This window comes from Desulfatibacillum alkenivorans DSM 16219 (genome assembly GCF_900142135.1).
GTDB lineage: Bacteria > Desulfobacterota > Desulfobacteria > Desulfobacterales > Desulfatibacillaceae > Desulfatibacillum > Desulfatibacillum alkenivorans.
This window is the reverse complement of record NZ_FQZU01000011.1, coordinates 1-57671: the sequence shown is the minus strand read 5'-3', so window position 1 is coordinate 57671 and position 57671 is coordinate 1. Positions and strand designations below refer to the sequence as shown.

51 protein-coding genes and 1 tRNA gene (1 of these 52 running past the window's edge) are annotated in these 57671 nt (G+C 52.0%); 28 read left to right on the top strand and 24 right to left on the bottom strand.

The window, feature by feature from the left end:
• The 4 genes from BUE18_RS11080 to BUE18_RS11065 all read right to left on the bottom strand — a co-directional run.
• Positions 1-3388 carry the 5' portion of an isopeptide-forming domain-containing fimbrial protein gene (locus BUE18_RS11080; protein ID WP_139264687.1) on the bottom strand. The gene continues 2219 nt to the left of window position 1, outside the view, so 3388 of the gene's 5607 nt are visible here — the first part of the coding sequence; the start codon lies at positions 3386-3388; the stop codon falls past the left edge of the window.
• A gap of 64 nt (positions 3389-3452) precedes the next feature.
• Positions 3453-4658, bottom strand: a complete 1206-nt coding sequence (locus BUE18_RS11075) for a COG1361 family protein (RefSeq protein ID WP_073475653.1) — start codon at positions 4656-4658, stop codon at positions 3453-3455.
• A gap of 91 nt (positions 4659-4749) precedes the next feature.
• Positions 4750-5238 (bottom strand): DUF11 domain-containing protein, encoded by a 489-nt coding sequence (locus BUE18_RS11070; protein ID WP_073475651.1) that lies wholly within the window; start codon positions 5236-5238, stop codon positions 4750-4752.
• Positions 5239-5259: 21 nt separating this feature from the next.
• On the bottom strand, positions 5260-6297 hold the full coding sequence (locus BUE18_RS11065; protein ID WP_073475649.1) for a DUF11 domain-containing protein: 1038 nt from the start codon (positions 6295-6297) through the stop codon (positions 5260-5262).
• Between the two features lie 2300 nt (positions 6298-8597).
• On the opposite strand from BUE18_RS11065, the gene BUE18_RS11055 reads away from it, so the two are divergent.
• Entirely contained in the window at positions 8598-11321 is a 2724-nt protein-coding gene (locus tag BUE18_RS11055; protein ID WP_083610945.1) for a C1 family peptidase, read from the top strand.
• Here the strand turns inward: BUE18_RS11055 and BUE18_RS11050 are convergent.
• A complete protein-coding gene (locus BUE18_RS11050; protein ID WP_083610944.1) occupies positions 11253-12263 on the bottom strand; it encodes an NAD-dependent epimerase/dehydratase family protein in 1011 nt (336 codons plus the stop codon). The genes BUE18_RS11055 and BUE18_RS11050 overlap by 69 nt on opposite strands.
• A gap of 108 nt (positions 12264-12371) precedes the next feature.
• Positions 12372-13193 carry a lysophospholipid acyltransferase family protein gene (locus tag BUE18_RS11045; RefSeq protein ID WP_073475645.1) on the bottom strand — a complete coding sequence of 274 codons (822 nt, stop codon included), beginning with the start codon at positions 13191-13193 and terminating at the stop codon, positions 12372-12374.
• Positions 13194-13653: 460 nt separating this feature from the next.
• On the opposite strand from BUE18_RS11045, the gene BUE18_RS11040 reads away from it, so the two are divergent.
• The 6 genes from BUE18_RS11040 to BUE18_RS27305 are packed head-to-tail and all read left to right on the top strand — an operon-like array spanning position 13654 to position 19968.
• Entirely contained in the window at positions 13654-14790 is a 1137-nt protein-coding gene (locus BUE18_RS11040; protein ID WP_170868330.1) for a double-cubane-cluster-containing anaerobic reductase, read from the top strand.
• Positions 14791-14824: 34 nt separating this feature from the next.
• Positions 14825-15985 carry an ABC transporter substrate-binding protein gene (locus BUE18_RS11035; RefSeq protein WP_073475643.1) on the top strand — a complete coding sequence of 387 codons (1161 nt, stop codon included), beginning with the start codon at positions 14825-14827 and terminating at the stop codon, positions 15983-15985.
• A 44-nt stretch (positions 15986-16029) separates the two neighbouring features.
• A complete protein-coding gene (locus tag BUE18_RS11030) occupies positions 16030-16815 on the top strand; it encodes an ABC transporter permease (protein ID WP_244549310.1) in 786 nt (261 codons plus the stop codon).
• Between the two features lie 3 nt (positions 16816-16818).
• A complete protein-coding gene (locus BUE18_RS11025) occupies positions 16819-17565 on the top strand; it encodes an ABC transporter ATP-binding protein (protein WP_073475640.1) in 747 nt (248 codons plus the stop codon).
• Entirely contained in the window at positions 17566-18300 is a 735-nt protein-coding gene (locus tag BUE18_RS11020; RefSeq protein WP_073475638.1) for a sulfite exporter TauE/SafE family protein, read from the top strand.
• Positions 18301-18321: 21 nt separating this feature from the next.
• Positions 18322-19968: a uroporphyrinogen decarboxylase family protein gene (locus tag BUE18_RS27305; protein WP_083610943.1), complete on the top strand. Its 1647-nt coding sequence runs from the start codon at positions 18322-18324 to the stop codon at positions 19966-19968.
• 140 nt (positions 19969-20108) lie between these two features.
• Here the strand turns inward: BUE18_RS27305 and BUE18_RS11005 are convergent, their stop codons facing one another.
• The 8 genes from BUE18_RS11005 to BUE18_RS10970 form a co-directional block, all read right to left on the bottom strand.
• A complete protein-coding gene (locus tag BUE18_RS11005; protein ID WP_073475636.1) occupies positions 20109-21410 on the bottom strand; it encodes a helix-turn-helix domain-containing protein in 1302 nt (433 codons plus the stop codon).
• 359 nt (positions 21411-21769) lie between these two features.
• Positions 21770-22153, bottom strand: a complete 384-nt coding sequence (locus BUE18_RS28615) for a type IV pilin protein (RefSeq protein WP_073475634.1) — start codon at positions 22151-22153, stop codon at positions 21770-21772.
• 496 nt (positions 22154-22649) lie between these two features.
• Complete coding sequence (locus BUE18_RS10995; RefSeq protein WP_073475633.1) at positions 22650-24656, bottom strand: tetratricopeptide repeat protein; 2007 nt, start codon at positions 24654-24656, stop codon at positions 22650-22652.
• A gap of 27 nt (positions 24657-24683) precedes the next feature.
• Positions 24684-26084, bottom strand: coding sequence for a sigma-54-dependent transcriptional regulator (locus BUE18_RS10990; RefSeq protein ID WP_073475631.1), 1401 nt, complete (start codon positions 26082-26084; stop codon positions 24684-24686).
• 22 nt (positions 26085-26106) lie between these two features.
• Complete coding sequence (locus tag BUE18_RS10985) at positions 26107-27408, bottom strand: dihydroorotase (RefSeq protein WP_083610942.1); 1302 nt, start codon at positions 27406-27408, stop codon at positions 26107-26109.
• Positions 27409-27446: 38 nt separating this feature from the next.
• Complete coding sequence (lepB, locus tag BUE18_RS10980) at positions 27447-28115, bottom strand: signal peptidase I (protein WP_073475629.1); 669 nt, start codon at positions 28113-28115, stop codon at positions 27447-27449.
• Positions 28116-28172: 57 nt separating this feature from the next.
• Positions 28173-29336 carry a homocysteine biosynthesis protein gene (locus BUE18_RS10975; RefSeq protein ID WP_073475627.1) on the bottom strand — a complete coding sequence of 388 codons (1164 nt, stop codon included), beginning with the start codon at positions 29334-29336 and terminating at the stop codon, positions 28173-28175.
• Positions 29337-29431: 95 nt separating this feature from the next.
• Positions 29432-30733 (bottom strand): M23 family metallopeptidase, encoded by a 1302-nt coding sequence (locus BUE18_RS10970; protein WP_139264686.1) that lies wholly within the window; start codon positions 30731-30733, stop codon positions 29432-29434.
• 275 nt (positions 30734-31008) lie between these two features.
• Between BUE18_RS10970 and kdsA the strand changes: the two genes are divergently transcribed.
• The 15 genes from kdsA to BUE18_RS10895 all read left to right on the top strand — a co-directional run bounded on the left by kdsA (position 31009) and on the right by BUE18_RS10895 (position 41442).
• Positions 31009-31830: a 3-deoxy-8-phosphooctulonate synthase gene (gene kdsA / locus BUE18_RS10965; protein ID WP_073475623.1), complete on the top strand. Its 822-nt coding sequence runs from the start codon at positions 31009-31011 to the stop codon at positions 31828-31830.
• A gap of 37 nt (positions 31831-31867) precedes the next feature.
• Positions 31868-32404, top strand: a complete 537-nt coding sequence (locus BUE18_RS10960; protein ID WP_073475621.1) for a KdsC family phosphatase — start codon at positions 31868-31870, stop codon at positions 32402-32404.
• 25 nt (positions 32405-32429) lie between these two features.
• Positions 32430-32948 (top strand): LPS export ABC transporter periplasmic protein LptC, encoded by a 519-nt coding sequence (gene lptC / locus BUE18_RS10955; RefSeq protein WP_073475619.1) that lies wholly within the window; start codon positions 32430-32432, stop codon positions 32946-32948.
• Position 32949: 1 nt separating this feature from the next.
• A complete protein-coding gene (locus BUE18_RS10950) occupies positions 32950-33558 on the top strand; it encodes an LptA/OstA family protein (protein WP_073475618.1) in 609 nt (202 codons plus the stop codon).
• 3 nt (positions 33559-33561) lie between these two features.
• A complete protein-coding gene (gene lptB / locus BUE18_RS10945) occupies positions 33562-34284 on the top strand; it encodes an LPS export ABC transporter ATP-binding protein (RefSeq protein ID WP_073475617.1) in 723 nt (240 codons plus the stop codon).
• Positions 34285-34376: 92 nt separating this feature from the next.
• Positions 34377-35837, top strand: a complete 1461-nt coding sequence (gene rpoN, locus BUE18_RS10940) for an RNA polymerase factor sigma-54 (RefSeq protein WP_073475616.1) — start codon at positions 34377-34379, stop codon at positions 35835-35837.
• A 193-nt stretch (positions 35838-36030) separates the two neighbouring features.
• Positions 36031-36573, top strand: a complete 543-nt coding sequence (hpf, locus tag BUE18_RS10935) for a ribosome hibernation-promoting factor, HPF/YfiA family (protein ID WP_073475615.1) — start codon at positions 36031-36033, stop codon at positions 36571-36573.
• 25 nt (positions 36574-36598) lie between these two features.
• Positions 36599-37057, top strand: coding sequence for a PTS sugar transporter subunit IIA (locus BUE18_RS10930; RefSeq protein WP_073475614.1), 459 nt, complete (start codon positions 36599-36601; stop codon positions 37055-37057).
• A 2-nt stretch (positions 37058-37059) separates the two neighbouring features.
• Positions 37060-37923: an RNase adapter RapZ gene (rapZ, locus tag BUE18_RS10925; RefSeq protein ID WP_073475613.1), complete on the top strand. Its 864-nt coding sequence runs from the start codon at positions 37060-37062 to the stop codon at positions 37921-37923.
• A 243-nt stretch (positions 37924-38166) separates the two neighbouring features.
• On the top strand, positions 38167-38586 hold the full coding sequence (locus tag BUE18_RS10920) for a PTS sugar transporter subunit IIA (RefSeq protein WP_012610492.1): 420 nt from the start codon (positions 38167-38169) through the stop codon (positions 38584-38586).
• 1 nt (position 38587) lies between these two features.
• Complete coding sequence (gene rimI / locus BUE18_RS10915; protein ID WP_073475612.1) at positions 38588-39160, top strand: ribosomal protein S18-alanine N-acetyltransferase; 573 nt, start codon at positions 38588-38590, stop codon at positions 39158-39160.
• Positions 39060-40076: a type I glyceraldehyde-3-phosphate dehydrogenase gene (gene gap / locus BUE18_RS10910; protein ID WP_073475611.1), complete on the top strand. Its 1017-nt coding sequence runs from the start codon at positions 39060-39062 to the stop codon at positions 40074-40076. Before rimI ends, gap begins: the two co-directional genes overlap by 101 nt.
• Complete coding sequence (gene tpiA, locus BUE18_RS10905) at positions 40076-40837, top strand: triose-phosphate isomerase (RefSeq protein WP_073475610.1); 762 nt, start codon at positions 40076-40078, stop codon at positions 40835-40837. Before gap ends, tpiA begins: the two co-directional genes overlap by 1 nt.
• 58 nt (positions 40838-40895) lie before the next feature.
• On the top strand, positions 40896-41345 hold the full coding sequence (gene secG, locus BUE18_RS10900; protein ID WP_073475762.1) for a preprotein translocase subunit SecG: 450 nt from the start codon (positions 40896-40898) through the stop codon (positions 41343-41345).
• A gap of 11 nt (positions 41346-41356) precedes the next feature.
• Positions 41357-41442 (top strand) — tRNA-Leu (locus BUE18_RS10895).
• Positions 41443-41534: 92 nt separating this feature from the next.
• Here the strand turns inward: BUE18_RS10895 and BUE18_RS10890 are convergent.
• The 10 genes from BUE18_RS10890 to BUE18_RS27895 all read right to left on the bottom strand — a co-directional run bounded on the left by BUE18_RS10890 (position 41535) and on the right by BUE18_RS27895 (position 50381).
• Complete coding sequence (locus BUE18_RS10890; RefSeq protein WP_280173696.1) at positions 41535-42641, bottom strand: tyrosine-type recombinase/integrase; 1107 nt, start codon at positions 42639-42641, stop codon at positions 41535-41537.
• 217 nt (positions 42642-42858) lie between these two features.
• The gene (locus tag BUE18_RS10885; protein ID WP_073475608.1) at positions 42859-43095 is read right to left on the bottom strand and encodes a helix-turn-helix domain-containing protein; all 237 of its coding nucleotides are present in this window, start codon (positions 43093-43095) and stop codon (positions 42859-42861) included.
• 196 nt (positions 43096-43291) lie between these two features.
• Positions 43292-43690 carry a hypothetical protein gene (locus tag BUE18_RS10880; protein WP_073475607.1) on the bottom strand — a complete coding sequence of 133 codons (399 nt, stop codon included), beginning with the start codon at positions 43688-43690 and terminating at the stop codon, positions 43292-43294.
• A 326-nt stretch (positions 43691-44016) separates the two neighbouring features.
• Positions 44017-46548, bottom strand: a complete 2532-nt coding sequence (locus tag BUE18_RS10875) for a sigma 54-interacting transcriptional regulator (protein ID WP_073475606.1) — start codon at positions 46546-46548, stop codon at positions 44017-44019.
• 148 nt (positions 46549-46696) lie between these two features.
• The gene (locus BUE18_RS10870) at positions 46697-47632 is read right to left on the bottom strand and encodes a DUF932 domain-containing protein (protein ID WP_073475605.1); all 936 of its coding nucleotides are present in this window, start codon (positions 47630-47632) and stop codon (positions 46697-46699) included.
• A gap of 53 nt (positions 47633-47685) precedes the next feature.
• Positions 47686-48078, bottom strand: coding sequence for a hypothetical protein (locus tag BUE18_RS10865; protein WP_073475604.1), 393 nt, complete (start codon positions 48076-48078; stop codon positions 47686-47688).
• Positions 48079-48355: 277 nt separating this feature from the next.
• The gene (locus tag BUE18_RS10860; protein ID WP_073475603.1) at positions 48356-48637 is read right to left on the bottom strand and encodes a hypothetical protein; all 282 of its coding nucleotides are present in this window, start codon (positions 48635-48637) and stop codon (positions 48356-48358) included.
• A complete protein-coding gene (locus BUE18_RS10855; RefSeq protein ID WP_073475602.1) occupies positions 48630-49445 on the bottom strand; it encodes a RecB family exonuclease in 816 nt (271 codons plus the stop codon). The genes BUE18_RS10860 and BUE18_RS10855 overlap by 8 nt, the downstream gene beginning before the upstream one ends.
• A gap of 119 nt (positions 49446-49564) precedes the next feature.
• Entirely contained in the window at positions 49565-50260 is a 696-nt protein-coding gene (locus BUE18_RS10850; RefSeq protein ID WP_073475601.1) for an RAD52 family DNA repair protein, read from the bottom strand.
• Positions 50226-50381 carry a hypothetical protein gene (locus BUE18_RS27895; protein ID WP_170868329.1) on the bottom strand — a complete coding sequence of 52 codons (156 nt, stop codon included), beginning with the start codon at positions 50379-50381 and terminating at the stop codon, positions 50226-50228. Before BUE18_RS27895 ends, BUE18_RS10850 begins: the two co-directional genes overlap by 35 nt.
• Positions 50382-50627: 246 nt before the next feature.
• Here BUE18_RS27895 and BUE18_RS10845 point away from each other — a divergent pair, with 246 nt between their 5' ends.
• The 6 genes from BUE18_RS10845 (at position 50628) to BUE18_RS27465 (ending at position 57371) form a co-directional block, all read left to right on the top strand.
• Positions 50628-52115: a B12-binding domain-containing radical SAM protein gene (locus tag BUE18_RS10845; RefSeq protein WP_073475600.1), complete on the top strand. Its 1488-nt coding sequence runs from the start codon at positions 50628-50630 to the stop codon at positions 52113-52115.
• Positions 52116-52565: 450 nt separating this feature from the next.
• A complete protein-coding gene (locus BUE18_RS10840) occupies positions 52566-53681 on the top strand; it encodes a hypothetical protein (RefSeq protein ID WP_073475599.1) in 1116 nt (371 codons plus the stop codon).
• Positions 53682-53857: 176 nt separating this feature from the next.
• Entirely contained in the window at positions 53858-54376 is a 519-nt protein-coding gene (locus tag BUE18_RS10835; RefSeq protein WP_073475598.1) for a Ros/MucR family transcriptional regulator, read from the top strand.
• A gap of 309 nt (positions 54377-54685) precedes the next feature.
• Positions 54686-55333: a nucleoside deaminase gene (locus tag BUE18_RS10830; RefSeq protein WP_073475597.1), complete on the top strand. Its 648-nt coding sequence runs from the start codon at positions 54686-54688 to the stop codon at positions 55331-55333.
• Positions 55323-56795 carry a dGTPase gene (gene dgt, locus BUE18_RS10825; protein WP_170868328.1) on the top strand — a complete coding sequence of 491 codons (1473 nt, stop codon included), beginning with the start codon at positions 55323-55325 and terminating at the stop codon, positions 56793-56795. The genes BUE18_RS10830 and dgt overlap by 11 nt, the downstream gene beginning before the upstream one ends.
• A 9-nt stretch (positions 56796-56804) precedes the next feature.
• A complete protein-coding gene (locus tag BUE18_RS27465) occupies positions 56805-57371 on the top strand; it encodes a primase 1D-like protein (RefSeq protein WP_139264684.1) in 567 nt (188 codons plus the stop codon).
• Positions 57372-57671: the final 300 nt, after the last annotated feature.

The window sequence follows — 57671 nt, the reverse complement described above, 5'->3', positions numbered from 1 at the left end:
CGATGTCCTGGAACAAACGGGCCTCGTCGGAATCGCGCTCCGAGTCGTAGGACAGGGTCAGCAGCCATTCGCCTTTGATCTGGCCCTTGGCGAAGAAGGCGGTCCGGCCGTCCTTGTACCACTTGTCCTCCAGGTCCGCGTCGTCCAGGTTTTCCTGATGCCCGTTGACAATCCGGTATCCCGCCGTGCCCTCGGCCAGGCCCACCAGAATCCAGTCGCGCTTGCCGGGTTTGAGCCAGACGCGCTCTTCGAAATCCTTGCCGTCCAATTTAAAGCGGATAATGGCCTCGCCCGACTGGCTGGTGGGCATGAGTTTCATGACAGCCTGGCCTTTGTCGTTAATTTTGTACCTTCCCTCTTCCTCTTGGCTGGGGGCGAGCGGGTCTGCCTTCACGGCCTTGGATTCCTGATACACGGAGTAGGGCGGGTCCACCGAGAACTCGCCCACGATGCCGGGACGTGCAGGATTGCCCGTGGCATCCAGGAACAGAATGTGCACTTCCGGAAAGGTTTTTCCGTCTGCAATAAGGACGGAGTCGTTTTCCTGGAGTTTGGCGTCCACGGGGAGGGTGGAGTAATGGATCAATTTCGCGGACCGTTGCGTCTCGACCCCTTCGGAGTTGTAGCAGACCGCCTCAAACAGGTTGTCCCCGTCTTTTATGTGAACACTGATCCACTTGGAAACGGCCACGGTCTTGGCGCTGTTCTTTACGCAACCGGAATAGCCGAATGGTGAAATCTCTTCGCCGTTTAAAAGGATCTTGAGTTTTTCAGACGGCGGGTGCTTGACGGCCAGTTTCACAGCCGGGATAGGCGGCAGGAACTCAGGATTGGGATACACCCATTCCAAGCCGGGATTCTGTTCTTCTATCCAGGCTTTGTCAAAAGCATCCAACGGATTGACTCTTTCGTTGCTTTTTTCTTCCATAGGCGCCGTCCCGGGCTGGGCGCCCTTGGTTTCAATAGAGCACCTGCCTTCATCCGGCGACTCCTGTGAGGGGGACCACTGAATCTTGGGCGCTCTCTTATTTTTTTCCGTGGGGGTGCTGAACATGCAGACCGCTTTGTAGTTCCGGCCGTAATCAAGATCCCCCCGGTTCACCTCAACGGTGTATACAGCCGCCTCGTCTCCTTTGAGGTCTCCAATTCGGAAAATCAATGCGCCGCCCGCGTCCGTGGGGTCGGGGCTGGGCTTGCCGTCTTTTTTGCAACTGCCGGAAATGTAGGATGCACCCTTGGGCAGTAAAATCGTGGCGATGACTTTGTTCAAGTTCACGGTTTCGGCATGAACGTTGATACTGACCGTATCGTGTTTTTCCTGAGCCTGGCCGGTCAGTTCAAAAAGAACTTTGCCGGTTTTAGGCCCTTTGGTGGCAACATAAAAATCGGAACGCCACATAGTTCCGCCCTGCAGGTCCACAAACTGGGAGAAGGGCCTGCCTGCATGGCGGGTGTTTTCCTCGCAGAAGGCGGCTTCATACATGTCCGGCAGGGTGAACTCGTCCAACTGCACCACGTGCACGCCGGGCGCGACCCCTTCAAAATGGTACATGCCGTTTTCGTCGGTCACGGCGTATTGGCCGTCTTCCAGGAAGACGCGGACGCCCTTGACCGCATGCTCTTTGATCGGCTCTTCGCCTTCCTTGGGCGGAATGGTGGAGGGGCAATGGTCGGCCACCACCTGACCCATGATGATGGAGCGGTCATTGAAGAAATCGTCCTTTATGAGGACGGCGGCATGGGCTTCGTTGGAAACGACGCCGGTCTGGTAGCCCGCCGGGGCCGAGCCCTTGCGGCTGCTATGGGAGCCCCCGAGGATTTCAAAAGCCTGGGCCGTATTCACGGCGTCTCCCAAAGGCGTTCCCACGGTGATTTCCGCGACGTAATTGATACTGACGCTTTCGCCGGCCTTGATCGCTCCGATTTCAATGGAAAGGGTGCGGCCGTCCTTGGATAGGTCCGGGTTTTTCCTCTTTTTGCCGTCCACCTTTAAGGAGCCGGATTGATACCGGAAGGAAAGCGGCAAGTGGTCGGTCACCAAAACCTTTGTCAGGTTGGCGTCCGAGCTGTTTTCCACCGTGACCGAGTATTGGACGAAGTCGCCGATGGCGGCCGTGTCCTTATTGACTGTCTTGGTAATCCACAAGGGGCCCTTGTCCGGGTCCACAGGAACGTCCAATGCCAAGCCTCCGTCCGCTGCGATGGAGAAATCCTCGCCCCTGGAGCCGGGCGTTCGGATATCAAAGGGCGCGTTGGGCAAAGCCTGGAGCACGGCCGTGGATACGGTGGAGGGCGCGGAATAGCCCCCGGGCGGCTTGAGTTCCAGCCTGTAATCCCCGGCAAGCACATAGGGGAAGCGGAAACCGCCGGTTGTAAAATTGTAGGTCGTTCCCCCGTTGTCTGTCACGGATCCGCCGGACTCGATGGAGGACGGGAAGATGCTTGTTCCGTCATCGCCGTATACCACGGCCGGGTTTCCGGTGGACAGGTCGATCAAGGTGACGGTCACGCCGTCCACCGCCTCGCCCGTGGAGGAATTGAACACCACGCCCGACGGATCCACCATGGCCGCTGCGGCAGTCTTGTCGGTTCCGTCCGTGGGATCGGTGTATTCGGCCAAAATTTCGGCGCCGTCCACCACGTCCAGGTATCCGTCGTATTGCACGCCGCTGGCCGATACGTTGGATTGGATGTATCCGGCGAACACGCCCGTATTAGGCCCGGTCTCCCTTACGATCACCAGTTCCACGTCGCCGGTGGCCTCTACGGTCAGGGTCACCAGAATGGTTTCCGCAACCGTGGGGTCTGCGTTCTGGTCTTCATCCGTGACCATCAGAAAGACAGGCTCGCCGCCGTGGTATACCTCGGCTTCCAAAAGCGGAACCGGGTCGTCCAGGTCGATGGCCGCAGACCTTCCAAACGGGACGGGCGGATCAAGCGGTTCAAAGGGATCGCCTGTTGCGCCGCTGCTTCGGCCCTGGGTGGCGTCCACATCCACCAAGATCGCGTCCAGGGCCGTGGGGGCGTACTGCATGAGTTGGATGACGGACGATGTATTAACGGCGGACACCACCGTGATTTCATCTTTATTGGATTCAATGGGTATCCCGGTGATGGTTCCAGCGTCATAGCTGCCATACGCAATATTAATTATGACGTCTCCCGGTTCGGCGGCGTAGGCTGCGGCGCCGGCCACCAGGCACAATAAAACGACAAAGGGCAGGGGCGCACCCCGGCGCAAGATTGCACCGAACGTGCGCCGCCTGAGCCCTTGTTTAAGGTTGTCAGGCAGTGCAAGGCATGCAGCCAATAGGCGCACCAGAGCGCGAACTCCGGCCGGTAGACCGGAGCCGCGCCCGTTGCGCTTATGGAAGAAAGACCGAAACACTGCTGATTGGTTCTCCTGTGTACTGATTTGGTTCTTGGCCCGTATTAACTGACCGGATTCCCTGCTAGTCGATCAGCACTGCAAAATCCACATACACGCTTTCACCAGGCTTGAGTTCCCCAGCTTCATATTCATTGGGAGCTGAACCTTCGGCAGCGAGAATGGCCGCCAGGTCAACGGTGAGCGTGCTGCCGGATAATGTGTAGTTCGTGGTGTAGTAAACGCCGCTGGGACTGCTTGCGTCGGCTTCCACGTTGGCGCGATTGCTGTTCATGGTGAACACGCGCACCGGGCCATTAGCGGTGGCTCCGGCGCCGTCATAGAAATTGCTGGCCATGGTTACGTACGCGGTGGGCAAGACGTCCGTTATGTTGCCCAAGTTTGCGGAAACGGCCGCTCCGGCATCGTTGGTCACCACCACCCTGTATATTACGCAGGCGCCGGGGATTCTTTTGGGCTCCTCGCCGGAGGAGACCACATTGACGCCGTCGTAAACAACGAAGCTGCTCTTGGTGATGGAGATCGAGGCGGATTGAACTTCGAACTGGGCCATGTCGCTGTGGGCGGCGTTGCGGGCGATATCGCCGGAAGCGTCGCCGGCTTCGTCGCCGAAGACGATGTCCACGGATCCGGCGGTGTCGGGGGTGCTAAGGCCGGTGGCGACCAGAACGGCTCCAAGAGCCCCTGCGCCTGTTGCGCCCGTAACCGTGTTATGGCCTGCGCGGGCTGTGGCCAGCAGGATGATGTCCTGTTCGTCGCCGTTTACGACGCTTGAGGGGACCTGGCTGTAGGTGGCGCGAATTTCCACCGAGTCGCCGGGCGCCAATTCGTCAATATAGTCGTTGGTTCCGTCATTAGCCACCGAGTACCCGGCAGTCGGCGTGGACAAGGTCAGGTTGCTCAATATGCTGCTGTCCTCGTCGTAGATGTCGTTTTCCGCGGTTCCCCGGGACAGGGTAAGGACAAAGTCCTGATAGTCGTTGCCCTGGTTGGTCACGGTGAACGAAAGGTAAGGGGTGGTTTCACCCGGGGTCACATACTCGGGATTGGAGTTCGAAACGACGAGAACGTCCACCAACTGGTCAATGACAAAGGTGGCGGGGGTGTCGGTGGTAACATCATCTTGATCAACGCCATCTACGGCGTAGGAAATGGTTGCATTGTTCGTCACTGTAGTCCCGGACTCAGTGGCCAAGGCGTTCTGCGCGCCGAATAGCGCTGCGCAGGCAACCACAAGAGCCAAGGCTAAAAGCCTTTTTGTGCTTTTCATGGTCTTTCCTCCAAGGTTTTACAATAAGTTATAAACAGCATGGTTCATGGTCTTTCAGGTCCGCGGGCCTTTCGGCCCGCGGATTTTTTGGTTACTTGATCTTAACCTTAAATGAGACCGACCCCTTGCCGCCGGGCGGCAGGTCGGAGCCCAGGGTCCACCGGATTCCGGTGTAATCGCCGGGCCCGGCCATGCGCTCGGCGCCTTCAGGGGTTTTCACTTTAAGGTTGCCGGGGAAGTCAAAGGTGGCGCCATTATCCACGGAGAACTGAATCACCGCCCCTACACCGGCGGCGCTGCCGTCCAGGTACATGGTGCTTTCCGGGATTGGGTTGTTGATCGCCACCTTTTCAGCGACTTCCTCTCCCTGGTTCTCGTAGAATATGGTGTACACAATGGTGTCGCCGGGAAGAACCTTTTCAGGCTGTTCCAGAACCACCTCTTTTGTCCCGTCCTCTTTGGTCACGATGGTTTCTTTTTGCGCCGTGTTCGTGAGCTTGATTCCGTTGGCTGCAAACGCGCTGCCGCATATAAGCGCGATAACAAGTGTTGCAGCAATGATGAGAGTGGCCTTTTTCATAATATTCCCCTTTCCGGGTTACTAGGGAGTAACGCCGGTATCGATGATGGTCACCTGGAAGGTGAAGGTATGGGTGCCGTCAGCCGTGTTGTAGGTGTCCAGATCGGTGATGTCGTTCAGGGTGAAGGTCACCACGCCGGAGTCATAATCAGCGCCGTCGCTGTCGCTGGCGTCGGTGAAGTCGGTTCCGGCGGGAGCGCCGCCGTCCAGCTGCAGGCTGCCGGTCACGTATTCGGTTCCGGCGGGAATGGAGTCTTCAAGCACCACGTTGGTGGCGTCGCCGGAGCCCGTGGCGGTCACGGCCAGGGAGTAGGTGATGACGGCGCCGGGAATGGCGGCGGATCCGCCGTATCCATCGTCAACGGAAGAGGCTTTGACGACAGCGATCTGCACGGCCACGACTTCGTAGAACCATTCGTCGTTGTCCCTGCCAGCGGTGACGCCGGCCACTGCGTCGGCAGCGCCGTTGGAGCCCTGTCCAGCATAGTGGTCGCCGGCGCTTGCCACGGCGCCGGTGGTGTCGGAGTAGGCGGTCAGGCGGACTTTACCCAGGTCGCCGTCGCTGAGGCCGGTGCTGGGAATGTCGTTCAGCAGGTACACGGTCATGACTTCATCAGCATCCAATTCCACCTGGGCGGGGCCGGTGTACTGAGTATCCGTCGCCTGATAGCCGGCGCTGCCGTTGGTTTCCAGGTAGATGAAGCGGTGGGAGGGATTGAAGTCATCGTCCCCGTCCGTGATGGCGCTCAGGGCGGTCAGATTAAACTGCTCTGTGCCGTTGCCGATGTTGGTGACCGTGTAGGTGGTCACGGCCAGGGTGTCGCCCATTTCAACCGGGATGTTGTTGGCGTCGGTTTGGACGACGTCCACATTGATGAGTTCGTCCACGGTGATGGTGTCGGTGTTACTGTTTCCGGTGAAAGAACCGGGGCCCACGTCCCAGGATACGGATGCGGTGTTAGAGATGGTTGCGCCGGCTCCGGTTCCCACGGCCCAGGCGCCGGTGGTCAGGGTGATGACTGCGAAGATTGCCATTGCTGCGATTGCCAAACGTTTCATGTGTACTCCTCCTCTATGTTTAGTGGTGCAAGTTGGGTTTAGGGTTAAAGGGTTCGGGTTGTTGGGTTTACATTTTTCCTTGTTGTTTCCTTTCAAAATTCTAAATCCTCCCTAAGTTTAAAAAGTGGTTGTTAAAGGTTGTCCAAAAAAAACAAAGTCCAAAATCCAAAACTGTTTTCAAAGGGTTTGCACGAAAGGACGTCGTTTGTTTTCCCTCGCAGCTCCAAGTTGCATTCCCGTGCGGAGCACAGGAACGAGGGAAATACGCCGTTTTTCATCTCCACTTCCCCCATGCGTCCTCCGTGTGCATTCCCACGCAAAGCATGGGAACGAGAGGCCTGCAGAGCGCGGGCGCGATAACCCCGTTCGGCATGGGAGCGGGAAGATGGGAAAAATCCGTGCATTTCATCCTTTGCTGCGGGCCTGAGGCCCAAAATCGTTAAAAAAGGTTCAACTCAAAACTGTCACAAGGCCGTTTATCTAAATATCAGTCACCGGAAGCCTGCTTGGGGACGCCCCGGGAATCTTGCAAGGGGATTTTGTCCATCTCGATTTCCAGCAAATTCAAATTGTTGGAAACTGCAGGCGGCGCCAGGGAATTTTTTTAAAAAATTTCCTAAAGTTTTAGGGAACACCTGTCGATATTCCTTTCGAGTGTTCCGGGGCATGGCCCTGGCCCTCCGGTTAAAGGGGTTCGGAACGGGACTACCGGCGGATCGGTGCGCCCAGCGCACGGAAACCGGTCGGGAACCCTGTTCATTTGTCGCGAAAAGTCTGAGTTCGCCAAGCTGCCGGGGAAAAGTTTATGCTTTTTCAAGCGGCAGGAACGTAGAACGGCGGAAGAGGGAGACATCCCTATCCGCGTGGCTTGACATGAAATCCCGGATGCAGGCTAACAGCTGAATAGCGGCAGCAACAGCCTGATCGGGGTGAAGAATGTCAGGCAGGACTTAGCGTCCACGTCATTTTTCGCAATTTGATTTTGCGGAGAAAGGACTAAGAGCCCCGCCCGTTGGGCGGAAGGCCGGCTCCGGGCCAGATCGATCCGCAGGGCGCAATAAACCTGTGCGTTCCACGCGCATGGTAACGCATAGGAGCGCCCTGTATCGATTGGTGCGGTTCGGACTTAAAAAAACTCTTCGGTTTCGCCCCGGAATTCCGGACAAATGGGCCCGGATCAGGGCAGGCGGAAACGGAGGGGTTCGTTCGCTCTCAGTTCCTTCCTGTCGCACAACCACAGATTGTTGATAGGCACTTCCAATAATCGTGCCAGCGAAAAAAAGCAAGTATTGATTTTGATAATCAATCGCTTTTTCTCTTCGCCAAGTCTTCTATAACAAGCGTTGAAATCCACAAAGGCCCATCCTGGCGATGGGGCTGGGTCTTGCGTCACAAATGGTTTCACAAACAGGCAAAAAAAATGCCATAATTTTGGCGGTATGTTTTTAACGCCGTTAACCTACTAAGATCAGAGATAAAATGAACATCATTCTTTTTTTGGGGCGGCCAAGGTCTCCTGCATTGGGCCAATTTCGCCTACAATTTTGTAAGAAGCCGACATTTTTGTAGTTCAAGACAAGGTGGGCGAAAGTCCGAAAAAAAAATAAAAAATTAATATTATTAAAAACGAACAATTTCAGGAAAATAACAATAATCCCAGTGATTTCTTTCCACCTGCAATCCACTGAAGCGGGACTTTTCACCGCATGCTTGGGGATTTTCACCGCTAGGCCCCTTGGAGTTCTTCCGGCAAAGGTTATGAAAATGTGAAGTAGTTCACAATTCGCCGCCGGTCCCCGATTTTCTTCTTACAAAAATGTCGGCCGCCGCCTTCGGAGCCGAACCCACATTCAAGGCGGCCTGGAGCGTTCTTCAACCCTTGCCCCCATAGTCCCTTTATGGCCTGAAAACCGGGTAAAAAAACCCCAAAAAGGACGCTCCGGAAAAATACCCTGGAAAAACCGCCCCGTGGAAGGGTGAATTTGCCCCTATGAAAAAAGCGAGTCTCCGGAAATCCAAGTTGTTCGGCCTCCAATTCCGCACAAGCTGAACTACGTGTGCTTGTTGCGCACCCCGGCAGGGTACTGCTGCCGGGGCTGCCTTGTTTTTTCATTAAGGAAATCGGGGTTTCTGCCGATATTCAAAGAGAACAGGCCAGGATACTTATCCGGGGACCATCCCCGGCTGCCAGGAACAGGGAAGTCAGCAGGTTTTTAAATAGTTCTCACCGGAAAGGCGGGCAGGGAGGCCGAGCCAAACCGGGTTTGCCGCGCAGGCTGTGAAAGCTGCCGGAGGCGCCCATGCGTTTGCAGGATTTTTCCCGATATTTGATCATCGCCGTATTCTCCGCAATCGGACTGTTTATATCCTTCTCCGCATTGGCCGCAGACGACGCTTCCTCTGTTCAGGAGGCCGAACTTCAGGAAATCCGCGAAAGCATCACCCAAAACAATTACGACTTTCAGGTCGGCCCCAATCCCGTTTTCAACAAAGATCCCGAGGAACTGGAGCAGCTTTTAGGACGCCGCGCGCCCCGCCTGACGAGGCTTATGGCCATCGGCCAGGAGGTTTGGTTCGAGTACGGGGGAGACTGGGACGCCATCCCTTCCAGCTTTGATTTGCGGGACGTGGACGGCAAGTCTTTCATCGGCCCCATCAAGGACCAGGGCGATTGCGGCTCGTGCTACGCCTTTGCGGCCGCCGGCGCCGCCGAGGGCGTCTACAACACGGCGTCCCAGCGGAGCGGCTCGGACGTTGCGGATTTTTCCGAGTCTTACATCGCCTGGCATCTGGGCGGCATCGAGCCTTACTCCTCTCACTTTGGAGGATGCGATGATGCGGACTACACCTACTCGGAGGTGGAGGCCCTGACTCAGGAAGGCATTGTCCAGGAAAGCGATTTTCCTTACGTGATGGAAGATCCCGGGATTTACCAGCACGCGGGCGACGCGCCGGTGGTGTTTGAGTCGTGGGGCAGGGTTCCCAGCGGGGACGTGGAGGCCATCAAGGCGGCTATTCTGACTTACGGAGCGGTGGTTGCGGCGGTATACGCCGGCCCGGCCTTTCTGGCCTATCAATCCGGGATTTACGAAGACGGCAACACTCAATGCGATGCATCGCCCGAGTATTATGCTCCGACCAATCACGCCGTGGTGCTGGTGGGCTGGAACGATAACGGGGATGCGGAAAACAACGGGTATTGGATTTTGCGCAACAGTTGGGGAACCTCCTGGGGCGAAAACGGATATATGCGCATCAAATACCATTCCGCCCGGGTCGCCTGCGCGGTCGCTTTTCTGGCGCCTGCGGACTGGCCGGTGGTTAACACGGGCTACGCTCCGGTGATCGGACAGGATTCCGCAGTGATCAGCGGCACGGTGGACACCGAGGGCAAGGACACGGAAGTGTGGGTGGAATACGGCGTGGATGCGGATTACGATCACGCCACTGCCTCGGTGCACCTTGCGGCTTCGGAAGGCAAGAAGAGCATCGCCATAGAAATTAACGGCCTGGACTCCCAGACCACCTATCACTACCGGGTGGCGGCTTTCAACGGCGAGGAAATCAACTACGGCGCGGACCGGGTTTTCGCCACCGGCGGCAATCCCCTGGCGCCCACGGCGGAGACGCTGGCGCCGGCCAATATCCTGGCCCACTCCGCCATGTTCAAGGGCGAGGTGACCGCTCACGGCGTGGAAACCCAATACCGGTTTGAGTTCGGCTCCACCACCTATTACGGCAGAAGCACCGAATGGGTGGACGCGGGCTCGGGCACCGGCGCCGTCGCCGCCTCCATTCTGGCCAACAATCTGGAGCCCTTGACCACCTATCATTTCCGCATTGCGGCCAGGAATGATTTCGGCACTTCCTACGGCCAGGACAGGAGCTTTACCACGGACGACTCCATCAAGGTGTGGTCCCAGCCTCCGGACGTAACCAGCACGTTGCTGCACACGTCGCAGAAGGACGCGGCCTATCCCTTCAACGCCATGAGCGCGGATGACTTTATGTTCGAGTCCCCCGTGGGCAATATCAACCGGATCCATTGGTGGAGCCGGCAACTGCGCGCCGATCCGGTCACGCCCGACTCCTGGAACATATATATATACGACGATTCAGGCGCGGGCGAGCCCGGCGATCTTGCCGCCTCCTGGAACATACCAGGGGACGAGAGCGGCGAAAATTTATATTACCGGGACAAGGATATCTACGAATATCAAACGGCGCTTTACCCCGAATTTTCGCCCGAGCCCGGGAAGAAATACTGGCTTGTGATTCAGGCGGAACTGACATGGACGCCCCAGGCGTATTGGGTGGTTTCCAGAAACGACGTCCGCCTGGAAACGGGAACGAGCATTTTTCCCGAGGTGAATATCCCGGAATGGACTCCCCATGCCCCCGCCGCGGACCACGCCTTTGAATTATGGGTGGACGCCTCCTCCACGGGCAGCGCCACAACCGGCGCGGCTTATGAAGTCGGTGAAACCTTCGCCTACCTGGCAGGGACGGTTCGTCCTCCCGGAGAGGGATCGGTGGTCTTTGAATACGGCCTGTCCGAGGATTACGGCGAGGAAATTACAGCGGACCAATACGTTATCGGCAAGGACGACGGCCGGGGCTCCCGGCAACAGGGCGTGGGCGCCAAGCTGGAGGGCTTGGAATCGGCGACCACCTATCATTTCCGAGTGAAGGTGACCAGCGGCGGCGCGGTGTATTACGGCGGGGACTCCACATTCACCACCCTGGACCCGGCGGTTCCCCAAAACAAGGCGGAAGTTGGAGGAGACGCGGTCTCCAGCGACTCGGGCGGCGATTCCGGCTCGTCCGGCGGCGGGGGCGGGGGCGGCTGCTTTATCTCCAGCATGGACCGGTTGAAGGTCAAAATTCCCTGGGCCGAAAGGGTGGGGCGCTGGCGCCAGGCTCTGGTGCAATGGGGCAAGGGCCTGCTTAGGAAATCAGACCCAGCGCCTGGTCTTCATCTCCCTGTAATGGAGGAAGATTTCTTCCAGACTGCGTCTTGGTGAGAAGTTAAAGGCCTTGGCGAAACGGCTTCCATCCACAATCACGGGATACTTGAAATAATTCACCAGATAGCTGGGAAAGGCTTCCCATCCGGCCATGCGTGCGATCCACATGGGCAAGGCGTCCGGGATGGAAACCATGGGCACGCCGATGATGTCGCACCGCCTGAGCACTTCCTTGTAGGGCGCCCAATCGTTTGGCGCCACGTTAAAAATCCCGTAGGTGTTGGGCTTTCCGCAGGCCTTGACGATGGCGTCGGCCATATCCGAAACATGGAGAAACTGCATGACCGGGTTGAATCCCCACAGTACGGGGACCACTTTGCGGGAAAGCAGCCTGCCTATGTTGTTCCGCACTCCGGGCCCGGCGATGTTGCACGGCCTGAGAATTTTCATGCGAACCCGGCGGTACTTGTACATATAGATCTGGGAGAGGTTGTCCAACTCCACGGTGTCAATGAGGTTCAGGGAAAGGTCCGAGGCCTTGAGGGGGGTGTCTTCATCCAGGAGGGCCGGGTTGTATGCGCTGGCGCCGTAGACGAAAAACGAGGACAGGACGATCACCTGCCCCACCTCGTATTTCACGCACAGGTCAAACAGCTTTTGGGTTCCGCGCACGTTGGCGTTGTGGCGAAAATGGCTTCCGCCTATGTCCGTGCCCACGCGGCCGAGATGAATGACCGCGTCGAATTTATGCTGCCGGAAGATGTCTTCAAAGCCCCGTTTGAGAAAATCCACCTTGTAACTGGGAATGTCGTCCCCGATTTGCACCGCGCGCCGGAAATCAATGGCCACCACGCCGTATTTTTTTTGCGACAGGCGGTTGATGGTTTCCTGGGCCAGCACTCCGGCAGCGCCGGTGACAAGCACCTGGGGCCTTTTTTTCTCCTGGATGGTTTCAACGCTCTGGCAGTCAACGGTTTCGGTTTTTTTGGCTTTCGGCATCAGAACTCCCTCTTATGCTGGCCCCCCAGCTCTGTAACGCTCGAACAAAACAGCGGTGAATTGATAGCAGCGGCGAATTGATTCAACAACAAGCGGCGTGACTTAAGATTAGTGGAACCAGCCTTGCTTCTGCGAAAGTCCCTCGTCGATCAGGCCCCTGATGGCGTCCTTGACCGCCTCCACGTTTTCTATGACCTGCTTTTCCGTCTTCACGACACCGGAAAAATCCAGGGGCTTTCCGAAACGCAGGTAAACCTTGGACGGCAAGGGAACGGGAATGGTCACCGGGACGTAAGGCAGGCCCAGCATCTTGGCGAGAGGTTTGACATTGGCCAGGGACGGCATGGTTTCCTCGCACCCGACAACTCCCACGGGCACGATGGGCGTGTCGGTTTCCATGGCGATGTGCATGAACCCGAATCCGAACCGCTGGAGCTTGTAGCGCTTTTTGAACAGCTTGCCGCTGCCGCGGATTCCCTCGGGAAAAACCACAACGCATTCATCCCGCCTTAGCATGCGAATGCAGTTGACCGGATCGCCGATCACGGCGCCGCCCATGTTCAGCAGATTGCCCACAAAGGGAACCGTTGGGAAAAATCGTTCGATCATGATTCGGGGCGCCCGCGGCCCATGGGGATTGGTGGCTACGGCAATGGCGATAAGCGCGCCGTCCAGCGGAAGCTGCCCGCTGTGATTGGCGATAATCAGCACCCGGCCTTTGGCGGGAATGTTTTCAAGCCCCTCGGCCTCCACCCGAAAATAGTGGTCGTAGAGCTTTTTAAAAACGCCCAGGCCTATCTCGGCCCCGTCCTTGGAATAGCCCCAGGCGTCGTACCCGAAGCTGCCCACTTCTTTGGTGATGCGGTTGTGGGCCTCTTTCACGTCTTTCGAGACAAAGGCTTTTTTTAATACGGTGCTTGCTAAACTCATGATGCAGTCCCCTCCAAAGTAAGGATCCGTGGAACCAACGGTCCTTGCTTCACCCCCCCCGGGCGTCAAATCAGATTAGATTATTGCAGGTCAGCGCATGATTTTTGTACGGCGCCGAATTGGCTGAAACGGATACTACCAAACACCCGGCGGCTATGGCAAGCCTTGAATCAATTTTTACCTGTTCTTAACCCCTTGACTGGATAACGAATGTATAAAAGCTACTGAATCCCGGCCATAATGCCTCCTGCTGAGACCGGGATTTCCATTGAAAAAATTGGGTGGTTGATAAGGTATTGATAGATACTATCGATTAGACATATTGCCATATACCATAATATACACAAACGGCGTTTTCCGGCTTCCGCTTGCGTTTTTTCTTTTTGGAAAAAATTGCAGAGCGCCGGTGCATCCTGGAAATTACACAAGCAATAACCCCCAGCATAAAAAGGAAGCTGTTTTGATTCAGAAGTTGTTGACCGGGTTTGACAACATGCCGGAGCAAAGTCTGGCGAGTTTGGAAGAGGCCCGGGAAGAAGGCCGCAAGGTTGTAGGCATTTATTGCATATTCGCCCCCGTGGAAATGATTCGGGCCGCGGGCGCCCTGCCCGTTGGGCTGTGCGGTAAGAAGCAGGAGCCCATCGCCGCGGCGGAAGCGGAGCTCCCGGCCAATTTATGTCCGTTGATTAAATCCAGCTACGGATTCGCCGTCACGGACACGTGCCCGTTTTTTGCGGCGTCCGACGTGATCGTGGGCGAGACCACCTGCGACGGTAAAAAGAAGATGTACGAGATCATGCAGCGGCTTAAGCCCGTGCATCTCATGCATTTGCCTTACGACCCCGCATTGCCGCATTCCCTGGCTTTTTGGCGGGAGGAGGTGAACCGGTTCGGCGCGTTTTTGGAAGAGTTGACCGGCCTTCCTCTGACTGTTGATGAGCTGAACAGGCGTATACGCATCCAAAACCGGGTGCGCAAGGCCCTGCGGAATTTGCATGAGGCGAATCTGGCCGGGGGGGAAATCCGGGTTACGGGCCGGGAATTATTGAACGTCCTGGAAGCCAAGAATTTCTGGGCTGACCAGGAAGAGTACGCCGAACGCCTGGAAGCTCTGGTCGAGGTGCTGCGCGACGCCCCGGCTATTGAGCAGGCGAAGGGCCCGCGCATTTTGCTCACCGGCACGCCCATCGGCAAAGGATCGGACAAAGTGTTGAGGCTGATCGAACAGTCCGGCGCTACGGTCATCGCCATGGAAAACTGCACCAGCCTGAAAGCCGCCTGGACCGGCGTGGAGGAGGATTCCTCCGATCCTTTGGACGCCATTGCGCGCCGGTATCTTAATCTGCCTTGCGCCTGCCTGACTCCCAACGACGGGAGGGCCGCCCTGATCCGGGAGTTGGCCGAGTTGTTCCGGGCTGACGCCGTGGTGGATCTCACCTGGCACGCCTGCCACACCTACATGGTGGAAGCTCAACCCTTGGGCCGGATGATCAATAATGATCCCGGCCTGCCTGTGCTCCATTTATGCACGGATTACGGGGAAAGCGACCTGGAGTCCTTACGCACCCGCATCGAAGCGTTTCTGGAAATAATTTAATCCTGCCCTGATAACCCTTAGAAGGAGTATAGAAATGAGGAAGTTGACGCGACGTAATTTTATGAAAGGCGCCGGCGCCTTAACCCTGGGAGCAGCCATCAGCCCTTTGGCGCCCCGCATGGCATGGTCTTCCACGCCCACCATCAAAATGGCTTACATCCTTTCCGATCATCACGCGCCTTTGATGCTGGCGGCAAGCCACGGCGAGATGTTCGAGGAAAAATACAAGACCTGGCTTAAGCCTTTGAATCCGGCCAAGCTGTACGAGCTTTACGACAACGGCTCTCCCATCGCCCGGGTTCAGTTGATTCCCACGAAAAAAGGCCCGGATGTCGAAAAGCTGGTCGCCCAGGGCAGCGTGGACATCGCCATCAGCGGCACCCAGGCGATTCTGATGTCCGTGGATAAAGGCGTGGACACCAAGATCATCTCCCCCTTGCAGACGGCCGGGAACGTGTTTGTGCTGAACAAGGACGTTCCCGCCCAGGATTGGAAAGCCTTTGTGTCTCACGTAAAAGGGCAGGGCAAGCAGTTCAAGATCGGCATGCCCGGGCCTCACACGGTGGCCGCGATCATCTTCCGGTCCGCTCTGGAGTACGAAGGGGTGAGCTATACCGAAGACTCCACGGACAGAAAGGCCGACGTGCTGTTCATCAACATGAAGGGCCACGGCAATTTGGTCGCCGCTTTGAACAACAGGATTTCCGAAGGCATCATCGGCGCCCAGCCTTTTCCGTCGGTCACCATCGACCAGGGCGTGGGCCGTTTGATCCTCAACCTCCAGGACGTTCCCCCGGCCCAGCGCTGGGCCGGACACGCCTGCTGCTCCCTGGAAGCCGCCAGCACGTTCCTGACCCAGGATCCTGCCCTGGCCGCCAAGGCGCTTTCGCTCATGGCCTTGGGCGTGGACCTGGCCAACACCCGCAAGGACCTGACCGCCAAGACCTGCTCCGGGTGGCTGGGCGTTTCCGAGTCCGTGGAAACCGTTGCCATGCAGAGCATGACCTACACCACCACGGCGACTCCCCGCTGGATTACCAGCGTGGACGAATACGCCAAGACCATGGACGGCATGGGCATGTTCACGGGCAAGCTCAAGGGCGCCCAGGGCGAGGCCTTGGCTTCCGCGGCCTTTGACTTTTCCATGATGAACGGCGTGACCGAGCAGCTTAAGGCAAAGGGATTGATCGCCTGATGCTTGTTTTAAAACGCATAGGACGCCAGGCCGGGAGGTTTGTCTTGCCCCTGGCCCTGGCAGTCCTCTGGCAGGCCGCGGCCATATGGCTGGACAAGCAGACCGTTTTGCCGAGGCTGGACGCCGTGGCTGCGGTATTGCTGCATCCCACGGAAAAAATTCTGATCACGGGCAGCCTGTTGGAGAACATGGCCATCAGCCTGCTTCGGGTGATTTTGGGTTTTTTGCTGGCCGTTTTGACCGCCGTGCCCCTTGGCCTTGCCATGGGGTATTTTAAGCAGGTCAACCGGATGGTGGACTCCACCGTGGAAATGCTGCGGCCCATCCCGCCTTTAGCTTGGGTGCCGTTGATCCTGGCCTGGCTGGGCATTCGGGGCGTTCCGGACGTATTTCCCTTTCTGGCGACTAGCCCCGTATGGTCGGGCATTCAGTTTTCCACCCTGATCATAATATTCATAGGCGCGTTTTTTCCCATTTTGCTGAACACCATCCAGGGCGTACGCAGCATACCCCGGGAGTACATCGAGTCAGCCCGCACCTTGGGCGCCAAAGGCTTGCCTTTGCTGGTGAAGATTCTCATACCCGCCAGCCTGCCCCTGATCGTCACGGGGCTGCGCATCGGCCTGGGCATCGGCTGGATGTGCCTGGTGGCCGCCGAGATGATGCCGGGCAGCAGCTCGGGGCTGGGATATTTAATCTGGTACGCGTATGAACTCTTGCGGGCGGACATCATCGTGGCCGGCATGGCAGCCATCGGCGTGATCGGGTTTATTATGGACCGGGGCTTCCGGTGGCTGGAAGGCAAGTTGTTCTGGGGAGGCATGGGATAGATTATGCTGGAACTGACGAATGTGGCCAAGATGTATTCCAACATCAACGGCGAGAAGATAGAAGCCGTTGGAGGCCTTTCCCTGAACATAGAAGAAAACGAAATGGTCTGCCTGGTGGGCAGGTCCGGGTGCGGAAAAACCACCACCCTGCGCCTGATTGCGGGCTTGGAATCTCCGAGCCAGGGAAGGATATCCCTGAGAGGGAAAAAGGTGGAAGGTCCGGCCGCCGAGCGGTGCGTGGTGTTCCAGCGCTACACCCTGTTCCCCTGGCGGAGCGTGTTGGCCAACGTGGCTTTCGGCCTGGAAATGCAGGGCGTTTCCAAAAAGGAGCGGGAGGCGGCGGCGCTAAAATATTTGGGCCTGGTGGGTCTGGAGGACCAGGCGAAAGCCTATCCTCCGGAGCTTTCCGGCGGCATGCAGCAGCGGGTGGCCGTGGCCCGTGCTCTTGCGGCCGACCCCGAGGTTCTGCTGATGGACGAGCCTTTCGGCGCCTTGGACGCCCAGACCCGAAACGTGCTGCAACAGGAGCTGATGCGTATCTGGAGGGCGGACCAAAAAACCATTGTGTTTGTCACCCACGACATCCAGGAAGCGGTGCTTCTGGCGGATCGGGTGGTGGTCATGCAAGGGCCTCCCGGGCGCATTCGGGAAATCATGGATTGCAACCTGCCCAGGCCCCGGGACAGGAACTCGGCGGAATTCATAGGCATGTGCGATCGCATTCACGCCTTGCTGGAAGGAGCGGACTAAATGGAATTGCTGATGGTTGGCTTTGCGGTGGTTCTTGCCAGCCTCTTGATGGGCCTGGCCGGGTTCGGCTTCGCCATTGCGGCAATTTCCCTCATGTCCTTTGTCTGGCCCGTGCGCCAGATCGTGCCGTTTTTGTTCGTGTTCAATCTGTGCATCAACGTGGTCCTTCTCACCCAATTGCGCAGCTATATCAAGCCTTCCAGGGTATGGCCCCAGACCGCCGGGTTTATTCCGGGCGGCCTGCTTGGGCTGATGGTCCTGAAGCACTCGCCGGACAGCACGCTCAAGTTGATGATCGGCGTCACCCTGGTTATCTTTGCGGTATGGTCCCTTTGGGGACGCGGAAAGACCGTCCCCCAGATTTCCAAAAAATGGGGATTTACCGCCGGGGTGCTGGGGGGCATCCTGGGCGGCTCGGTATATATGCCGGGGCCCCCGGTCATCCTGCTGAACAGCCTGACCCACACGGACAGGTTCGCGTTCAAGGCGGACTTGCAGACCTATTTTTTGTTTTCCAACCTGTTCCTGGTTTTCGCCTATGCCGACATGGGCTTGTTTTCGCTGGACCTGCTTAAGGTCAATCTGATGATGGCGCCGTTGATGCTTGGAGGCCTCGCCGCCGGGTCCATCATCTGCCGCCATGTGTCGGATCAGCGGTTCAAACGCATCGCCCACGGCCTGATTTTGATCATGGGCTGCCTGCTTGTGCTGCGGGCTTTGGGCGTGGCGGGCTGATTCTTTTCGGAGTGATTTTAAATGGAGAAAAACAATTCTTCTTTGCCTGGAACTGCGTGCGCGCCCTCCCACAAGTTTGCGGGAGTGCAGGCCTTTCCCATCAATGCCTTGCCCGCCGTGCAACTGGTTTCGGAGGATATCGCGGAGTTGAGCCATAGCTTTGAAGCCAAATGGAAGGCCGTTTCCCGGTATTACGAGAGGGTGAACTCCGATCTGCTGTTTTTCTTCAGCGATATCGCCATCCAGGCTGAGGCCATGGGCGCCCGGGCGCTTTTCGCTTCGGACAATATGCCTGCCATCAAGGCGGCGGCGCCGGCCATTCTCACGCCCAGAGCGGCCGACGTCCCGCGCATGCAAATCAACGCCCAGGTAGTGCGGGCCATGGCCCAAGGATTTCCGGGACGCAGCATCGCCGGGCTGGTTTACGGTCCGTTCACCGCCCTGGGGCAGGCCATGGGCGAGCAGGAAGTCTTGAGGAGCGTGCGGGATCGCCGGGAGGAATTGCATCCCCTGCTGGAAAAAGCCTTTTTGGTTGCGGAAAGCTACGCGGCGCTGCTCATGGACGCAGGCGCGGACGTGCTTTGGATTTCCGATCCCCTGGCGGCCCTGCTGCCTCCCGACGCCTTCGAGGAATGCGCCGGGGGATATCTGCATGACATCTTCGCCATGGCGGTTACGGGTAAAACCATGCTCCACATTTGCGGCGACGTGAGCGAGTTGATTAAGCCCATGGTTGAAACGGGCGTCTCGGGCATCAGCTTTGACCAGTGCATGGATTTGCTTGCGGTGGAGGATCAGGTTCCCCGGGATGTCGCCATTATCGGCAATCTGGAGCCCGTGGAGGTGGTGGGCATGGCCTCAGCCGAATACACGGCCGAGGCGTCGCGGGATCTGGTTTCGGTCATGGGAATTCTGCCCAATTTCATCCTCAGCACCGGTTGCGCGGTCCCGCCCGGCGCTCCCCTGGAAAACGTGGAGGCTTTCGTCAACGCAGGCAAGCAGGCCATGGACGAGGTGCAGAATAAGGCCAATATTCTCAGGACGATCTCTCAGAAGGCTTCCGGGGGGGACGGGCCGGAAACCGTGGAGCTTGTCCGGGAAGCGCTGTATATGAACGTGGATCCTTTGCTGGTGGCTCATAGCGGGTTGATCCGGTCGGTGCGCAAATCCAGCGCGTTGTACGAAACCCGGCAATGCTATCTGCCGGAAATCCTGCTGACCGTAGACGCTTTTTACCAGGGAATGGAGTTGCTGCGGCCCATGATCGCAGGGCAGGGCGGCGATTCCGTGGACGTGGTGATTGGCACGGTCAAGGGGGACTTGCATTCCATCGGCAAGGATCTGGTGCGCATCATGCTGGAGGCCAACGGATTCGGCGTGCTGGATCTGGGCGTGGATGTGTCGGCCGGGCAATTCGCCCAGGCGGTCCGGGAGCATAGCCCGTTGATCGTGGGGTTGTCCGCGTTCATCACCTCGGCCAGACGCCTGCTGCCTGGCATGATCGGCGAAATACGGGCGGCGGGGTCATCCGGCATGAAAGTGCTTGTGGGCGGCGCGGCGGTCAACGGCGCCGTGGCCTCCGAGGTCGGCGCCGATGGGTTTTCCCCCGAGGCCGTCTCCGCAGCACGTCTGGTGAGGGGGATTGTGAAGGCTGTTAGACGATCATGATTGATAACATCCCGCTTTTCGGTAAATAAAGCCTAAAAAAGTTAGACTGCAGAAGGCGCGGAAGTCTCGGAAATGGCAAGCTCCGTGTCTTTCAGAATCAAAAATATTTCGGCCATATGGCGGCTTGCAGTAAAGTGATTCTAACGCAGTTTGGCCCAAAAAAGGCGGGCGGCGCCGGGGCCCGGGTTGTACCAACGGGTGGGGGTTTGGTCCTGAAGATAGATCAGGTCGCCTGACTTGGCTTGGTGGATTTCATCGCCGAAGCTGATTTCCAGAGCGCCGCGGGCCAAATAGCCCATTTCCTGGCCGCGGTGGGTGAAAAAGTGTCCGGAAACGGTTTGTTCGGGCTCGATTTCAATCATAAAGGGTTCGGCGTTTCCTTCAAAATCCAGGGGGGTGAGCATTTTGACCGATCCTTCGTACTCGCTGAGGTTGGCCAATGTCACGGCCGAGGCCTGGCCGGACGGAAACACAATCTGGGACCGCTTTTCAAAATCGCTGGAGAACAGGTAGCCGGGGGAGACGTTGAGGATTTCCGCCATTTTAAGGAGGCCTGGAATGGACGGATAAATGGAGTTGTTTTCCACCTGGGAGATGGTGCTGGCGGTGACGCCCACCATTTTGGCCATCTGCACCTGGGACAGGCCTTTTTTCATCCGAAGCTGCTTGATGCGGGTTCCCAGATCCCGGAATCCTGCGCCGCCCTTGTCGCCCGAAAAGACGAGGTCCGCGCCTTTCATCTGGTAATGATGGGGCTGCTGGATGCGTTCCGGGGTTCTTCCTTCCGCCTTGATGACGGACAGGGAAGAGGTGCCTCTTTTGATGGAAAGCTCCAGGGCCACCTGAGCGATCTGGTTGATCTGGGCGCGAAGCCTTTGGGAATGGGCGCCTTTTTCCATGATCCAGTACGCCACGGTGGACAGGTCGTACAAACGGGGGCAGGAATGGGAATAGAAGCTGCCCACCTGCTCTTCCCCGCCCCAGACTTCCTGCATGCCGGTGAGGCTTTCAAATACCAGGTGCACGTCGCCGTGGAGTTTTTCGTGCACGGAATACAAGGCTTCGTCAAAGGCTTTGATGTCGCCGGGCGTCTCCACGCTGACCACCCTGCTTTTTACCTTTTCAGGCGCGTTTTCCAGGAATTTCAAAAAGGCCGAGGCGCCTTTGCCCTTTCCATAGGTGAAGCAATCCAAAACGGTGAGCAAGGGGCTTTTTCCCATGGCGCCCAGGCGTTCGAACAGGTTTTTGGGGGACCTGTCAAAGCTGATGAAAATGACGGGGATCTTTTGCTCCAAAGAGGAACGTACAAAGCGGAGCCAAAAAGCGCTGGCCAGATTGCCGGACTCATCGTACCAGACCACGTTGTCGCCCAAAAGCAGGCTTCCCAATATCTGGTCAAGGCCTTTTACTCCCGTTGAAACCTCTGTCCGTTTACTTATCATCACGTGCGGCCTCCTCAGATCAGCGCCCTTTTTTCGGGAAAGACTCCCTCATCAGATCCATTTTCAAAAATTCGATGATTTCCTGCCATTAATTTATACTAACACGGTTATCAAAGTCGGAAGACGGTGGCAAGTTGAAAACATTCCGGCGCATTTCAAAGGACGTCTTTTTTTAGAAGGGGTTTTGGGGCTAATGGGATTGGGGAAGGAAAGGGCGGCGCATTGAAATGGAGCGTGTATCTTTCATGAATAATTAATATAACGCGAAAAACAAGCAACCCATCGTGCGCATGCAGGGAGTTCATAAAAAAAAGGGGACGCCCGAAGGCATCCCCTTTTTAAAATCCGATGGATTAAGATTAATCCACGGTCAAGGTCTGGTTGGCGGTCATGGTGTAGGTTTTGTCGCCCTGGCCATGCTTGGTGGTGATGGACCAGTCGTTCTGGCCGGTGCCGCCGTCGACGGTAACGGTGACGTTGGAGGTCTGCCTGAAGCCTGCTTTTGCGGTCTTGGCAACGTCGAGGGTCATGACGACGCCTTCTTTGCCTTCTTCAGTGTAGTAGGCCAGAATGGATTGGTTCAGGTTGTGCAAATCGGTCATGGCGGCTTTGTCGTAAGCCTTTTTGCGGTAGGCGATAAAGTTCGGGATGGCAATAGCGGCCAGGATGCCGATAATTGCGATAACGATCATGAGCTCGATCAGGGTGAAACCAGATTCTTTTTTCGTCAGTTTTTGCATCATTTGTCTTTCCTCCTGTTTTTGGATGTTGTGTGTGTGATGCTTTAAAAAAGCATGTTGCTAAGTTAATAAAATGTGTTTCAGCTCGCCAATTTTCCTGTAAACTTCCTCCCGGAAGAGAGGCTCGCTGAAATTTCCAGCGTCGTCGTTCGGTCTTATGTATAAGCAGTTAGTGTGCCAAAGTTTATAAATATTTTATTAAAGTTGAAATTGCTGTGAAAACAGATAATTAAAAGATGGGAGGCACGGGAGGGGCGAGAAACGCGGGGATTTTTCCCCGAGGAGTGCGGTGAAAATCACCCGGTCCTGGGGATTTTCACCGCTTCGAGGCGGGAAAATTCCCCTGCGCCCATGAAGCGCAAACGCATTCTTTCTTTTTGGTGTGATATATTTCATAAGGATGGTGCGAAATATGACATAGCAAAAATCAATTTTTACACAAAAAATCATTTTTTGATGATAGTATTTTAATAAAATAGTAAATATTTAATAAAATCAGCTAGTTGTTATTCCGGATCTGCTCCAGCTTGTCTATGGCCTCCTGATATTGGGGCGCGGTTTTAATCAGCGTTTTCAACAAAGCCTGGGCCGCTTGCTCGTTTCCCATGAGATCATAGAGACAAGCCAGGTTGTAGGGGGCGTCCAAAAAGCCGGGGGCCTGCCGCATGGATTCCCTAAAATGCGCCTCGGCGGGGGCCGCCAATCCTTTTTTTATATAAAGGAGGCCCACCAGGTTATGGACTTGGGGCAGGTCGGGGTGCAGGTTCAGGGCTTCAAGGTAGTTGGCCAGGGCGGCGTCCGTTTCTCCCTGCTTTAAGGCGATGGCCCCCAGAAAGGTATAGGCTTCATACATGAATGGGTTTGCCTTGATGTTTTTTTGAAACCAGGTTTTTGCGTTTTTGTAGTCCATTTGGTCAAAGAACATGGTTGCGATATTATAAAGGACGATCGCCTCCTTCGGATCGGCCTGAACGACTTCGTCGCGTATCTTCCGCCCGTCTTCGTAAAAGCCCGCCTTAAAATAATAGGTTCCCAGGTAGCTTTTCGCTTTTATGGAATCGGGTTCGATTTCCAGGGCCTTTTTGATGCATGTTATGGCTTCTTCGGTTTTTCCCTGTCTGTTCAGGGCGATGCTCAGGCCTTCCAGGGCGTCCTTTCGCTTTTCCTTCAGGGTCAGGGATTCCCTCAGGTATTTTTCGGCGGCGGGGTAATCCTGCTTGCGAAGGGCGGCCACCCCTATAAGATAGGAAGCAAAGGGATTTTCGCCGGTGATCTGCATGGATCGCTTCATCAAGGCTATCCCGTCCTCCCAGGCGCGGGCCTGGTTGTACCCAAGGAGGGTGAGGGCGAGGACAAGCCCAATTCCTGCGCCGGCGGCGACGGCCTTCTTTGAAGGCGCCCGCCTGAAAAGCTCCGGGCCTCCCCAAGCCGCCATGATATAAAGGCCTATTGCCGGAATATACATGAACCGGGCGGCCATGGCCTGGGGGCCGGACTGGCTGACGCCGATAACCGGGAACATGACCCCCAAAAAGAAGAGCCACCCTACTATGAGGCATCTGTCGGTCTTCCATCGAAAAGCGGCCAGGAAGGTTACGGCGGCCAGGATCAGCAAGGCGCCGATCCACATCCAGTGGGGAAGGGGATTTTCCGGTATGGGGTAATAGACCGCGATGTCAACGGGCCACAAGGTGTGATAGGCGTATTTAAAATAGGAGATGAAGGCGTTGGGGATTCTGAAGGACAGGGGCGCCCCTTCCAGCGAGGCCACGGCGCCGACATGGCGCTGCAAAATAAAGGTCGCCAGGGAAAACACCAGGGAAACGGCGAAGAGGGGGGTTTTTTCCCTGACCAACGCCCATATTCTTTTAGGGGCTTGGGTAATTTCCTCCGGGGAGATGCGTTTCAGGGGCCAATAATCCAGCAAAAGCAAGGCAAAGGGCAGGGTGACCATCATGGGCTTGGCCATGAGGCCCAGAATAAACAAAAGGAGAATGAGCGCGTAGTTTTTCCATCCGGGGTTTTTGACAAATTTTAAATACGCCCCCATGGAGAGCAGCCAAAACAGCCCGAAAAGCACGTCCTTGCGTTCCGTTATCCATGCCACGGACTCCACATGCATGGGATGCACCGCGAACAGAGCGGCGGCGAAAGCGCTTTTAAAGGGGGCGCCCGTCATTTTGTTCAGGACCGCAAAGAGCAGAAGGGTGTTAAGGGCGTGAAGGAGAATGTTGGTCAGGTGGAAGCCGCCCGGGTTAAGGCCGAAAATCTGAGCGTCCGTCAAAAGGGACAGCCAGGTTACCGGGATCCAGAATCCGCCCCTGGTGGTGGTGAAAGCCCATTTGACGCCCTCCCAGGAAAGCCCCAGGCTCATGGCCGGGTTTTCGTAGACGTACAAGGAGTCGTCATAAAGGAAAAAACCGGTATGGGGAATGGTGTGGTAAACCGTTGCGACAAGAGCGACTAAGCCCATGCATAGCAATAGGTCGATGCGCGCTGTTTTCATTACAGGTTCCAGGTTAACTGCCGCCCGCTAAGAGGACGGATTATACTTGTCGTAGCGGTATCTGAAAGAATCTATACTGATTCCAAGAAGTTTGGCTGCTTTATGCTTCACTCCCCCCGCCGTTTCCAAGGCTTTGTCCAGGCAGACTTTCTCCACTTCCGACAGCACGTCGTCGATGTTAAGGCCGGAGGACGGCACGGAAATCATCTGGTCCCAGGAAGGCTTTTCATCCGCGTTTCTGGACATTTTATGAGAGGAGAGAGCCAGGCTGTCAGGCAGGATGATGTTTGTGTTGGAAAGGGCCACGCTTCGTTCGATCATGTTTTCCAACTCCCGGACGTTGCCGGGAAAAGGGTAGCGCTGGAGCAGATTGACAGCGTAGGAAGACATTTTGGAGATTGCTTTGCCCATTTCCCGGGAGTATTTTTCCAGGAAATGCTGGGCCAAAAGGCGCAGGTCGTCCTTCCTTTCCCTTAAAGGGGGAACGCGGATTTCGATAACGTTCAAACGGTAAAACAAATCCTCGCGAAAACGCCCTTCAATCACTTCCTTTTCCAGTTGGCGGTTGGTGGCTGAAAGAATGCGGATGTCCACTTCCACGTCCTGGGTGGCGCCCACCGGGCGGCAGACCCTTTCCTGGATGACGCGCAGCAGCTTGACCTGAATGGCCAGGGAAAGTTCTCCGATTTCGTCCAGGAACACGGTTCCTCCGTTGGCGGCGGTGAACAGCCCCTGCTTTTCGTGGATAGCCCCGGTGAAAGCGCCTTTTACGTGCCCGAAAAGTTCGCTTTCCATGAGGGTTTCGGGAATGCCCCCGCAGTGGATGGGCACAAAAGGGGCCTTGGCCCGCCGGCTCTCCCCATGTATGGCCCGGGCGATCAATTCCTTGCCTGTTCCGGATTCCCCGGTAATAAGAATGTTCGTGCGGGTGGGCGCCGCCTGGCGAATCAGGTCGTACACCCTGGTCATGGCCGGGCTGTTGCCCACAATGCCGCCGAAATGGGAGGTGGCCGCCAGCTCTTCTTCCAGGATTTGCTTTTCCCTTTCCAGGGTTTTGCGCTCCAGGGCGTTGGCGATGGTGTCTCGCAGTTCATCATTGTCAAAGGGTTTGGGGATGTAGTCAAAAGCGCCTTCGTTCATGGCCTTGACGGCCGATTCCGTGCTGGAAAAGGCGGATATCATGATTACGACCGGCTTGGGGTTAAGCCCCATGGCCATCCTGAGCACTTCCAGGCCGGAGATGTCTCCCAAACGGATATCGCATAAAAGCAAATCATAGGAATGCTTTTTTAAAAGGCCAAGGGCTTCTCTGCCGCCTCCGGCGGTGGAGACCTCGTAACCGTCTCTTTCAAGCATCAGGCCCAGGAATTCACGCATGCCCAGTTCATCATCAACAATCAGAATTTTATGGGGAGATTTAGCAATCATGGCATATTGTATCCGTAGGGGGTTAGGCGCTGCATTTATATTGAATCTTTCCGTCAACCACGGTCATGGCTGCCGCGCCGGTCAGTTTCATGCCGTCAAAGGGCGTGTTTCTGCTTTTGGATGCAAAACGATCCGGGTTCACCTCATAAACCTTGTTCAAATCAATAAAGGTGATGTCCGCGGTCGCGCCCTTGCAAAGGCCGGAAGGCGCCAGCCCCAGGATCCTGGAGGGGTTGACGGACATTTTCATGACCATGTCCGCCAGGCTGATGACCCCGTCATGCACCAGGGACAGGGACAGGGGCAGGGCCGTCTCCAGGCCGATGATGCCGTTGGGCGCATTTTCAAACGGCGCGCTTTTTTCCTTCGCCGAATGGGGCGCATGGTCCGTGGCGATGGCGTCGATGGTTCCTTCGGCCAGAGCCCGGCGAATGGCCTGGCGGTCGTTTTCCGACCTGAGGGGCGGATTCATTTTGGCGTTGGCGCCTTTTTCGGCCACTGCGTCATCCGTGAGCATAAAATAATGGGGCGCGGTTTCCGCGGTCACGGGCAGCCCTTCGTCTTTGGCCTTTTCCAGGGCCAGGACCGATTCCCGCGTGCTCACATGGCAGATGTGCACGGCGGCGCCGGTCTCGCGGCACAGTTCGATATCCCGCTCCACCATCACGCTTTCCGCGGTGTTTGGAATGCCTTTTCGGCCCAGTTTTTCGGCTGCGGGCCCCAGGTTCATAACTCCGCCGCCTACAAGCGGCATTTCTTCGCAATGGCTTAATATGGGACGGCCAAGGGCGGAGGCCCGTTTAAGGGCCTGGCGCATTGCGTCCGGGTTCTTGACGGGCATGCCGTCGTCGGTGAAGGCGACGGCGCCTTCTTGGGCCAGGGTTTCAAAGTCCACCAGGGTTTGTCCGCTCAGGCCGCGGGTGACGGCGCATGCGGGATAGACCTTGCAACGCCCTTGGTTTTTGGCGGTGCTTAAAATTTGCCGGAGTATTTCCGGCGAGTCGTTGGCCGGAGAGGTGTTGGGCATGCAGCAGACTGCGGTGAAGCCCCCGGAGACTGCGGCCAGGGTTCCCGTCTCGATGGTTTCCTTGTGCTCCTGCCCGGGCTCCCGCAGGTGCACGTGCATGTCCACCAGGCCGGGGACGGCCGTCAGCCCCGTGCAGTCAATGACTTCACAGGGCTGCGGCCATGTATTTTCGGATCCGGGGTACACCAGGCTGTGAATGCAATCGCCCTCCACAATGACGTCCATTGCGGCGTCGATCCGGTTGATGGGGTCCACGATATGGGCGCCCCGGAAGATCAGATAGGGTTTGGCATCCAACGCCCCGGTCTCCTTTCGGTTTTTAAAGCGACAAACAACTAATGGAGTATTTTTGCTATTCTGTTCCAACGGACGTCGAAAATGCTTTTATCCTTGGAATAGTATATCATAAAGGCTCGGCCTCTCAGGTTTTCGTAAGGTACAAAACCCCAATACCGGCTGTCGCTGCTGTTATCCCGGTTGTCCCCCATGGCGAACAAGCAGTTTTCCGGCACGGTAATAGGCCCGAAATCACGGAATTGTGGCATGCCCGGGTTTTCCGGGCCTTTTAATATGCCCCACTGCTTTTCGTACCGTTTCTTATTAATGTAAACGATTCCCTGATGCACCTGCACCTCGTCCCCGGGCAGGCCGATGACCCGTTTGACATAGTCCAGCTTGCGGTTCAGCGGGAAGATGAAGACGATGATGTCTCCGTGATCGGGCTCGCCCGTGGGAATCAGGACTTTGTTGGAAAATGGAAGCCTGACTCCATAGGAAAACTTGCTCACGAAGATCTGGTCTCCGATCAGGAGCGTGTCTTCCATGGAGCCCGAGGGAATTTTAAACGGGGCCACCAAAAAGGCGCGGATGAACAGGGCCAGCAGCAAGGCGATTAAGAGAGCTTCCAGATTTTCTCTGATAATTCCCCTGGGCTTTTCGAATTGTTCGTCCGGTTCAGGAGCGGCTTTGGGTTTTTCCGTTTTCTGTTCTTTTTTCGGTTTCAAAATTCCTCGGGCGTCGCAAGTGGAAGAGTTTTACATTAATATCCCGAAAGCATGGACTCAGGGCAGCATTCCCTGAGGTTCGGTGATCAAAAAATCGCCCTCTGTAATCTGGGTTTTTAAGATGTCGCAGATTTCACGGGCCAGGACAATGCTGGACAGGGGCGATGTGGGCACGTCTTTCCCTTGGAAGCGGATTGATCCGCTCATGAGCTCCGCATAGCTGACTTGCTGGAGGCTCTTGGCGTTGCCCGCGGGGTAGTCGTTTCCGTAATCAAAGATCTGGGTGAACAGATCGTCGTTGCCCACGCCTGTGTAAGCGGCCATCTCCTCGTTCAATATGGGAATGGGGATTCCCACGCCCATGGACAGGGAGGGGCCGTAGCCCAGGATGCTTACCCCCACCACGAATTTGGGGTTCATGGTTTTCATGTCCCCCGTGAGCATCAGGGTGCGGGCCGGGCGGACCGGCGCTCCCATGGGCGTGGATTCCACGTTGGGGTTGTATTGGGTTCCCTGGAAGGAGACCCAGCCGACGCCGCCCCCCATGAAGATCTTTGTGCCGATTCCGATTGTTTTGCACAATGGATCGTTGAACAAGGGGGATAGCTGGCCCGACGTGGAGTAGTTGGCGTTGGAGGCCCTGGGTTTGAGCACGCCCATATAGGTGTAAACGGTTTTGGTGCTCATGTTTATGGCGCAGGCGTAGTTTTGGTAGGCGTTTCTTGGGTTGCACAAAACCGCGTAGGGCAAATCCTTGAGGGTGACCATTTTTTCGATCCGGCGGTTGGGGTAGCACTGGGTGCCGTAAGCCGTTGCCAGGAGGTGCACCTCTTCGCCTGCGATGAGGTCGTGAATCACATGGCCGCCGCCGTAATTGAACTCCCCGGGGTGCACCCTGTTGAGGGGGTCTTCCTCGCAGGGTTCGGTGGCGCCGATGTAGCAGTCCACCGCCGCGATTCCGGCGTAGGCGGGCACGTTGTTCAGCCAGGTCTTGGAGGCCTTGATGCCGGGTTTGGAGTGGCCGAAGTTGATGAATGCGCCGGAGGAGCACATGGGGGCGAAGGTGCCTGTGGTGACCACGTCCACTTCCCTGGCCGCTTCAATCGGCCCGTTTTCCTTGACGATGTCCACCATTTCCTCTGCGGTGACCACCACCACTTTGCCTGATTTGATTTTTTCGTTAATCTCGGCGTAGGTCTTGTTTACTTTAAACTCGCTCATAACTTATTCTCCAAAACAGGGAAAACCCCATTTTTTTCTTTTTTGTATACCGTTTCCGGCGGCGTCCGGCGCGCGCTCCTGCCTGAGGGGCGGACTTACTGGAGGGCCTTTGTAACAGCGTTGATCTTGGAGGTCACGTTGTTTTTTATCCAGGATGCGTCCCACCATTCAATGGGGTTCACAAAGGTGTCGCCCACAAGCATGCCAAAGTGCAAATGGTCTCCAATGGCAAGCCCCGTATTGCCGGTCAGGCCGATAATCTGATTTTTTTCTACCTTTTGCCCCTCATTCACGTCAATGCGGGACAAATGGGAGTACTGGGAAATGAGGCCGAAACCATGGTCTATGTACACGGTCTGGCCGTATATTCCCTGTGGGGCCGCAAAAATCACCATACCGCTGTTGGCCGCAGGCACGGGGGATTGGGCGACGGAGGCCAAATCAATACCCAGGTGCACCTGACGGTCCACGTTTTCTCCTTTATAGCGGTATTCCCGCCTGTCTGCGAACCTGGCCCGGTTGGCCGAATTGGGCAGGCGCGAAAAAACGCCGTCCCAATAGATCACAGGTTTGGAGTGTTCGCACATGGCGCCGGCGATGGCGTAGTCGCTTTGCCTTTGCTCCCTGTTGATTTTCAGGTAGCGATCGATGAGCGGAACGTTGGGATCGACCCTTTTGCCCGCTTCGAACTGAGGCAGGACCATTTCCATAAACCGGTCTGAAATATTTATGACGTCCTTGCGAAAATTGCCCGGATTGATCAGGTAGGAAAAAGAGGCGGCGCCGATGTTGCCGGCCTTATCCGCGGCCTGTATCATTATTTTTGTGTCCGTGGGCTGTTCATTGTCCACGGCGAAAAAGGCCATGTATACGTCCGGGTCGCTGAATGCGCCGGAATAGCCGGGGAAAAAATTGTCCCCCACCTGGACGCCGTTTTTCACGCCTTTTTCGGAAAGACGGTAAATGGCCAGCCCCGAGCCTCCCTGGCGCAGGTAATGCCTTGTGGTCAGAACGGAGATGGCCGGCGGCATGGTGTCAATGGTCAGAGGGTATTCCTGATAAAACAGGTTGCCGTTGGCCCAGCTCCTTAAAGACCGGTCCCTGGCGCTCACCCGGAGCACCGCCTCGCCGTCGCTGATGTTCAGCTTGTCAGGCTCTATGGTGAACGAGATGGCGTCTTTCTTGACCTGTCCCGGCCCCAGAAATCCTTTGGCGGGATATTCCTTGGAAAAAACTTCCACTTCCTTGTCCCCGGGGCGGGTCAGGACGATCCGGACGCCTGACAAGCCGTTTTCGGGGTCTGCAAGCACGCCTTCAAAGGTGGTGGATAAGCCCGCATGGGTGATGGGCGCCTTCCATTGAATGGTTGGCGCATTTCCCTCCATACGTTGAAACAAGTACCAGCCTCCGGGGACTAAAACCACCGCGAGCGTTATCCCAACCAACAAGCCTAAAAAACGAAATCCCTTCTTTTTCAATATATTATCCTATATGTCTGAGGGTCAATTGTGCCGTAAAACATATCAGCTTGCAGGGCTCGAATCAAGCCCTGTTTTTACCGCCTTGACAATACCCGGGTAGCAGGATAAACCCAAGTCAAAGGTTTTTCAAGCCTTGCGTTTATTGACTTTACGCCAATTGGCAGGCTCATTGATCAAGGATGCCGTGGATTATGACGAACACATTTTCAATCGGAAACAACATGAACGTGGGCATGGGGGCGCCTTTGCTCCTTATCGCCGGGCCTTGCGTGATCGAGAATGAGGAAAAAACCCTTGAGATCGCGGAGCGCATACAGGGAATCGTCCGGGACATGGACGTCAACTTTGTTTTCAAGGCTTCTTTTGACAAGGCCAATCGCACGTCCATAGACTCTTTTCGCGGCCCCGGCCTGGAGCAAGGCCTGGCTATCCTGGGCAAGGTCAAGTCCCGGCTTGGGGCGCCGGTGATTTCCGACGTGCATTCCCCGGATCAGGTGGGGCCGGCGTCCGAGGTTCTTGACATCCTGCAGATTCCCGCGTTTTTGTGCCGGCAGACCGATTTGCTGGTCGCCGCGGGCGACAGCGGCAAGCCCGTTAACGTGAAAAAAGGCCAGTTTGCAGGCCCCTGGGATATGAAGCACGTGACGGGCAAGGTCATGTCTACCGGCAACGAGCGCATCATGCTCACGGAGCGGGGCAGCAGCTTTGGATATAACAATCTGGTGGTGGATTTCAGGAATTTCAGCATCATGAGCGACTTGGGCTTTCCCGTGGTGTTTGACGCCACCCACAGCGTGCAAATGCCCGGAGGGCTTGGAAGCTGCTCCGGCGGGGACCGGTCCTACGTTCCCTTGCTGGCGCGGGCGGCTGTCGCCGCGGGGGTGGACGGGGTCTTTTTTGAAGTGCATACGGACCCGGACAAAGCCCTGTGCGACGGCCCCAACTCATTGACTCTGGAAATGCTGGAAAGCATTTTGCCCCAATTATTGGCTATCAGGAAAGCAGCCTTCTGAATTCCGTCCGGGAGCGATCCCGGAGAAGGGACGAACCATGCCGGATAACGCGGCCGAAAACTGGAAGGTCCTCGAACAGGTGGATGTCTTGCTCCTGGACGTGGACGGCGTGCTGACGGACGGGTCCATCACTTACGGGGACGACGGCGGGGAAATCAAGACGTTCAGCGTGAAGGACGGCCTGGGAATCCGCATGCTTCAACTGGCTGGAATCGTCACCGGCATAGTGACGGGGCGCAGTTCCAAAGCGCTTGCCAAAAGGTGTGAAAACCTGGGCGTCACGCATCTTTGGGACGGCGTGAAAAACAAGTCCCTGCTCATAGAGCAAATCAGCCGGGATATGAAGGTTCCGCCTGAACGCATGGCCTTTGTGGGCGACGACATACCGGACATGGGCATCATGTCCAAGGTGGGCGTAAGCGTGGCCGTGGCGGACGCCCATCCGGAGGTGATAAAAGCCGCCAGGCTGGTCACTACCAAACCCGGCGGCCGCGGGGCAGTACGGGAAGTTTGCGAAGGGATCCTGAAAGCCAAGGGATTATGGGATGAAACGCAGAAACAGGTTGCAGTCTAGCATAATCTATTTGATGGCGGGCTTCTTGATCGCTTTGATAATCGGGCCCATGGTGGGGCGCCTCTACATGAAAGACGACGGGGGCCGGACCACTGTGGAGAAAACCGATATTTCAAAGGACGGCGGCATGGTGCTGACCAAACTCCACCACGAGGCGGTCAGGGACGGAAAACTGGAATGGGTGCTGGATGCGGCCTCCGCTGAATTGGCGGAAATAGGAAAAAGGGGCCGATTCTACAATCTCGGCATCGTGTTATACGGCGCAGACAAGTCCGAAACCAAGGCGACGGCCAAATACGGCGAGGTCAGTTTTTTCACACATGACTTCATGCTCAAGCACGCTGTGGAGGCGACGAACAAGCCGTACTCCCTGATCAGCGACAAATTGGAATACTCCAATGAAAAACAGTCGCTTTCTTCGCCGGGGCGGGTGAAAATCAAAGGCCCGTCCGTTTATTTGACGGCGGATTCCATGCAATATGACCTTAAAAACAAACAGGCGGAATTTAGCGGAAACGTAGTCGCTATCCTTGGAGGCTCCTGATATGTCGAACATGAATCACAAACGCTTGTCCGCAGGCATTATTAAGATCTTTCTGCTTACCGTTTTTGCCTGTGTTTGGTCTTTGGGGCCTTTGTGGGCCGACAATACCGTCCAATCTCCGGATCAGGCGGCTTTGGCCGGGTTCGACCTGTCCAAAGGGCCGATCACAATAAAGGCGCAGAAACTGGTGACCAACCAGGAAGAGAATATGGCCTGGTTTTCCACGGATGTGGTCGCGACGCAAGGCAAGACCACCATCAAAGCCAATGAACTGACAATTTGGTACGTGGGGGAGAATGAGCAAAAGGACCTCCAAAGCGGCCTTCCCGCCTCCCAATCCTTGAAAAAAATCCAGGCCCTGGGGAATGTGGAGATTGTCAACGAGGCTTTCACCTCCCGTTCGGACGAGGCCTTGTATTTGCAGAAGACGGGCGATTTGGTGCTGACCGGCGGTCCCGCCAGGGTGGTTTCGGGAAAAAACACCGTAAGCGGCGAAACCATCACCCGAAGCAAGGACGGCCTGTTGACCTTTGAAGGCGGGGTGCAGGCGGAGTTTTTCCCGGAAGAATCCGAGGAGAATAAGGATAAGCCGGCCAAGGAAGGCGAATAGCGCATGGCGACCTTGCTTTTGGAAGACCTGGTAAAGGTCTACAATAACAAGATGACCGTGGATCATGTGACCATGGAGGTGGCCAGCGGCGCCGTAACCGGGCTGCTGGGCCCCAACGGCGCCGGCAAGACCACCACGTTTTATATGGCCGTGGGCATGATTCAGGCGGACGGAGGCAAGGTTCTTCTGGACGGGCGGGATCTGACGGACGATCCCATGTACGTGCGGGCCCGAAAGGGCTTGGGCTACCTTCCCCAGGAAAGCTCTGTGTTCGGCAAGCTGAGCGTGCGGGACAACATCATGGCCATCCTGGAGGTGGGCAAGTTATCCCGGTCCGGCCGGGAGAAGAAGGCCGCCGGGCTCATGGACGAGCTGGGAATCACCCGTCTTGCGGATCGGAAGGCCTATCTGTTGTCCGGCGGTGAAAGAAGGCGGCTGGAAATCGCCCGGGCCTTGGCCACGGAGCCGTTGTTCATGCTTTTGGATGAGCCTTTCGCCGGCATAGACCCCTTGGCGGTCATTGACATATCGAATATCATAAAGCATTTGACGGAGCGTGGAATCGGGGTTTTAATTTCGGATCACAGCGTCCGAGAGACTTTAAAAGTTTGCGATACTGCTTATATTTTAAATCATGGCGCCGTGATTGAATCGGGTTCGCCGGAAAAAATCGCCTGTAGCGAGGTGGCCAAGCGTTTTTATCTTGGCGAGGGATTTACTCTGTGATAGACTTTTGGCATAGAACATGCACGGGATGAAGCTCGTCACATCCCCTGAGAAAAAAATTTTAGCATAATAATCAGGCAGTCAGGATAATAATGGCACTGGAACTACGACAGCAACTGCGTCTGGCCCAACAACTCATCATGACGCCCCAGCTGCAGATGGCGATCAAGCTGCTGCAACTGTCCCATTTGGAGTTATTGGACGTTATCCAGCAGGAGATGGAGCAGAACGCCGCCATTGAAGAGGGGGACGAGTCCGGGGGGGCTGACGAAGATATGGGGGACAACCGAAGAGACGACCCCATGGATTTGGCCGCCAAAGAGGCGGCTCCGCCCGAAGAAAAGGAAGTAGTCATAGAGGAACGCACGCCGGATGACGTGGATTGGTCCAACTACATGGACGAATACAGCGCTCCCGGGCCTGCGGTGTTTGAGAGCGAAGAAAGGGAGGCCCCCAAATACGAGAGCTTCATAGCCCGCAAAGAATCCCTGTCCGAGCATCTTTTGTGGCAGCTCATGTTGAAATTCTCCGATTCCAAAGACCAGGAAATCGGAGAAATGATCATCGGCAACCTGAACAAGGACGGATACCTGGACGCCACGGTTGAGGAAATCGCCCTGACCATGGGAGAAGAGCCCGAACTGGTGGAAAAGGTCCTGGAGCAAATGCAGACCCTGGACCCGGTGGGCGTATGCGCCCGCAATCTGAGCGAATGCCTCATGATCCAGATTCGCCATCTTCAGCTCAAGGATCCGGTGCTGGAGCAGATTGTCTGCAATTATCTCAATCACCTGCAAAATAAAAACTACAAGGCCATTGCTTCGGCCTTGCGCATCACCATGGACGACGTGCTTGCCGCCGTCCGGGTCATCATGAGCCTGGAGCCCAAGCCGGGCCGCCAGTTTTCCGACGAAGAGCCCCATTACATCGTACCCGATATTTTCGTATACAAGGTCGGGGACAATTTTGAAATCGTCCTGAACGACGACGGCCTGCCCAAGCTGCATGTGAGCAACTTTTACAAGCAGGCTCTGCAAAAAGAAGCCAACCTGCCCGAAGAGACGAAAAATTACGTCCAGGGCAAGCTGCGGTCCGCGGCCTGGCTTATCCGAAGCATCCACCAAAGGCAGCGCACCATATATAAGGTCATGGAAAGCATCGTGAAATTCCAAAGGCCGTTTTTGGAAAAGGGCATCGCCCACTTAAAGCCCATGGTGCTGCGGGACGTGGCCGAGGACATCGACATGCACGAGTCCACCATCAGCCGGGTCACCACGAATAAGTACGCCCACACGCCCCAGGGGATTTTCGAGCTGAAGTACTTTTTCAACAGCTCCATCAATAGAGTGAACGGCGGCGCCATTGCTTCGGCCAGCGTGAAAGAGCGGATTTTGCAGATCATCAAGAGCGAAAATCCCAAAAAGCCGTATTCCGACGACAAGATAGCCTCCATGCTGGAGGATAACAATATTCAGATCGCCCGCCGTACAGTAGCCAAGTACCGCGAGATGCTGGGGATTCTTCCTTCCAGCAAGCGCAAGAAGCTGGCCTGACGGCGCATTTGTTAACCTAGTCGTCCCTTTGAAAAGGAGTCTAAGGAAATCTAATTCAACCATTTAACAGGCATCGGCCAAATGCCCCAAATCCTTGCTTAAAAGGGTTTACTTTGAAGCCGGTCAGGAACAGGGCCGGCTGGTACAACAAGCGGGCTTAGCCCGCGCAACCGAAATAAGGGAGGTTGTTCCTATGCACACATCGGTTACTTTTAAAAACCTGGATCCCTCCGACGCTTTGAGAGATTATGCTAGCGAAAAATTGGACAGGTTTGACAAGTACCTGGACAATCCGGCCGAGGCAAACGTGGTATTGACTGTGGAGAAGCATCGCCACATTGCGGAAATCAATGTGGCGGGCGACCGGCTCACGATCAATGGAAAGGAAGAGACCGGCGACATGTATACCTCCATAGACAAGGTATTGGATAAGCTGGAAAAACAAATTAAAAAGGGAAAGCAAAAAGTCCGAAAGCGCCGGGACGCGTCCCGGGGCAAGGCCCGCCTGAGAGAGGAGGACGCCATCAGCGCTTTGGAGTCGGACGACGAACCTCTAGAGACAACCATCCGTGTGGAAACCATTGATTACAAACCCATGGATGTGGAAGAAGCCGTACTGCAAATGGAGTTGGTGGACAATCAGTTTATGGTGTTCACTAACGCAAAAACAGGCCAGGTAAACGTGCTTTACCGGAGAAGAGGAAACAACCTGGGCCTCATCGAGCCCATGATGTAGAATAGGTTGCGAAGCGATTTAATTTATGAAAATTCTTGATAACATCACTCCCGAGTGCATGCAGTGCGATCTGCAGGCCCGGGATAAGAAGGGGATTATAGAGGAACTGGCAGCCCCGGTGGCCCAAGCCGCCGGGGTCAAGGTTGAGGATATGGTCCGGGTGCTGCTGGACAGAGAGCGCCTGGGAAGCACCGGCGTGGGGAACGGAATCGGCATTCCCCACGGTAAAATGAGGGAGTTGAGCAAACTCCATCTGGGTTTCGGCATCAGCCGGCAGGGGGTGGATTTTGAATCCATCGACGGAAAACCCACCCACATTTTCTTCCTTTTGGCGGTCCCGGCGGACTCCGCCGGGCTGCATCTCACCATGCTGGCTCAGATTTCGCGGCTTTTACGTAACGAAGAGTTCCGCAAACGCTTGATGGGTTGCGACTCCCCCCGGGAGGTCACTCAAGCCATCGGAGAAGTGGATCAGGAGTTCTAATCGTGGAACGCCTTAAAATCGTCATCCTCACGGGTCTGTCCGGGTCCGGCAAAAGCACGGCCCTGGCGGCCCTTGAGGATGCGGGATTCTTTTGCGTGGACAACCTGCCCGTAGCCTTGCTGCCCAAGTTTCTGGAATTGCAGAACCAAACCGTGTCCGAGGTGACGCGGTTCGCCTTTGTTATGGATCTGCGGGAAAAAGGCTTTGTCTCCCGTTTTGAAAACGTTTTCAAGGACCTGGAAGAACAGGGCTACGCCTTTGAAATCATTTTTCTGGAATCGGACGAAGACACCCTGATCCGGCGCTACTCGGAAACCCGGCGCCAGCATCCCTTGTCCAAGGACAAAGGGCTTTTGGAGGGCATTCGCCTGGAAAAGCAGGTTTTGGAGCCGGTGCGCAACATCGCCCACCGGGTGGTGGACTCGTCCAATTTGAACGTCCACCAGCTTAAAGCCATGATTCAGGAGATGGGCGCCCATAAGAACGAAAGGAAGTCCATCCAGATCAGCGTGCTTTCGTTCGGGTTTAAATACGGCATTCCGCGGGGCGCCGACCTCGTCATGGACGTCAGGTTTTTGCCCAATCCATACTTTGTTCCTGAATTAAAGAATTTGACCGGACTGCAAGCCCCTGTGCAGGAGTTTGTGCTGGAAAAGCCCGTGACCCAGGAGTTCTTGAAGAAGTTTATGGACCTGCTGGATTTTTTGGCGCCCCAGTATCAAAAAGAGGGGAAAGCCTACCTGACCGTGGCCGTTGGGTGCACGGGCGGAAAGCATCGCTCGGTGTCCGTGGCCGGCAAGGTTTTTGAGCATTTAAAGGGTCTTTTCCAGAATGTATCCCTTTCGCACCGGGATATTGAACGGTAAAGTCCTTGCTTTTTAGTCCGATACGTGAAAATGTTCTGGCCCGTCCGGGCCTGTTTATTTTTTAGGCCCCGCCGGAATTGGGTCTTGCAAAGCCTTTGCTTGGCGCCGTATAGTTATCTTTTTCCGGCTTAAACCTTAATCAAACCGCGAGTAATCGCGGGGCATCCTGCGTCCTTGCGGCGCAAACCGGAGCGGCCTGACGCCGCGCCGGCGCCGAAAAACAGTTAGGAAACCTTAGTAATCATGATCGGTATTGTTGTTGTAACCCACTCCCAACTTGGCGACGCCCTGCTCTCCGCCGGAGAGTTCGTTCTAGGGGCGCCCATCGAGTCCGCCCAGGCGGTTTCCATCAATTTGAAGGAATCCGCAACCAAGCTGCGGGATGATATCGCCAAGGCCATCAAAAACGTCAACCAAAACGAGGGAGTCCTTATCCTGACGGACATGTTCGGGGGCACTCCTTCTAACCTGAGTTATTCCTTCCTGGAGGAAGGGCGTGTGGAAGTCATGTCCGGAGTCAATCTTCCCGTTCTTTTGAGGGCCGTCAAAACCCGGCAAAAAGAGGGCAAACACATCCGGGAGCTGGCCCAGGAAGTTGAGGCGTACGGCAAAAAGAGCATTTGCCTGGCAAGCGGTATCTTAAAGGGCAACAAAACCGGCTAATATGAATTGTTCCATAACCCTGGAGGCGATGGACCCGGCGGATCTGGATGAGATATGCCGGGTTGACGGGGAATGCTTCCTGTTCCCCTGGCCCCGCCCCTATTTTGAGAGTGAGTTGAAGCTCCCCGGCGCCCGTTGCGTGGCGGCCAAACTCCAGGGCGACAATGCGGACGGCGATATTGTTGCGTATTGCTGCATCCGCATCTTAATGGATGAAATGCACCTGATGCGCATTGCGGTGGCTCCGGAGTTCCGGGGCAGGGGAGTAGGCTTGTGGATTCTGGAGGCGGTTTGCGCAATGGCTTCGGGCCTGGGCGCGGAAACGGCCCTCCTGGAGGTGAGAGAATCCAACGCCGCCGCCGCGGCTTTATATGAAAAGGCGGGATTCGCCTGCTGCGGCAAACGGCCTAACTATTATCCGGAAACCAGGGAGGCTGCCCTGGTTATGCAAAAAAAAATCCCAAGGAGGCATTATGACCACGAAAATTGCAATCAACGGCTTTGGGCGGATAGGACGTCTTCTTTTTCGGGCTGCATTGGCCCATCCTTCCCTGGAAGTGGCGGCGATCAATGACTTGATGGATACCAAAACCCTGGCCCACCTGTTGAAATACGACTCCACCCACGGCAAACTGGACTGTGAAGTGAAAGCGGGAGAGGCCAGCATTGAAGTGGACGGAAAAACCATTCCCGTATCCACGGTCAAGGATCCGGCGCTTCTGCCTTGGGAACACTACGGCGTGGACATCGCCTGCGAATGCACCGGGCTTTTCCGGGACCGCGAAAATGCAGCCAAACACCTGAAAGCGGGCGCCAAGAAGGTCATCATTTCCGCTCCGGCCAAAGAACCGGACGTGACCATCGTCCTGGGCGTGAACCAGAACGAATACGACCCGGCCAAGCACGATATTATCTCCAATGCTTCCTGCACCACCAACTGCCTGGCCCCCGTGGCCAAGGTGCTCATGGAGAATTTCGGCATCAAAAAGGGCCTCATGACCACCACCCATGCCTACACCTCGGATCAGAGGCTGCTGGATGCTCCCCACAAGGATCTCCGCAGGGCCCGCTCCGCCGCCCTGTCCATGATCCCCACCACGACGGGCGCGGCCAAGGCCGTGGCTCTGGTCATCCCCGAACTGGAAGGCAAGCTGAACGGCTTCGCCATTCGCGTCCCCACCCCGGACGTCTCCATTGTGGACCTGGTGGTGAACGTGGAAAAGGCCCCCGGCTCCGTGGAAGCAGTCAACGAAGCCATGAAAAAGGCCGCGGAAGGCGAACTCAAGGGCATTCTGGATTACTCCGATCTGCCCCTGGTCTCCACGGACCTCACCACCTGCCCGGCTTCCTCTACGTTCGACTCCGGCCTGACCTACGTCATCGACGACATGGTAAAGGTGTGCTCCTGGTACGATAACGAATGGGGATACGCCAACCGCGTGGCCGACCTGGCTGAAATGGTCGGTAAATCATTGAAGGAGGCCTGCTAGTGGACGCCAGAACGCCGCTTATCGCCGGAAACTGGAAAATGTTCAAGACTCCCCAGGAGGCCGCCCGCGACGCGGCCGCCCTGGCGGAACTGGTCAAGGGCGTGGAAGGCGTGGACGTGATGATCGCCCCCACCTTCGCCTGCCTGGTTCCCGTAGCCCAGGCCCTGGAGGGAAGCGCCGTGGCCCTGGGCGCCCAAAATATGCACTGGGAGACCGAAGGCGCCTATACGGGCGAACTCTCCGGCCCCATGCTCAAGGCTGCGGGGTGCTCCCACGTGATCATCGGCCACTCGGAACGGCGCCAGTATTTCGGCGAGACCGACGAAACCGTGAACAAGAAGGTCAAGGCCGCTCTGGAGGCGGGGTTGAAGGCTGTTTTGTGCATCGGCGAGACGGAAGAGGAAAGAGATCAGGAAAAAACGCTGAATGTGCTTGACAAACAGCTTAAAGACGGTCTAAAAGACATTTTTCCCGGCTCGGGGGAGGACGCCTTGGTGGTCGCCTACGAGCCTGTCTGGGCCATCGGCACCGGAAAAACCGCCACCGATGATCAAGCCCAGGAAGCCCATGCATTTATCCGTAAGGTTTTGGCGGAATTGTTAGGAAAAGATCTTGCCAAATCCACACGCATATTGTATGGGGGGAGCGTCAAACCGGCCAACATCGCCCAACTGATGAGCAAGCCGGATATTGACGGAGGACTGGTGGGCGGCGCCAGCTTGGATCCTGAGACTTTTTCGCAAATAGTCAAGTTCCAATAAAACGGCCGCAAAACCAAAGGAAGGCCGCCAATCCGTATAAATGGCGGAAAAGGAAATCATGACGATACTCGTTACCGTGATCCACATTGTTGTTTGTATTGCGCTCATCCTGATTGTTCTTCTGCAAACAGGCAAAGGAGCCGACATGGGCGCCGCCTTCGGCGGAGGAAGCAGCCAGACCGTGTTCGGCAGCTCAGGCCCCGCAGGCTTCCTGAGCAAAGGCACCACGGCGGCTGCGGTTTTGTTCATGTGCACTTCCTTGTTCCTGGCGATTCCGTCCGACAGCGCCATGGAAAGAAGAGCGGTTGCGCCCGAGCCCATCACCCAGGAGGAGATGGATCAGGCCATGCCGGCGGACGTTACGGTGGATAACCTGAAGGCGGAAGCCGACGCCGCAGCCCAGGCAGCTGAAGAAGCCGCTCCCGCTGCGGAAGCTGCGGCCACAACCGCTGAGGAAGCGCCCGCCGCACCCGCAGCGGAAGCAACACCGGCTCCTGCAGCCGAATAAAAGACAACCTTGCCGAAGTGGTGGAATTGGTAGACACGCTATCTTGAGGGGGTAGTGGGCCACGCCCGTGCCGGTTCAAGTCCGGCCTTCGGCACCAAATACTCAGATTAAAGGCGATTTCGGATAGTTATCCGGGTCGCCTTTTTTCATGTGCAGAAATGTGCATTTTCCGTCCAAGCTCATTGGGGGCTAACCGCTCCTTTTCACCCCATGATTACCCTTTTCCCGCCCGGTTTTTTCGGAGGGCATCAACGCTTCATCCAATTGCCGTCTTCCCTCTCCAGGTATCCAGTGTCCGTAGACGTCCACGGTAATCTGGAAGGAACTGTGACCCATCTGCCGCTGCACATAGGCCGGGCTCTGATGCGCCATGAGCATGATTGTTGCATAGGTATGCCTCAAGTCATGCGGGTTGCGCATCTTAAGTTTAGCCTTGCGGCAAACCTTCTTCATCAGCCCCTGGATTTTTTTCTGGCTGTACGGGCATTCCAACAAGGTAGCAGGGTCCGGGAACAAGAGGCTAATATCCCCGCCCTTGCCCCGTTCCAAACTCTCCCGACGGAGCATGACGACGTGACGTCTCAGGTCTTCAACCAAAAAGTCCGGCAAGTCCACTATGCGACGGGACTTCTTAGTCTTTGGCTTGGAAAAGCTGCCACGCTTGAAGGTTTCCGTGACGTGATAGGAACCCCTTTCAAGATCCAGCCCTTCCTCCTTCATGGCAAGGGTTTCTCCCAACCTCAGCCCAGCATGGACCATCATTTTCAGGATCATGACCTCTGAACGATTGCACATTTTCTCTGCTGTTTCCAGGAAGCGGTCCCTTTCTTTCTTTTTAAACGGGTCCGCCTCTTTTTGGTCACGCTCATTTTTTGACTTAAGAATGTGTCTCAACAGCCTCCCTGCCGGATTTGAATTTACATGGCCATCATCCATTGCTTGGTATAGAATGCTGTGAATTACGGAGTGAGCGGCCTCCACCGTGGCTGGAGATCGCGTTTTACCCAACTCTGTGAGCATGGACTTGATTTCTTGCCGTTGGATTTTATCCATGGCTCTATCCTTAAATACCGGACTTGGCAAAATGTGAATGCGGAGAAGCTGTTCGTACCGCTCCCACGTGTATTCCTTCCATCTGATCTTTCCACCCTCAAGCCAGTCCTTAGCGTAGCTTGTGAAATCCGGACAATGGTTGGGTGGGGGCAGGGCGGATTGGGCCGGAATCCCACTCAGTTTCTCCGCGATGGCCTCAGCGGCCTTAATAGCGCTTGTCAAGCCCTCGCGTCCCGCGCCCATGGTTCTATTCTTTCTTTGGTCGCCCCTGTTAACATAAACACGCCAGATTTTGTCTTTGTCGCACCTGACATTTACACCTACGCCAATTTTGTAACAACGACCGTGTGTTCCCTGAGTCCAGGGATATTTACGCCAAGGCATATTAGCCTCCTTTCTACCCTTGGCTGCACAATTGCATTGGGCAAAAATAGCAGATCCAAGGGGGGGGAACAAGATTTTATCTGTATGAGCCGCACACATCGTTCACTAGAGAGTCCAAGTTGCGCTCCGCCTCCTTTTTGGTTTCAACGCTATGCTTGAATTGAGAGAGCCATTCCTCAAATTCTTCGGGATTAACACGAATGGTTCTCCCTATCTTGTAATTGGGCATGCCTTTTCTCTTAGCGTAATACCTTAGCGTGCGAACCTCTATAGACGTTCGTTTTGCTAATTCTTTGAGCTTGATCAGTTCCATATATTCCTCCTGGAACGCAAAAAGGCGATATGCATTGCTGCACATCGCCCTGTTTAAGAAATTGGGATTATCGTTCACCTTTTTAGTTTACCATGCAAATTTTTCTCTGAAGAGGCACAACCGGATTTCAGCGTTTTTTTATAGAATATCATGCATGATCAGGGGAAAGATCACCTTGATCAGGCCTCGCATTCTTTCATTTATGCTTTCTTCGTAACGCCTTTGCCAAGTTTTTATGCCTTCTTGCGGAATGCTTAGGACTATCAAATGCCATCATTTCTTCTTTGACTATTTTTTCGTACAGCCAATAGTAATCGCTGTTTGCTTCTCCTTGCTTAAGTGAGGCATCCAGTAATTCTGCAAGATTTCGCATTTTCATTCCCTCTTGAGGAGCCTCACCCGGAATAAAGCCCATTTCCCAGAGAACGGATATTACCTGGACAGGCACTTGGGCAAATCGTTTATATTTGGCGCGCTGCCTTTTTGAGATGCTTTTCAGTTGGGCCACCTGACTATCTTCCAACCGATCGAACTCGAAAATACCCTCGCCCCTAAATGAGATACTGCTTAAAACTCCATCTGACAATATAGGCACACACACCTCCCTTTAAATTATATTGGGTTCCAGTCAGTTTCATAGACCTCATGCCCAGCATCGTTTCGCAAAATGTCTTGGGGTAGCCTATCGCAAGTGCTGTGCCAAGGTGGACTAATAATTTTATTTATAATTATTTCAATATGTTGCTTATAAAATACGTGGTGTATAATAGTGTGTAAAATCATGGGGATTGTGTGTAATCCGTGTAACTTTACACACTCATTACACACAAGTGAGGGGCGTCAAAGGAAAGAAGAAATATTCGTCTCAGCGATTAATTATGAGAACAAAACGTGGAAGATCTCTGCAGTAAAGGCGGATTTTTATTCATCCATAGATAACCAGTTGTACAAAGTTTTTCGGCTTATGCCAAGTAACTTGGCAGCTTCCGTTTTATTGCTTCCTGCTTTCTCAATAGCATCCAGTGCCTTCTGGCGGTTGGATTTGGGTATGGGTATATTTTCGATAGGCGCACGCCGTGCATTTATTAGGCCCGCCTCATTTTCAGGTCGATAATTTTCAAGGTCTGACGGGACAAGTTCGGAGGGTTGTTTTTCTAACACCTTTTCATGGACAATCCGTTCAATAAGGGATTTGAGCTCTCTGACATTGCCTGGCCACTCTAAAGATTGAAGGCGTCGAATGAATGCGTTCTGAACGGAAATGGCATCCGCCGGCATTTTCATCTCTTTCAATGCCTCAAGAACAAACGCATCTGTCAGGAAGGGAATGTCTTCAGGTCTATTTTTTAGGGGAGGGATATGAAAAGTAATTTTGTTTATCCGATAAAACAGGTCAGTTCGAAATTTTTTTGATTCTATCATTTCTTCAATGTTCGCATTGGTGGCGCAAACAATATTTCCGTTAAAAATGAGCTCCTCAGATTCATAACCTGCTCCAACCATGCGGTATTTTTTTGTTTCAAGAACGCGAAGTAGAGCTTTTTGCTGATCTATTGGCATTTCGCCGATTTCGTCCAAGAACAAAGTGCCCCCATTGGCAGCCCCAAAAACCCCTACGCGACTTTCCGCAGCTCCTGAAAAGGCGCCTTTTACATGCCCAAAGAGCTCGCTCTCTAATAATGTAGGTTGAATAGAGCCACAGTTGATAGCTTTGAAAGGTCCATCTGGTCTTAGCATTTGATGAGCCGCTTTCGCAAAAAGCTCTTTGCCAGTTCCAGATTCTCCAGTAAAGAGAATCTGGAATTGATTAGCAGGGCTGTTTACGAACTGGGCTATCCTAATTTTGATTGAGTCAATTTGTTCATTGACTGAGACAATATTTTTGCAAGCGGTGTATTTGTTATCAATTTTTTCTATCTCTTTTTTTGGATAGATTTTTTCAACTTCATTATTTTGTATACTGGAACCGTTTTTTTCATGAGAGATTTCATCGCTCAATTTAACAAGATTGCCGACTACTAAAGCGACAATGGATTTAGTAGAATGGGTGTTTTTGCGTGATTCTTCAATGAATGCCAGGAGAACACTGTTTGAGTATTCTGAAACTAACCGACGAACTTTTTCAGTGGCCAAATTTTCCGAGCAGTAATGAATAGTGTTAAATATTGTCCTGATATTTGTCTCTCCCAAAGACTCAATTTCCCCGCTAAAAAGATAGGCGTACTCAGTTTGGAACTCTAAACAATGAGAGATGATGTCTTCACAAGTATTTAAAAAAGTTACACAATTTACGATTTTTGATTTGGATTCAATATAGCTTGATTTTTCAGGTTCCTCCCCAGGATTCAAAATATAACCGGCCTTATGCGCAAATTTGAATAGATGATCTCTTACAAAATCCATGAAATAGTGTCTAGGAAAAACGATCAGACCAGTACTATTTTCTATGCCTTGGAGATTTTGAATTTCATCTTCCTGGAACGAAAACACTTTAACATTTTTATTGCAATCGATAACATTGACAATATCACAATAACAGTACCCCTCAATATCAAGACCGTCCACTAAACTTTCAGAATTAAAGTTAATATTATTCAGTTCGAATGATGGATTTGAGCTATTGAGAAATTTTATGTCATGTGTAGAAAACCATCCTATAGGAAAATCGCTTAAACTATATTTAAAAAGCACTCTCTTTAAAACCTGGAGTAAAAACAGAATTTCAGGAGAGCATGATATGACGTTCCATGATATGCGAAATATTTGTTTTATACGATTTTTAAGTCCGACAATTATTTTGCTAAAGCCATTCCCAAAATTTTTTAAAACGTTGTTTTTATTTGAACCTTCATTTGATTTGTTATTAGTATTGTGTGTATTAATAATCAAAAGTTTTTGAGATAATCCAGGCACAGCCGCTCTTCCCACTAATATGTTTTCGGTGTATTTGAAAAAATCATGGAATTTAAAACTTAATAAAGTCAAATATGGGGCGGACTTTGCTGATTCTATAAATTCAAAAATTTGATACCTCAATATTTTTTTTGTATCATTTGCTATATTACTATAATCGACATTGAAAGTAATATAATCTAATCTTGATAATTCCCATCTATAAAATAATTGATTTTTGGGAAATATATTATCTGGTACTAATTCATATTGCTGATCAAATGAAGAGATATCATCTTCAGAATAACCATACTTAACCAAATTCAAGGACTTTCCCAATTTTCTTTTGATTTTTGAATACTTTCCCTTGGAACAAGTATAAAATGTTGTTCTATTACAATGTGTACATGTTATTCCTATACGAGGCTTGAACCTACTACGTTTTATATCAAGAAATGCAATTCCATGCCTGTACGCAGCGATTAGGAGCTGATTAATAGTGTAATCCTTTTTACAATCATCAAACTGGCAAGTGAAAATAATGTCTTTCGGCTTTCTCATTCCCCCTCCTTGTTAAGATGCAATCAATTTATAATTATTTCATCATACTGTCTGCGGAGTAATTTTTCAAGTAGTCTCGAAAGTTTATAGCCCCCACCCACCTTCCGGCAGGCAGGGGCTAATCTCATAATGCAGCGTACTGCATTTTCTATTTCACCATCCCCAAAATAGCGCCTCCCACACGACCAAGCCGGTGACTGGCTTCTGCATTCAGGCCAGGGGCCTGACTGGCTTTGGTGTATGTGTTAACCACGTTGAACATGGTGGCGGGATTCTCCATTTCCTGCGGATAGGCCCAGTCCACTGCTTGTATCTCGGGATCGGCAAGCTGGAATTGCCGATTAAAGGAGTGAATAGTGTTGGACGGATTTTCAACCTGGCTCTCCATGGACAGCCGGAACCGCGTTTGTTGAACGTCCAGTTCTCCGGCTACCTGTTGAAAGGTTTCCGGGAACACTTCCATTACCTTTGCACTGATATGCCTATAAGAGGCAGATACAGCCGTTTTGGCAATCAGGCCATTGGTGCAGACCAGACGCAGAACGAAAGCTGCGATGGATAAGGCGGCTCTACCGACCTCTGAATTGCACACGGTGATGCCGGGAGTCAGCTTGTCGTCATTTCCCACGACAAAGGTCTTCTCGTGGTCGGGAATGGAAAGGGAGAAGAACTCGGCGTCCAGAGCCAACTGAATTTTCATGTCAGGTCCGAATCCCATCTGTTCCAGCCGTTCCATCACCCTGATGTTATCGACCGGCTGGTAACGGGGCGTGAATAAAGCTCTGACTTCGGTTCCGTCGAATCGAACAAAGAATTCATCGTTCTTCTCCCTGGCCAGCCAGTAGCCCAGATTCTCGGTCTGAAGATCAGCATCGCATTTGGACAGGTACGAATAAGGTACGCCCAGTCGAGTGGCGATCTGCCTCTGAGCAGTAGTGCGAACCGGGTGGCGCTCTTCCCCGATAAACATATTGTCGATGCCTTCAAACCGGATGTCTTTCACAGGGACCAGATCGTCGAAGCAGTTTTGGGACAGTTCAGATACACGGTTCCAGGCATTTTCCATGGTGGTCATAGTTTGCATAACAGGTTCTCCTTTATATTATAAGGTATGAGTATAATCAGGAATCAGGCGGCTTATGAGGCCAGGGCGATCAGTTCAGCATTGCAGCCGGTGAAGCTGATTTCCCACGGCGCAAGGGACTTGTCAGAAGCGAAGCCCACGTTCATCCAGGCTCCTCCAGGCATAACTCTCGGGTGGTGAATTCGGTCGAAGTCGATGAAGCGCCTGGAAACAAACAACCAGAATTCTTCTCCTACAATGGGATAGCCGTTAATCTTGTCGATGTTGTCCCAAGCAGGAAAGAGCAGCTCGTACAGAGCGGATATAACTTCTGATTGGCTTTCACAGGAATCGAAGATTGCCTGGATGTAGGCCTGCACATCTTCAGGGCTATTCAGGCCAAGGTGTTTCCAATGAGCCTGACATTCAGACTCAAGGCGTTCGGACGTAGCGGTGTTTTCGTTCATAACAAGGATTCTCCATATAGAAACCGGGACAGGATTTGCCCCGGACAGGTGGTTGTTATCTCTTGCAGGATTCTCACTCAGGGAGGGTTAGGAGGGTTGGAGGGTTTTTACCTACCTTTCTTGCTATGGGAAAAATTTAATTCTCTAAATATAGAAAGTTCGGTGTAGAACTGTCCTACCCTCCCCAACCCTCCAGCTTTGTCTGTGAAGGAAGCTATTTTTGTCAGAGTAAAGCGATTATCCTGCATGGTGATCCTGACCGAGTAATGCAGGCAGTTCAAGCTGCCTTCCTGGTCATTGCGTTTTGCATTGTACGCATTGCCATCTTGACCCGAAACCTCCTGGCGACGATGTCGTTGATGCGAGGATCGGTCTTGTCTTTTCGGATATGGCGTTTCAGGTCGCGGTCGTAATCCTGGCAAAGGTAACCCAGGAACTGAATCACCTTATCGGTGGAGTGGCTGTGCATGATCATGGTCAGATCCACCAGCTTAAGTTCGCTGTGGCCCTGGTCGATGGTCAGCCAGTTCTGAGCAGTTGAGACGATTTTATCATCCATGGTCGTATCCCTCCTGCATCCAATCCTGGCAGGCTTGCTTGTAGCCGCATCCAGAGCATTTCCAAGAGCCGAGGTTAGGCAACCACACTTCCGCCTGAATTCCAGCCCATACTTGTTTGATAAGCCGGGCGACTTGAAAGATTTCAAGTTCAGATCGAGTGGTATACACCTGCTCGAATTTGGGCTCTTTCGTTTTGATCAGGCAATCGAAGCGAAGGAGAAGATCATTGAACCGGAATCCGTTGATCTTTGCAGCGAGAGCATAGATAGATGCTTGAAGGCTCTCGTTAGCGTCCCTGGAGGGCATAGCCTTGGCTCGGGTTTTGTGATCCACGATGGTGACGATCCCGGATGAATCTTCCAGAACCAGGTCGAATACGCCAATGATTGGTATGTCCAAGCCATCAACAGAAAAGCTGAACGCTTCTTCCACGCCAATGATAGCTGTGTCTACGACTTCCAGCTTTTTTGCAAAGGCTTCCAGAAGGCTTTTGCCGGACAATAAGCCTGTTTCAAAGCTGTTGCCTCTTTTCCAGTGGATTTCATTCCGGTTTTCTGCATGTTCCTTCCAGGTGAGTTCCCAAAGATCGACCAATGCATCCACGGGAGTGACAACGCCGATCATGAGCGAGTTGTAAAACCTTTCAAGCACAGCATGGATCGCCTTTCCGAAAACCAGGGCGTCTGCCACGGATTTTGACCTGATCTTGTCCATGTACCTGAACTTGTATGCAAGTGAGCAATCCATGTACAGGCTGATGCTTGAGCAAGACAGGTGGGGTTGAGAACGTAGCTCATCCAAATTCATTCATTCACCTCCATGTTTGGGAAATGAAGATTCTTCAAAAACAGGGGCTATATCAGGACACAAAAATACGGTCCCGGGTATGCCCCTGGTTAAGTTGTGATCTCAGAATGTGCTGGTGGTTAGGCGGCGGCTTTGTTGTTCTGGAGGTGGGAGATGACGGAGGATGCTTCGTGGACGTTCAGGTGATCGAAGTTTCGGTTGAACAGTTCGACGGTAAGGGCATTAATGTCTTCTTCGTTCATGCCCTGGCGTTTGGATATGGCGAAAATAGCCCGTTTCTGTGAATCGGACATGGCTGGCTTAGTGCTCTGAGAAGGGGTGGCGGTTTTGGGAGTAGTGGTCTGAGACTTGGGCGCGGCTTTGGGAGCCTGTTTTCTGGTTCTGGTCTGGGCTGCGTTGTTCCCCCGATCTTTTGCACTGAAATCTCCATCCAGTTCTTCCAGGCACGTCATTCCAATATTGGTAAAAGTACGAAGTGCACGGGCGATGCTGCGAGTGCTGGCCATTCTGAGCAGATGCTTGGATACCCTGGAAGACGTATTCTGAGGGTTAGCATCACCGATGTCGGTGAAGGTTTCTCCATTCTTGGAGGTGACCACAGCTTTGCACACGGCGAAGTACCCGTTCTGATCATTGGGCAGTTGCAGCGGCTCCACCTCGATGGATTCCAGACCCTTTTGATGCCCAAGATCAAGCAGGCCAGGGTATGTGACGAAATCCCGCCCTTCGATCTTCACGATCCACCTGGGGTCCAGGTTCACTGCTTCGTTCTGGGCTGAGTCAGGGTTTGTGGTTTTTGTGGTTGTCTTCGGCATGAGCTTTTTTCCTTTCTTGTTTGTTGGTTGACGTAAAGGTTTCGACGCCCTGGAGAATTACTTTGATCACTTCCAGGGCGATAATTATGCCCTTTTCGATTGTCTCTTTATGAATGGCCATAAGCACCCTCTTTAAGTGTTAGGTTGATTCATGGGATACTATTTTAATAAGTTGTGAACGGGATGTGGTTAAAAATTAATATATATACTCCCAGCGATAGAACTTACGCCTCTACTGTATACGCTCTTTCGATTTTAAATAGGAGCCATTGACAATTTGTCACTTTTCCTATAGATAATCTGGCTTCTAAGGAGATATCTTGCATCATTACTATTTGTTATAGAATTTGCTAAGAGGGTGTAAAAATTGAAGGTATTGCTTATTTCGTCAATTTTTGATGGAGATCAATTTCGCATAGGTGAAAATATTGGGTTAAAGATAATTGATTCCATACTTAAAATTGAGGGTTTTCAAACACAAGTTATAGATCCATCTATTTTATCTCTTTCATGGAAGGATATGGCAAAAAATGTAGTGGAAGAAAAAATTGACGTTGTCGGTTTATCCATTCAATTTAATGCAGCTTTAGAGCCAGCAATAAAGTTTATAAAGTATGTTAAAAAGCGAAGTCCCGAAGTTAAAATAATAGTAGGCGGACATGTTCCGAGCCTATACTATGACTATGTTCTTAAAGTGTGTCCGGAAATTGATGCAGTCGTTTTATTCGATGCTGAGAATGTGATTGTAGACCTACTGAAATATCTAAATAGTGATATTTCATCAATAAATAACATTGCATATATAAAGGATGGTAAGATAAAGACTTCCATGATCACTGATAAATCCCTGGATTTGGATGAAGTTCCCTTCCAGTCCAGAGATAGTTCATCCAATTTTTTGGGAGATCCTCACTTCTTTATGATTTCTAGTCGGGGGTGTCCGCACAGGTGCTCATTTTGTTCAGTTCCTGTCTATAATGAAAAAGCCGGATATAATAAATGGCGATATAGATCAGCATCGAATGTATTTGCTGAAATTTTGTACTTATGTGATAATTTTGAGGCAAAATCTATATCTTTTTTAGATGATAATTTTTTGGCTACAAACCACGCTAAGTATAGGGCAGAGGAAATTGCAGATTTAATTTTAGAAAATGATGTTGAAATTTCCTGGTCTTTCGAATGCCGAGCCGATAGCATTGAACAGGAACTTTTCACTCACTTAAGGAGTTCTGGCTTAAAACATGTTTTCGTTGGCGTTGAGTCAGGGGTCCAACATGTTCTTGAAAGATACAACAAAAATATATATATCCATCAAAATTTTCACGCTATAGATATTTTGGAAAGTTTGAATATTGCATATACAATAGGTTTTATAATGTTTGATCCATTTACTACAATCACGGATATTCAAGAAAATATCAAATTTTTACGGAGAATAGGGGTTGTAAATTATCAAATACTCACTAATAAGTTAACAGTATACAAGGATACTCAAATATTCTATGAGTTGCAACAATTAGATTTGCTCCAAATCAACGGTATTTCATGTTCTTATAAGTTTAGTAGTAAAGTTGTAGAACGATTATTTAATGCTTTTCAATCCTTACTGTCTCCATATCGTGCTATTGACTTTGAAATGAAAAAAATTGAGTTTCGATTATCACAATCACGTATGCCAGATAAACTTGATCAATGGTTAGGATTTCGTAAATGGTATTGTGATGTTGTACTTAATGTAGCGGAAAATGTCATTACTTGCATCATTAATGATGGTCTTAATTTTGATTTAATAGCGAGAGACATTAGGGACTCTGTAGACCAATTAAAAACGAAGCTATCGCAGTTCCCTTAATCTTAAATGAGTGAAAATTTGATCGGGAAATTTATATTCTCTTATAACCTTTCTACTTCGTCGAAAAGATTGCTCGTTACTTTCTTGATTTCATACAAAATGTAAACAAGTATAGGCAATAGCAAACAGAGTTAATATTTTCCTGGAGTCAATCATTTGCTTGCATTTTCTAAATGATTCCCTTATATGATGTTAACCATGGAACGATAGAATGATAGACTACTTAAGAATGTTTCACCGATAAACTTTGCAGGCTATATTTTTTGAAAGGAGCTAAATCGTATGTGGGCTGATGGAAATGGCGGCGGCGGCGGCGGTGGTGGTGGTTAACTATTTAATTAAATCAATTTGGGCACTTTATTTATAAGGAATAAAAGTGCCCAAGTTGTTTGTTATTAATCAACCTTTCTTCTCTGGCACATTTCTTTAGGTAAGTAGGTAGAGTTCGTTATGAGTTACAAAAACAAGGAAAAAATTACAGCAAATTTTAGGAGGTATAAAGTTGTTAGTGTTCTTTTTGTAGCAATACTTTTTGGCATTATACTAAATTATGTTGCAATTACCAATGTCACTAGTGCTACAGCAAAAAATATTTTATCAGCGATGGGGTATAATTCAATAGCAGTTGGTCTTATTGGCTTTACTTTTGAGTGGTTAATTAGATCAGAGAACCGATCTGAAATTGAAAACTTGATCCTTTTTAATCCTACAACTATTGCTCAAGTAATAAGGAAGGATAAGGTAGGAGTATTGGTCTCTACCCTGTGCAAAGCTAAATTTCCAGACTCTGAAATAAAGGAACGTGTGCTTCACAATATTCTTGATCCAATTTTTCTCCAAAACAAGTATGATACCACTTCTGGTCCTTGGTCTGACTATAAAGTTAAAATAGAGCTAAAACCTGTTGATGTTGATGGTGATGGTGATGAGTTTGATGTTACAATTCGGATACGATACTACAACGAAACTTTGAGAAATAATTATTTAAAGTTTTCACGCGTAGAGACCTCGGATGAATTAGATAAGCGGCTAGGTTTTGAATATGAGTGGGTTTATTTTAATGGTAGAAAAGATAATACTAAAAATTTAAAAGACTTGTATGATGTTACATATGCCAGCGTTGATGGCATTGAATTGGAGAAGGATTCACATATTGTAAGTGGAAGCGATGCCATAGATATTAGGTGCTTGCCCAAAAAGGATGGTGATTTGGGCAATATCAAAGGGAATAATAGGCTTATAGAGCATGAGCAAAAAATCCATGCCATATATTCAGAGCCATATTTCTTTTACAAATTTCCGACTTTAATAAAGAATTTTGAAATTGATTTTACCATAGAGGGTAATTATAATCTGTATTTGAGAATGAATAATATTGTATTGTCTGGAGGGGTCGATGTTTCTCAATTACATAGGAACCACATAAATTTAGTAGTGCGCGATTACTGTCCGATTCAAGGGAAATTAATGTTTATTTGGAAAAAACTATCTGAAAAAGACGATTCAAAGGGATCATTTACAGAAGTTAAAAATGATATACATGCCTCTAATAATAATAATATGTAGTTCTATGATTCGCACACGTTTTAACAATGTTTTTTTCAATTTACATATACACGAGCATCCTTTTATGATGTATTTTCTATAACTAACTTTCCCTTTACTCCCCCACCACTTTCAATTACACTATCTATATTAATTCCAAACTTCACCCTAACCCCCGATATAAAGGAGAACACGCCATGTCCAAATCACTTTATGAATTAGCCGCTGAAATGGTTACTGCCCAGGCATCTCACGTCGCCATGACGCCCGATGAAATGGCGGAAGCGATCACAAAGGCATATCAAACGCTGGCTTCCATCAAAGCAATGGAAGAAACAGGAGATGCACCTGAAGTTGAAACGGAACCGGCTGATGAAGTCCCAGAGAAACTCTTAAAACTTAGGGAAGCTCCTTTACGGTCCATTCGTCAGAAGTCAGTGGTCTGCCTTGAGTGCGGCGCTGAGTTCAAGATGCTGACCAATAAGCACCTGGAACAGCATGGAATGACGGCAAACGAATACCGGGCCAAATATGGCATGAAGAAAAGGCAACCTCTGTCGTGCAAGTCGCTCAGTGCGGACCGGGCCAAAGTAGCGAAAGAAAAAGGCTTGGCTGATAAGCTGGTAGCCGCCAGGAACGCAAAAAAGGCAGATGCGAAGAAAGCCAAGGCACCTAAGAAAAAGGCTGCTCCCAAGGCGGATGCACCGGCTGAGTAGTGTTTCTGATCTGAGTTCTCCCCTGGCCTCTTGGAAGAGGGGCTGGGGGAAAATTTTTTAATCTAAGAGGGACTTAATGCGGTAGGGCTGAAATAAACGGGAGGTACCCTTTTATGGAATCTATATGGGGAATCTTTCAGTCCAATAGTTTTGTTTTTGATACTTTCCCGTCGGCTTTCCTAATTCCATCAAAACTGAGCCTGTTGAATCGCAGAAAGACTGGACAATTTTACGAGTAGCCATTATACTGGACGTCATTAGGTATAAGTTATACAGAGTATCAATATGGATATCTAAAAAGGGGGAATAATGGAGAGAAAGGTCGATAATCTAGTATCTTTGCCAGAGGATTTCAATGCTGAAAGGGACTTGTTATCTTTATCAGATCCTAAATTTGTTGACTTAAAGGACAGACTATACGACGAATATAAAGGCAGTGTTTCAGATGCAGATAATTCTGATGAATACTTTTCTTGGATTTCTTGTTGGATAGCATTATACTCAGTTCAAACAAATAATCTTGGTATAGGGGCATTACTCGTTGACCAGGACAATAAGATTGTCTCTTATTCGCATAATCAAGTTTTTTCCCCCAAATTTAGAAGCGATGCCCATGCCGAGATGTTAACTATTAATGATTTTGAATCGAGGCAGCCCTCCAAATGTAATTTATCAGGATATACAATTTATTCATCATTAGAGCCATGTCCAATGTGTTTGACAAGGTTAATAATTGCAGGTGTAGGAAGAGTTGTTTATGTTGCAGACGATGAATATGGTGGAATGGTTCACTTGATAGATCTCCTACCGAAGATATGGCAGGATTTGAGAAAAACGGGAGTCTACACGTCTTTAGAGTGCTGTCAGAATATCAAAAATCTCTCATCTGACATTTTCGCATACAATAGAGAACGACTCGATAGCACTCTTTTCGATGGAGGCCAAATTGGAGTCTAAATCGTATTATGAAAGCATACTTTCTTCTGATAGAAGGCGTAGCAGTACCGTTCCTGATAGATGTCTTGAGGCTGAACTGTCTAGCGATAGATCTAGGATAGTCTATTCCAATGCGTTTCGTAGAATGCAACAAAAAGCACAGGTTTTTTCTCTTGAAGATAACCCCGGTGTAAGAAGTCGTCTAACACATACGATGGAAGTCGCTGATTGTGGATGTCTAATAGCGTCTCAAATTGCTGACTCCTTAATAAAAATAAATAAATTAAAAACTGAGCAAAAACAACCATTTATCCGTGCTGTCGAGAATGCATGCTTACTTCACGATATAGGCAATCCTCCATTTGGTCATTTCGGTGAGATTGCAATCCAAAAATGGTTTGAAAAATATGGTCAGGATGCATTAAAAGCATCGATAAAGAAAAGAAAATCGGGGACTCCTAAATCTTCAGAAATTGATAGTTATATTCAGTCCAAGTTTCGTGATTTTACATTGTTTGACGGCAATCCCCAAGGTCTTAGAACCGTAACTAGATTAATAAGCTCTGAAGATCAGTATGGACTTAATTTAACATACACAACAATACTTTCCATCGTAAAATATATTTCTTCCCCTGAAAAAGTAAATAATGAACCACTTTCAAAAAAGCCCGGATACTTTTCAACGGAAGAAGACATAGTTAAGGAATGTCGAAGTAAGTTAAACATTGTAGAACAAAGTCGGATGCCATTCACTTACATCATGGAAGCGGCTGATGATATTAGTTACTGCATAAGCGATATCGAAGATGGGATAGAGAAACAAATTATTTGTGCCAATGATTTTTTTATTGGGTTGAAAGAAGAAATGGTAAAATTGGGATTAAAGGATGAACAGTTTCCTGGCGATGCTATAACTAAAATGATTAGACAGAAGGGGCAGAAAGCAGAAACAATGCTGCCTTTTAAAACACCTTTCGCTAGAGCGATGATTAAGTGTGCTGCGGAAACATTTGTTAAAGAACGTAGCAAAATTGTAAACGGGACTCTTAGTGAAATTTTTTCTGAAGAATCGTCTGAAGGACTATCACTGAAAGCAATTAAAAATGTTGCAAGGAAACTGCTTTTTTGTAGTTCAGAGGCTGAATATCCTGAAATTGCAGGTTATAATATAATTTTTGGATTATTGAACTGTTTGAAACCCCTTTTGGAGTGTGAAGTTGACGTATTTAAAGAGATGGTTTCATCTCCAGACAACAGCCAGAAAGGTTATGAACTGTGTTCTCGCCTTGTTCGACGACTACCCAACAAGCATAGAAAATCTTACTCAGATCAAGTTGAAAAAATATCAGGAAAAGGTAATAGTGAAAATGTTTTAAATGAGTGGCATTTTAGAGCGCATATGATAGTTGACTTCATTGCAGGCATGACTGACAACTTTGCCTTAGATACCTACCAGAGGTTACAAGGCATACGAATAGCATAGGTTTAACTAATGATGGACTCAATCATTTATCCAGAACAAATTTTGGCAACTTTTGCCGAAACCGTTGCTTCATCCGCTCTTTTTGAGTTTAGTAAGTATGTATATTCAAGAAAAGGACAGACTGATTCTAGAGATATTATTGCAATAGCAGCTAAGAATCTGCAAGAATGTAATATTCAAAAGATGCGTAATGAACTATATAGTAATCAAGAACTTGCTTTTCATTCAAAAGTTATTATTGAGAACACAATATATCATCTTCCAATGATTGATTTTATTACAAAAGATAGATCCCAATTGCCGATAACTCACTTAGAGGATTTTGCTTCTCTCCACTCATGCCAGTTGTTTATTTGCGAAAGTGGATCATCATTCCACGGTTATTTTACTACACTGCTTGATGTTAATTCGTGGTACAGTTTCTTAGGAGAACTACTGTTACTAAATATAACTCCTGGGAAAGATACAGTTGACACGAGATGGGTAGGACATAGTTTAATACAGGGATTTAGTTCACTTAGGCTTAGTAACAATACTAAAAAGCTACTACCTAAAATTATATATGTGAGTGATTGACATTCTCATCGCTACCACAATTCTTGAGCCCGTAATTTTACCCTGCCCCTCCATGGCAATAGCCTTCACTCAATATGGAATCACTCCTGAGACGATTGCCTCCACCAAACTTAATTGGAAACTCACCAACCTTTATCTTAGTTCGTAACCGTCTAAACAACCGCATCTTCACGGGTTAATCGGGATGTGGCATAAGAATTTCCATCTTTTGAAAGGAGATTCCATGTCGCAAGAAGCCATTTATCCGACGAAGAGCCGAGAAGATCGTTTTTCCGCACCAAGCCAAGACCTGTCCGATCC

Coding starts and splice junctions, on each gene's coding strand:
- BUE18_RS10850 (WP_073475601.1), bottom strand. CDS start 50,260: ATGCCGAAGACAACCACAAAAACCACAAACCCTGACTCAGCCCAGAAC.
- BUE18_RS10840 (WP_073475599.1), top strand. CDS start 52,566: ATGAGTTACAAAAACAAGGAAAAAATTACAGCAAATTTTAGGAGGTAT.
- BUE18_RS10920 (WP_012610492.1), top strand. CDS start 38,167: ATGATCGGTATTGTTGTTGTAACCCACTCCCAACTTGGCGACGCCCTG.
- BUE18_RS11070 (WP_073475651.1), bottom strand. CDS start 5,238: ATGAAAAAGGCCACTCTCATCATTGCTGCAACACTTGTTATCGCGCTT.
- BUE18_RS11075 (WP_073475653.1), bottom strand. CDS start 4,658: ATGAAAAGCACAAAAAGGCTTTTAGCCTTGGCTCTTGTGGTTGCCTGC.
- kdsA (WP_073475623.1), top strand. CDS start 31,009: ATGACGAACACATTTTCAATCGGAAACAACATGAACGTGGGCATGGGG.
- BUE18_RS10855 (WP_073475602.1), bottom strand. CDS start 49,445: ATGAATTTGGATGAGCTACGTTCTCAACCCCACCTGTCTTGCTCAAGC.
- rpoN (WP_073475616.1), top strand. CDS start 34,377: ATGGCACTGGAACTACGACAGCAACTGCGTCTGGCCCAACAACTCATC.
- BUE18_RS11055 (WP_083610945.1), top strand. CDS start 8,598: ATGCGTTTGCAGGATTTTTCCCGATATTTGATCATCGCCGTATTCTCC.
- BUE18_RS11050 (WP_083610944.1), bottom strand. CDS start 12,263: ATGCCGAAAGCCAAAAAAACCGAAACCGTTGACTGCCAGAGCGTTGAA.
- secG (WP_073475762.1), top strand. CDS start 40,896: ATGACGATACTCGTTACCGTGATCCACATTGTTGTTTGTATTGCGCTC.
- BUE18_RS11045 (WP_073475645.1), bottom strand. CDS start 13,193: ATGAGTTTAGCAAGCACCGTATTAAAAAAAGCCTTTGTCTCGAAAGAC.
- BUE18_RS10960 (WP_073475621.1), top strand. CDS start 31,868: ATGCCGGATAACGCGGCCGAAAACTGGAAGGTCCTCGAACAGGTGGAT.
- BUE18_RS10830 (WP_073475597.1), top strand. CDS start 54,686: ATGGAGAGAAAGGTCGATAATCTAGTATCTTTGCCAGAGGATTTCAAT.
- lptB (WP_073475617.1), top strand. CDS start 33,562: ATGGCGACCTTGCTTTTGGAAGACCTGGTAAAGGTCTACAATAACAAG.
- BUE18_RS10865 (WP_073475604.1), bottom strand. CDS start 48,078: ATGAACGAAAACACCGCTACGTCCGAACGCCTTGAGTCTGAATGTCAG.
- BUE18_RS10870 (WP_073475605.1), bottom strand. CDS start 47,632: ATGCAAACTATGACCACCATGGAAAATGCCTGGAACCGTGTATCTGAA.
- BUE18_RS10975 (WP_073475627.1), bottom strand. CDS start 29,336: ATGAGCGAGTTTAAAGTAAACAAGACCTACGCCGAGATTAACGAAAAA.
- BUE18_RS11035 (WP_073475643.1), top strand. CDS start 14,825: ATGAGGAAGTTGACGCGACGTAATTTTATGAAAGGCGCCGGCGCCTTA.
- BUE18_RS27305 (WP_083610943.1), top strand. CDS start 18,322: ATGGAGAAAAACAATTCTTCTTTGCCTGGAACTGCGTGCGCGCCCTCC.
- BUE18_RS11020 (WP_073475638.1), top strand. CDS start 17,566: ATGGAATTGCTGATGGTTGGCTTTGCGGTGGTTCTTGCCAGCCTCTTG.
- BUE18_RS10835 (WP_073475598.1), top strand. CDS start 53,858: ATGTCCAAATCACTTTATGAATTAGCCGCTGAAATGGTTACTGCCCAG.
- BUE18_RS10885 (WP_073475608.1), bottom strand. CDS start 43,095: ATGGAACTGATCAAGCTCAAAGAATTAGCAAAACGAACGTCTATAGAG.
- BUE18_RS27465 (WP_139264684.1), top strand. CDS start 56,805: ATGATGGACTCAATCATTTATCCAGAACAAATTTTGGCAACTTTTGCC.
- BUE18_RS10930 (WP_073475614.1), top strand. CDS start 36,599: ATGAAAATTCTTGATAACATCACTCCCGAGTGCATGCAGTGCGATCTG.
- rimI (WP_073475612.1), top strand. CDS start 38,588: ATGAATTGTTCCATAACCCTGGAGGCGATGGACCCGGCGGATCTGGAT.
- gap (WP_073475611.1), top strand. CDS start 39,060: ATGACCACGAAAATTGCAATCAACGGCTTTGGGCGGATAGGACGTCTT.
- hpf (WP_073475615.1), top strand. CDS start 36,031: ATGCACACATCGGTTACTTTTAAAAACCTGGATCCCTCCGACGCTTTG.
- BUE18_RS10875 (WP_073475606.1), bottom strand. CDS start 46,548: ATGAGAAAGCCGAAAGACATTATTTTCACTTGCCAGTTTGATGATTGT.
- BUE18_RS10890 (WP_280173696.1), bottom strand. CDS start 42,641: ATGGGCGCGGGACGCGAGGGCTTGACAAGCGCTATTAAGGCCGCTGAG.
- BUE18_RS11065 (WP_073475649.1), bottom strand. CDS start 6,297: ATGAAACGTTTGGCAATCGCAGCAATGGCAATCTTCGCAGTCATCACC.
- BUE18_RS10990 (WP_073475631.1), bottom strand. CDS start 26,084: ATGATTGCTAAATCTCCCCATAAAATTCTGATTGTTGATGATGAACTG.
- BUE18_RS11025 (WP_073475640.1), top strand. CDS start 16,819: ATGCTGGAACTGACGAATGTGGCCAAGATGTATTCCAACATCAACGGC.
- BUE18_RS28615 (WP_073475634.1), bottom strand. CDS start 22,153: ATGATGCAAAAACTGACGAAAAAAGAATCTGGTTTCACCCTGATCGAG.
- BUE18_RS10860 (WP_073475603.1), bottom strand. CDS start 48,637: ATGGATGATAAAATCGTCTCAACTGCTCAGAACTGGCTGACCATCGAC.
- BUE18_RS11005 (WP_073475636.1), bottom strand. CDS start 21,410: ATGATAAGTAAACGGACAGAGGTTTCAACGGGAGTAAAAGGCCTTGAC.
- BUE18_RS10950 (WP_073475618.1), top strand. CDS start 32,950: ATGTCGAACATGAATCACAAACGCTTGTCCGCAGGCATTATTAAGATC.
- BUE18_RS10995 (WP_073475633.1), bottom strand. CDS start 24,656: ATGAAAACAGCGCGCATCGACCTATTGCTATGCATGGGCTTAGTCGCT.
- BUE18_RS27895 (WP_170868329.1), bottom strand. CDS start 50,381: ATGGCCATTCATAAAGAGACAATCGAAAAGGGCATAATTATCGCCCTG.